The 57,671-nt window shown below is 61.1% G+C and carries 47 protein-coding genes (1 of these 47 running past the window's edge); 22 read left to right on the top strand and 25 right to left on the bottom strand.

Features of this window, described 5'->3' with window-relative positions; genetic code table 11:
* On the bottom strand, positions 1-375 hold the 5' end (the start) of the coding sequence (locus NZ585_12335) for a glycosyltransferase (GenBank protein ID MCS7080819.1). Its footprint begins 1,200 nt before the window's first position; 375 of the gene's 1,575 nt are visible here — the first part of the coding sequence; the start codon lies at positions 373-375; the stop codon falls past the left edge of the window.
* Entirely contained in the window at positions 372-1,244 is an 873-nt protein-coding gene (locus NZ585_12330; protein MCS7080818.1) for an SDR family NAD(P)-dependent oxidoreductase, read from the bottom strand. Before NZ585_12330 ends, NZ585_12335 begins: the two co-directional genes overlap by 4 nt.
* Positions 1,245-1,367: 123 nt before the next feature.
* Between NZ585_12330 and NZ585_12325 the strand changes: the two genes are divergently transcribed.
* Positions 1,368-2,384 carry a dipeptide epimerase gene (locus NZ585_12325; GenBank protein ID MCS7080817.1) on the top strand — a complete coding sequence of 339 codons (1,017 nt, stop codon included), beginning with the start codon at positions 1,368-1,370 and terminating at the stop codon, positions 2,382-2,384.
* A 108-nt stretch (positions 2,385-2,492) separates the two neighbouring features.
* Here NZ585_12325 and NZ585_12320 read toward each other — a convergent pair whose 3' ends face one another.
* Together NZ585_12320 and NZ585_12315 are read right to left on the bottom strand one after the other, a co-directional pair.
* Complete coding sequence (locus NZ585_12320) at positions 2,493-3,314, bottom strand: hypothetical protein (GenBank protein MCS7080816.1); 822 nt, start codon at positions 3,312-3,314, stop codon at positions 2,493-2,495.
* A gap of 29 nt (positions 3,315-3,343) precedes the next feature.
* Positions 3,344-3,910: a DJ-1/PfpI family protein gene (locus NZ585_12315; GenBank protein ID MCS7080815.1), complete on the bottom strand. Its 567-nt coding sequence runs from the start codon at positions 3,908-3,910 to the stop codon at positions 3,344-3,346.
* 126 nt (positions 3,911-4,036) lie between these two features.
* Here NZ585_12315 and nth point away from each other — a divergent pair, with 126 nt between their 5' ends.
* Positions 4,037-4,717: an endonuclease III gene (nth, locus tag NZ585_12310; GenBank protein ID MCS7080814.1), complete on the top strand. Its 681-nt coding sequence runs from the start codon at positions 4,037-4,039 to the stop codon at positions 4,715-4,717.
* A 31-nt stretch (positions 4,718-4,748) separates the two neighbouring features.
* Here the strand turns inward: nth and NZ585_12305 are convergent, their stop codons facing one another.
* Genes NZ585_12305 through NZ585_12295 form a run of 3 tightly spaced genes read right to left on the bottom strand, consistent with a single transcriptional unit; the run spans position 4,749 to position 9,943 of the window.
* The gene (locus NZ585_12305; GenBank protein ID MCS7080813.1) at positions 4,749-5,939 is read right to left on the bottom strand and encodes a hypothetical protein; all 1,191 of its coding nucleotides are present in this window, start codon (positions 5,937-5,939) and stop codon (positions 4,749-4,751) included.
* Positions 5,936-8,236, bottom strand: a complete 2,301-nt coding sequence (locus tag NZ585_12300) for an oligopeptide transporter, OPT family (protein ID MCS7080812.1) — start codon at positions 8,234-8,236, stop codon at positions 5,936-5,938. The genes NZ585_12305 and NZ585_12300 overlap by 4 nt, the downstream gene beginning before the upstream one ends.
* A 27-nt stretch (positions 8,237-8,263) precedes the next feature.
* Positions 8,264-9,943, bottom strand: a complete 1,680-nt coding sequence (locus tag NZ585_12295; protein ID MCS7080811.1) for a M28 family peptidase — start codon at positions 9,941-9,943, stop codon at positions 8,264-8,266.
* A 159-nt stretch (positions 9,944-10,102) separates the two neighbouring features.
* On the opposite strand from NZ585_12295, the gene NZ585_12290 reads away from it, so the two are divergent.
* The 8 genes from NZ585_12290 (at position 10,103) to NZ585_12255 (ending at position 19,394) form a co-directional block, all read left to right on the top strand.
* Positions 10,103-11,899, top strand: a complete 1,797-nt coding sequence (locus NZ585_12290) for a protein kinase (GenBank protein MCS7080810.1) — start codon at positions 10,103-10,105, stop codon at positions 11,897-11,899.
* Positions 11,900-12,026: 127 nt separating this feature from the next.
* The gene (locus tag NZ585_12285; GenBank protein ID MCS7080809.1) at positions 12,027-12,275 is read left to right on the top strand and encodes a hypothetical protein; all 249 of its coding nucleotides are present in this window, start codon (positions 12,027-12,029) and stop codon (positions 12,273-12,275) included.
* An 850-nt stretch (positions 12,276-13,125) separates the two neighbouring features.
* Entirely contained in the window at positions 13,126-14,109 is a 984-nt protein-coding gene (locus NZ585_12280; protein ID MCS7080808.1) for a hypothetical protein, read from the top strand.
* A gap of 131 nt (positions 14,110-14,240) precedes the next feature.
* Positions 14,241-15,110: a hypothetical protein gene (locus tag NZ585_12275; protein ID MCS7080807.1), complete on the top strand. Its 870-nt coding sequence runs from the start codon at positions 14,241-14,243 to the stop codon at positions 15,108-15,110.
* A 33-nt stretch (positions 15,111-15,143) separates the two neighbouring features.
* Complete coding sequence (bioB, locus tag NZ585_12270; protein ID MCS7080806.1) at positions 15,144-16,151, top strand: biotin synthase BioB; 1,008 nt, start codon at positions 15,144-15,146, stop codon at positions 16,149-16,151.
* Between the two features lie 223 nt (positions 16,152-16,374).
* On the top strand, positions 16,375-17,058 hold the full coding sequence (locus NZ585_12265; GenBank protein ID MCS7080805.1) for a lipase: 684 nt from the start codon (positions 16,375-16,377) through the stop codon (positions 17,056-17,058).
* A 15-nt stretch (positions 17,059-17,073) separates the two neighbouring features.
* The gene (locus NZ585_12260) at positions 17,074-18,534 is read left to right on the top strand and encodes a 2-hydroxymuconic semialdehyde dehydrogenase (protein MCS7080804.1); all 1,461 of its coding nucleotides are present in this window, start codon (positions 17,074-17,076) and stop codon (positions 18,532-18,534) included.
* A 20-nt stretch (positions 18,535-18,554) separates the two neighbouring features.
* Positions 18,555-19,394 carry a tetratricopeptide repeat protein gene (locus tag NZ585_12255; protein ID MCS7080803.1) on the top strand — a complete coding sequence of 280 codons (840 nt, stop codon included), beginning with the start codon at positions 18,555-18,557 and terminating at the stop codon, positions 19,392-19,394.
* Between the two features lie 590 nt (positions 19,395-19,984).
* Here NZ585_12255 and NZ585_12250 read toward each other — a convergent pair.
* Both NZ585_12250 and dnaG read right to left on the bottom strand, forming a co-directional pair.
* The gene (locus tag NZ585_12250) at positions 19,985-21,556 is read right to left on the bottom strand and encodes a sigma-70 family RNA polymerase sigma factor (GenBank protein ID MCS7080802.1); all 1,572 of its coding nucleotides are present in this window, start codon (positions 21,554-21,556) and stop codon (positions 19,985-19,987) included.
* Positions 21,553-23,442 (bottom strand): DNA primase, encoded by a 1,890-nt coding sequence (gene dnaG, locus NZ585_12245; protein MCS7080801.1) that lies wholly within the window; start codon positions 23,440-23,442, stop codon positions 21,553-21,555. Before dnaG ends, NZ585_12250 begins: the two co-directional genes overlap by 4 nt.
* 27 nt (positions 23,443-23,469) lie before the next feature.
* On the opposite strand from dnaG, the gene NZ585_12240 reads away from it, so the two are divergent.
* Positions 23,470-23,697 carry a hypothetical protein gene (locus tag NZ585_12240; protein MCS7080800.1) on the top strand — a complete coding sequence of 76 codons (228 nt, stop codon included), beginning with the start codon at positions 23,470-23,472 and terminating at the stop codon, positions 23,695-23,697.
* Between the two features lie 112 nt (positions 23,698-23,809).
* A complete protein-coding gene (locus tag NZ585_12235) occupies positions 23,810-24,169 on the top strand; it encodes a hypothetical protein (GenBank protein MCS7080799.1) in 360 nt (119 codons plus the stop codon).
* A gap of 22 nt (positions 24,170-24,191) precedes the next feature.
* Here NZ585_12235 and NZ585_12230 read toward each other — a convergent pair whose 3' ends face one another.
* The 8 genes from NZ585_12230 to rpoD all read right to left on the bottom strand — a co-directional run bounded on the left by NZ585_12230 (position 24,192) and on the right by rpoD (position 32,123).
* Positions 24,192-24,983, bottom strand: coding sequence for a hypothetical protein (locus NZ585_12230; GenBank protein MCS7080798.1), 792 nt, complete (start codon positions 24,981-24,983; stop codon positions 24,192-24,194).
* Between the two features lie 60 nt (positions 24,984-25,043).
* Entirely contained in the window at positions 25,044-25,802 is a 759-nt protein-coding gene (locus NZ585_12225; protein ID MCS7080797.1) for a C4-type zinc ribbon domain-containing protein, read from the bottom strand.
* Positions 25,803-25,907: 105 nt separating this feature from the next.
* On the bottom strand, positions 25,908-26,459 hold the full coding sequence (locus NZ585_12220; protein MCS7080796.1) for a hypothetical protein: 552 nt from the start codon (positions 26,457-26,459) through the stop codon (positions 25,908-25,910).
* A 48-nt stretch (positions 26,460-26,507) separates the two neighbouring features.
* Complete coding sequence (locus NZ585_12215; protein ID MCS7080795.1) at positions 26,508-26,900, bottom strand: response regulator; 393 nt, start codon at positions 26,898-26,900, stop codon at positions 26,508-26,510.
* Between the two features lie 45 nt (positions 26,901-26,945).
* A complete protein-coding gene (locus NZ585_12210) occupies positions 26,946-27,809 on the bottom strand; it encodes an acyltransferase family protein (GenBank protein ID MCS7080794.1) in 864 nt (287 codons plus the stop codon).
* A 472-nt stretch (positions 27,810-28,281) separates the two neighbouring features.
* Positions 28,282-29,547, bottom strand: a complete 1,266-nt coding sequence (locus tag NZ585_12205; protein ID MCS7080793.1) for a rhomboid family intramembrane serine protease — start codon at positions 29,545-29,547, stop codon at positions 28,282-28,284.
* 4 nt (positions 29,548-29,551) lie between these two features.
* A complete protein-coding gene (locus NZ585_12200; protein MCS7080792.1) occupies positions 29,552-30,355 on the bottom strand; it encodes an RDD family protein in 804 nt (267 codons plus the stop codon).
* Positions 30,356-30,443: 88 nt separating this feature from the next.
* The gene (gene rpoD / locus NZ585_12195) at positions 30,444-32,123 is read right to left on the bottom strand and encodes an RNA polymerase sigma factor RpoD (GenBank protein MCS7080791.1); all 1,680 of its coding nucleotides are present in this window, start codon (positions 32,121-32,123) and stop codon (positions 30,444-30,446) included.
* A 303-nt stretch (positions 32,124-32,426) separates the two neighbouring features.
* On the opposite strand from rpoD, the gene NZ585_12190 reads away from it, so the two are divergent.
* Positions 32,427-33,056 carry an XTP/dITP diphosphatase gene (locus NZ585_12190; GenBank protein MCS7080790.1) on the top strand — a complete coding sequence of 210 codons (630 nt, stop codon included), beginning with the start codon at positions 32,427-32,429 and terminating at the stop codon, positions 33,054-33,056.
* Positions 33,057-33,129: 73 nt separating this feature from the next.
* On the opposite strand, the gene NZ585_12185 is transcribed toward NZ585_12190, so the two are convergent.
* Together NZ585_12185 and NZ585_12180 are read right to left on the bottom strand one after the other, a co-directional pair.
* Positions 33,130-36,357 carry an NAD(P)-binding domain-containing protein gene (locus NZ585_12185; GenBank protein ID MCS7080789.1) on the bottom strand — a complete coding sequence of 1,076 codons (3,228 nt, stop codon included), beginning with the start codon at positions 36,355-36,357 and terminating at the stop codon, positions 33,130-33,132.
* A 78-nt stretch (positions 36,358-36,435) separates the two neighbouring features.
* Positions 36,436-39,018, bottom strand: a complete 2,583-nt coding sequence (locus NZ585_12180; GenBank protein MCS7080788.1) for a cyclic nucleotide-binding domain-containing protein — start codon at positions 39,016-39,018, stop codon at positions 36,436-36,438.
* A gap of 376 nt (positions 39,019-39,394) precedes the next feature.
* Here NZ585_12180 and NZ585_12175 point away from each other — a divergent pair, with 376 nt between their 5' ends.
* A complete protein-coding gene (locus NZ585_12175) occupies positions 39,395-40,987 on the top strand; it encodes an alkaline phosphatase family protein (protein MCS7080787.1) in 1,593 nt (530 codons plus the stop codon).
* Positions 40,988-41,046: 59 nt separating this feature from the next.
* Here NZ585_12175 and rapZ read toward each other — a convergent pair whose 3' ends face one another.
* Together rapZ and NZ585_12165 are read right to left on the bottom strand one after the other, a co-directional pair.
* A complete protein-coding gene (rapZ, locus tag NZ585_12170; protein MCS7080786.1) occupies positions 41,047-41,937 on the bottom strand; it encodes an RNase adapter RapZ in 891 nt (296 codons plus the stop codon).
* 154 nt (positions 41,938-42,091) lie between these two features.
* Positions 42,092-42,640: an NADH-quinone oxidoreductase subunit I gene (locus tag NZ585_12165; protein MCS7080785.1), complete on the bottom strand. Its 549-nt coding sequence runs from the start codon at positions 42,638-42,640 to the stop codon at positions 42,092-42,094.
* 206 nt (positions 42,641-42,846) lie between these two features.
* Here NZ585_12165 and NZ585_12160 point away from each other — a divergent pair, with 206 nt between their 5' ends.
* From NZ585_12160 to NZ585_12145, 4 genes are all read left to right on the top strand, one after another.
* Complete coding sequence (locus NZ585_12160; protein MCS7080784.1) at positions 42,847-43,551, top strand: lipid-binding SYLF domain-containing protein; 705 nt, start codon at positions 42,847-42,849, stop codon at positions 43,549-43,551.
* A gap of 306 nt (positions 43,552-43,857) precedes the next feature.
* Positions 43,858-45,036, top strand: coding sequence for a cysteine desulfurase (locus NZ585_12155; GenBank protein ID MCS7080783.1), 1,179 nt, complete (start codon positions 43,858-43,860; stop codon positions 45,034-45,036).
* Between the two features lie 12 nt (positions 45,037-45,048).
* Complete coding sequence (gene thrC, locus NZ585_12150) at positions 45,049-46,431, top strand: threonine synthase (protein ID MCS7080782.1); 1,383 nt, start codon at positions 45,049-45,051, stop codon at positions 46,429-46,431.
* 25 nt (positions 46,432-46,456) lie between these two features.
* Positions 46,457-47,218 carry a hypothetical protein gene (locus tag NZ585_12145; GenBank protein ID MCS7080781.1) on the top strand — a complete coding sequence of 254 codons (762 nt, stop codon included), beginning with the start codon at positions 46,457-46,459 and terminating at the stop codon, positions 47,216-47,218.
* Between the two features lie 37 nt (positions 47,219-47,255).
* Here NZ585_12145 and NZ585_12140 read toward each other — a convergent pair whose 3' ends face one another.
* Positions 47,256-47,516 carry a hypothetical protein gene (locus tag NZ585_12140; protein ID MCS7080780.1) on the bottom strand — a complete coding sequence of 87 codons (261 nt, stop codon included), beginning with the start codon at positions 47,514-47,516 and terminating at the stop codon, positions 47,256-47,258.
* Positions 47,517-47,668: 152 nt separating this feature from the next.
* Here NZ585_12140 and NZ585_12135 point away from each other — a divergent pair, with 152 nt between their 5' ends.
* Positions 47,669-48,871 (top strand): DEAD/DEAH box helicase, encoded by a 1,203-nt coding sequence (locus tag NZ585_12135; protein ID MCS7080779.1) that lies wholly within the window; start codon positions 47,669-47,671, stop codon positions 48,869-48,871.
* A 58-nt stretch (positions 48,872-48,929) separates the two neighbouring features.
* Here NZ585_12135 and NZ585_12130 read toward each other — a convergent pair whose 3' ends face one another.
* The 3 genes from NZ585_12130 to NZ585_12120 form a co-directional block, all read right to left on the bottom strand.
* Positions 48,930-50,342, bottom strand: a complete 1,413-nt coding sequence (locus tag NZ585_12130) for an amidohydrolase (protein ID MCS7080778.1) — start codon at positions 50,340-50,342, stop codon at positions 48,930-48,932.
* Between the two features lie 37 nt (positions 50,343-50,379).
* Complete coding sequence (locus NZ585_12125; GenBank protein ID MCS7080777.1) at positions 50,380-51,807, bottom strand: FAD-dependent oxidoreductase; 1,428 nt, start codon at positions 51,805-51,807, stop codon at positions 50,380-50,382.
* A 251-nt stretch (positions 51,808-52,058) separates the two neighbouring features.
* Positions 52,059-54,749 (bottom strand): valine--tRNA ligase, encoded by a 2,691-nt coding sequence (locus NZ585_12120; protein MCS7080776.1) that lies wholly within the window; start codon positions 54,747-54,749, stop codon positions 52,059-52,061.
* A 174-nt stretch (positions 54,750-54,923) separates the two neighbouring features.
* Between NZ585_12120 and NZ585_12115 the strand changes: the two genes are divergently transcribed.
* From NZ585_12115 to NZ585_12105, 3 genes are all read left to right on the top strand, one after another.
* Positions 54,924-55,697 (top strand): 2Fe-2S iron-sulfur cluster binding domain-containing protein, encoded by a 774-nt coding sequence (locus NZ585_12115; GenBank protein ID MCS7080775.1) that lies wholly within the window; start codon positions 54,924-54,926, stop codon positions 55,695-55,697.
* Positions 55,698-55,937: 240 nt separating this feature from the next.
* Complete coding sequence (locus tag NZ585_12110; protein ID MCS7080774.1) at positions 55,938-56,780, top strand: ABC transporter permease; 843 nt, start codon at positions 55,938-55,940, stop codon at positions 56,778-56,780.
* A gap of 385 nt (positions 56,781-57,165) precedes the next feature.
* Positions 57,166-57,671: Uma2 family endonuclease (locus NZ585_12105; GenBank protein MCS7080773.1), on the top strand; the 506-nt coding region annotated here is incomplete at its 3' end.

Raw genomic sequence — 57,671 nt, 5'->3', positions numbered from 1 at the left:
TTCGCGCCCGCCGCGCACCCACACGATAATCGAAATTGGACGAATGCGTTCGGAGTTCGGCAGCGTCCATTCCATCTCGATGGCGCGGCGACGGCGACGGCGGCGGATTTCAAGCAGCGAGCCGCTCATGGAAGCCAGCCGGAGTAAGACAGCGGCAATGACGGCGAGCGCCAGTGCCGTTGCACCGCCCCTAAGGCCCTGTTGAAACTCAAATGTGAGGCCGCCCGGCGAGGCCACGACGAAGAAGGCGAAAAACGGCAGCAACCACCAAGCCGCTAAGACAACAGCAAGGACGCGGCCAGCCAACGTCGGCGCTGTGACTGGGAGGGCGCTAAGCGTCCTCGTGGAAGAAGCGGGAAGCACGTCGAAAATCACGATGTGACTCCTGCCGGCGAAGGAAACACTTGGCCAACCGCTTCCTCGCTGACTTGCCACAACCGCGCCTGCGCCGCAGGGTCATTGGCGGCGGCGCTGGTCGGCGCTGGCCGGCAACGCTCAAAGTATTGGCCGCTGACGCCCGCCGCCTCAGCCGCCGTCGCCAAATAAAGCGATGTCTCCGCGCCGCGCGCGGGTGAAATACCAAACGCCCACTTGAGCACTCGCGCCGTCAAACGAAACCACCCAGACGTATTATCGGCGAAGTTGGAGGCGACACCGCCCGGATGCAAACAGTTGGAGGTCACGCCCGTTCCGTCCAACCGCCGCGCCAGTTCGTGACTGAAAAGAATGTTCATCAACTTCGATTGGCCGTAAGCCGTCATCGCAGCGTACGGCTTCCGTTCGAACTGAAGATCGTCGAAATCCACGCCGGTCACGAAGCGATGCGCCCGCGAGCTGACGTTGACAACGCGCGCCGGCGCACTTGCGACAAGCAGGTCAAGCAGCAGATTGGTCAGCAGGAAGTAGGAGAGGTGGTTAAGCGCAAACGTTTGTTCAAAGCCGTCGGGGGTTGTCCGGCGTACGTCGAAAATCGCTCCAACGTTGTTGACCAGAACATCGAGGCGGGGAAAGGCGGCGCGAAACTCAGCCGCCGCACGTCGAACGTCATCCAAGCGCGACAGGTCGGCTGTCAGGGCTGTGATGTCAGGGTTGCCAGTGTCGGCGCGCAGTTCTTGGACGACAAGTTCGCATTTGCGGGGATCGCGCCCGATGAAAGCCACAGCAAAACCGGCGCGCGCCAATCCACGCACGGTTTCCTTCCCGATGCCGGCCGTCCCCCCGGTCACAAGCGCGATTCGTTTCATGTCACTGGCTAAATAGCAGCAAAGTGTTGTGAGCTAGGTTATCTAAGAACCCCTGTACACCGTCAACGCTTCCGTGGTTGCTTCAAGCTGTCAAGCTGACTCCTAGGGGCGGCGTAACGGGCCATGCGTTTGATCATTCGTCCGTTTACTCTCGAACTCAAAGAACCCTTTGCCCTAGCCGTCGGCAGCCGAACAACGACGCCGGCTGTGCTTACCGAACTGCATTACGCCGGGTTGGTCGGCTACGGCGAGGTCGCTTTACCACCGTATTTGGGGTGGACACAGGACGCCGTCTGCCGAGCGTTGGCGCGTGTCTCCTGGCCGGTGAACGCCGACCCCCTCAACCTCGACGCCCTGCTGGCGGAGGCCGCCGCCAGCATTGGCGACCTACCGCCCGCGCTGGCGGCACTAGACATCGCCCTGCACGACTTGTTCGGCAAAATCATTGGGCGGCCGCTCTACGTACTGTGGGGTCTAGATTTGGCGCGAATTCCGCCGACATCGTTTACGCTCAGTTTGGGGGCACCGGAGGCGCTACGCCGCAAAGTCACGCAGGTCACTGCGTACCAGGTCATCAAGCTCAAGCTTGGCGGGAAAGACGACCGGGCGTTGGTCGCCGCCGTCCGCGACGCCACTGACCGGCCGCTTTCAGTGGACGCCAATCAGGGTTGGCGCGACCGGATGGCGGCGTTGGATTTCATCGGCTGGCTGGCCGAGCAAAACGTGCTCTTTGTCGAGCAGCCGTTTCCGCCGAGCCGCGTGGATGACCATGCTTGGCTGACCGAGCGCAGTCCGCTGCCGATTATCGGCGACGAGGCCGTTCACAGCATCGCGGATGTCGTCGCCGCACGCGGCGTCTATCACGGCGTTAACGTCAAGTTGGCGAAGTGCGGTGGGTTGCGCGCCGCCTATATGATGCTAACCGTAGCGCGGGCGCTGGGTCTCAAAACGTTGCTGGGCTGTATGACGGAGACTTCCTGCGCCGTATCGGCGGCGGCGCATCTGTCGCCACTGGCGGATTGGGCGGATTTGGACGGCGCAGCGCTCATCGCCAACGACCCCTTTGATGGCGCACAACTTGTCGCCGGGCGACTGACGCCGCGACCTCTACCAGGGATTGGCGTCCAACCCAAGACGTAGCCGATGCCTTGGAAGGCGCCGCGGGCGCATGCCAAGGCGCAGGCTGTCCCTTCGGCCCGCTTGATTGGCTCTGTTCAGCAGGTAGTGGACTTGTACGTGGTTCAAGCGCTATTTGGCAAAAGGGGAAGGCTTACGTACGCCATGCACCAGCAGCGCCGCCGGTGTCGCGCCGTCATCAGCTAGCTCACGGTCAAGCGCCTCAACACACCGGCGGGCAGCAGCGCGAATGTCAGATTTGCCCTGTGCGGCACGGTGGGTCAAGGTCTCATAGATGTCGTCAAACTGGTCGTCCGACACTTGCTCCTCTGGTGTCACGACCAAGCTTTGAGCCATCAGGTCCGCGATCCGCCGTTGTTCATCTGCATGGAAGCGGCTGAGTACGTCCAGAAACCCATCCAGGTCAGAGGCAATCAGGTCGGCGTAGAATGTCCCCAGCAGCTCGGCCGACTCGCCAACGCACCGCGCGGCCGCTGCGAACAGCGGTCGCCGTAAGCTCTGATCGCCTCGCTTACACAGCGAGATGGCGTACTCGATGGCGTCATCGTCTTCAGTTGGATCAGCCAGACGCGCTTCCAGCGCCGCCAAGACAATATCCCGATTGCGGGCGTAGTCTTCATCCAGCGCTGCTAGCAAGTAAGCAACGGCGACAGCGCGTTTGCCGGTCGCGCGCGTCTGTTCGGCCAGCAACGCCCGCCGGACGGCGTTGCGGTCGTAGTATTCGAGTTCCTCGGCGTCGGCATAGTCATCCGCGAGCAACTCGCTCAAGAGCGGATCCACCGCCGCTTCCTTTGCGGCGACGGTATCCGTCGCCAAGGCGGGCGTTGAAGATGACGGCAGGCTCGTTCGGCCCTGAAGCCAGACATAACCGCCGACCGCCAGCAAGCCAGTGGCCAGCGTCCCAAAGACCAAGTGTTTTGGCAGGGGTTTCATACCAACGAATTACTCCGAACGTTCTGACCTCAAACGACCGAAGCCGCAACCAACATTGCCTCCGCCAACCGCCGCGCCGTCGCTTCATCAGCAAGGCGGGCGACCAACGCCAGCGCGAATTCAAACGCCGTGCCGGGACTGCGGCTAGTGACGATGCGCCCGTCCACTGCAACTCGCCGTTCATCGTACTCGCCTCCAGCGTCCGCCAACCGGTCGCGCACACTTGGATGCGAGGTGAACGCCTTCCCACGCAGCACCCCAAAGGCCGCCAACGCCAGCGGCGCGGCGCAAATTGCCGCCGCCCACCCATCTTGTTCGACCGTCCGGCGCACGATCTCGGCGATGCGTGGGTCGTCGCGGAGATTCGTCGCGCCGGGCAACCCGCCGGGCAGAACCACCGCGTCAAAGTGGTCTTCCATCACGGCGGCCAGCGTCGTATCGGCGACGACCGGAATGCCGTGGGAGCCGGTGACGGTGCGGTTGTCAGTCAGCGCAGCCGTCACGACGGCGATGTCAGCGCGGCGCAGAACATCCACGACAATCACGGCTTCCATCTCCTCGAAGCCTTCCGCGAGAGGAACAAGCACCTTTGGCATACGCTGTCAGTCTTGGAGCGATGGGAGTATTGAAAACAGGCTGTTTCAGAAGCGATTGAATGCCGCTATGCTGGCTTCAAACCCCTGTCAACGTCAAGCCGTTTCCCACGCGCTTCATCCGCACTTATGAAGTCGAAAGCAACTCATCCGATGGTGGACAACACCGACTTGGCGGCTCAGCGCCGCCGCATGCAGACCGTTATTCGGCGACTGCGCCGGGCGTATCCCGACGCGCGCTGTTCGCTTAACTACACGACGCCGCTCGAACTGTTGGTCGCCACCATTCTGTCTGCCCAGTGTACGGATGAGCGGGTCAATCTGGTCACGAAAGACCTCTTCCAGAAATACCGGACGGCGGCGGATTACGCTCAGGCCGACCTTGAGACCCTTCAGGCGGACATTCGTTCGACGGGCTTTTACCGGAACAAAGCCAAGGCGTTACAGGGGATGGGGCGGCGGTTGGTTGAAGCTTTCGGCGGGGAAGTGCCCCGTACGATGGAAGAGCTGCTTACGCTGCCAGGTGTGGCGCGCAAAACGGCGAACGTCGTCTTGGGTAACGCCTTCGGTCAAGCGCCGGGTATCGTGGTGGATACGCATGTGACGCGCCTTGCCGCCCGATTGGGCTTTTCCACTGCGCCGACGCCAGAAAAAGTCGAACGTGACCTAATGGCGATTGTTCCTCGCCGGCACTACGTGATGCTGCCGCACTGGTTCATTTTTCACGGCCGAGCGGTGTGTCGTGCACGCCGTCCGCGCTGCGAGGCGTGCATCCTTGCCGATCTCTGCCCTTCGGCGGGGCAAGCGTAAGTCGTGGCGGCGTACTGGCGGTTCGTACTACTCACCGCCGTTCGCGTTGGCGTTGCCGCCAATAGACTACGCCGCCGCTCAGCATCAGCAGCAATGCCTCGCCAGGAATGATGACCGGACGTTCCTGCACGACAATGTTTGCCGGCGGACGAATGGTTGCTTGCGTCGTCGCCGGAACAATGACCGGGTTGGTCTGAAAGACGCGCTGGTTGCGCTCGGTGTGGAAATAAACGGTCAGAAAGGTGTCGCCTGCCGGTTGAAATTCAGGCTGTGTCGGAGCAAGTACCCGCTTGGCCCAATCGGCAGCCGGGACACGATCCGCAAACGGCACGGCGGCCGGGTCAAACAACAGAACACCGTCGGCGCGCACTTCTTTGCGTTCATTGGCGACAATGAACACTTTGAAGTTGCGGTACTGCGGAACGTTCTCGGCCGCCGGCGTCGGCGGCGGGCAAAGCAGTGGCACAATCGGCTGCTCGGTGGTGAAGGAGACGACGAACGGCTGGATGGAGGCCTGCTCATCATAACCGAGCGAAATATCAGGGGCGTCCGTCCGCGCCGTGACAATGACCCAGGTTGCCTTCCGATCAAGATGCGGTTGAGCCCACGCAAGAAACGCCTTTGACAACACCAGTGGCTTTTCCGGCTTGGGCGGTTTAGTTGGATCGAACGGAATTTCATCGAGATCGCGCGTCACCGCCTTTTGAAGCCCCTTGATGAGTTCCTCCTTCGTGGCGCGCGGGAACGTTTCAATCCCAGCCTCGACCACGCGCCGCGCCACCACTACCTGACCGGGCTGCGGCTTGAGCGACTCACTCGGTTTGACGACTGGCTTCGGCTTGAGCCACTCCCAGAGCCAGAACGCCAGCTTCCACCGGAGTTTGGTTTCGATAACGGTCGGCGCAAGGTATTCGCTCAGGCGCAGAAAAATCTGCGGCCCGGCGGCCGCCAACTGAATGTCCCCCGGAAACGGCATCGCCCAGGCGAAAGCTTCGCCTCGAAAGCGAATCGCCGGCTCAAAAATGACCGTTTCGCGCTTGGTCGCCGGGTCGTAGTAGATCAGCAGGCGGTCTTCGGCGTAGTTGAAGGGAACATTGTCGCGGGTGACGACGCCGCCTGCCCAGACATCGCCCGCCAACACACCAACGCCAAGCCACAGCAGGCCGAAGCCAAAGGCGACCGCCGCCAGCAGTCGCCGAACCAACCACGTCGTTGCGCTCATGATGTCTTTCCAACGAGGGACCACCGCGCTACGCGGTAAAGACCGACGCCGAGCAGCAGAAACACCGCCGTCGCCCAGACATCGGAAAACGGCCCGTGCTCGAGCGCCGGAACGTGCTCCGCTACGTTGAGCTTCGCCAGCGCCGCGCCGGCGACCACGGTCAGCGCCGCCAGCAGTAGCCCGCCAATCGAGCCGCCGGCAATCAGCCCGGAACTGAACAGCACGCCGCTTCCGGCTTCGGCCTCGGCTTCCGAGACCGTACCGCCCGTTTGCCGGTCGACCAACCACCGAATAAAGCCGCCGACGAAAATCGCCGCCGAAGTTGAAAACGGCAGGTACAACCCGACGGCGAACGGCAGCGCCGCGACGCCGCACAACTCCATCGTGATGGAAATGAACATCCCCAACAGCACCAGCGCCCACGGCAGCTTTTGCGTGAGAATGCCGTCAATGATGAGTTTCATCAGGCTGGCCTTTGGGGCGGTATAGGGCAAATCGCGCTTCACAAGGCGGTAGTGGGCTTGCCCGGCGGTGTCCACGAGATACTCCGTCTTGGCGTCGCCCGCGCCGACGCTGACCACCGTGTAGGTTTGATCGTCCAGTCCGCGCATGACGCCGGTCGGCGTTCCGTCCACGGGGCCGGCAGCCGCGACAAGCTGCTTGGTTTCAACGCCGCCCACGCCGGGGTCAATCACGAAGCGCACCTGCCCGGCGTCGTTTACCAAGTAGCGTCCGGGCAGCAGTCCTGCGACCGGCTCCGTCACGCTATGAACCTGGTACGTCTTCCCAGCCAGCATGACGGTTTCATCTTCGGTTTTCTGAGCTGTGTAGCCCGGCGCGTCCTTGGGAAAGTAAATCGTGTTGGTGTCGTTGAGGAACCATAACACCGGGCCGACGGCTAGCGCCGAAGTCGTGACGCCGATGAGGAGGCCGATTTGTTGTCGGCGCGGCGTCGCCCCAACGAGAAACCCAGTTTTCAAGTCCTGTGAAGTCGCGCCGCCAATCGCAGCGGCGATGCACACTACCGCGCCGACCGACAGCGCTACCACGCGGGCTTCGATGCCGACCTTGCCGATGACCAGAAAAATCAGGCAGGTGAGCAAAATCGTCGCCACCGTCATCCCGGAAATCGGATTTGAGGAAGAGCCGATTTCGCCGGTGATCCGCGACGACACCGTCACGAAGAAGAAGCCGAAGGCGATGATCATCCCGGCGGCGAGGACGCTAAAGCCAAGCTCCGCCGCCGTGAAGTAAACAACGGCGCTCAGGATGACCCAGAGCAATCCGGCGCCATTCAGGACGAAGCTCATCGGCAAGTCGTTTTCCGTCCGCGTGACGGCCGCGCCGCCCGCTTCTCTGAGGCCGCCGACGCCGGCCCGAAAGGCGGACAGAATCATCGGCAGGGAGCGCGCCAAACTGATGACGCCGCCCGTCGCCACGGCGCCGGCGCCAATGTAGAGCACGAAACTGGAGCGAATCGCATCGGGCGACATGTCGCGGATCAACTTGGTCGCCGGAAAAAGGGGTTCGGCGAGGCCGGACCCGAAAAACACAATCGTCGGAATGACGACAAGGTACGACAGCGCCCCGCCCGCAAGCATAATGCCGGCGACGCGCGGGCCGATGATGTAGCCGACGCCCATCAACTCCGGCGTAACCTCGGCGCTGACCGTCGCGCCCGGCAACACCTTGCCCAGCGCCTTCGCGGGATACTCTTTCCACAGGTGCAGCCCCGACATCAAAAACTTGTAGAGCAGCGCCAGTCCGAACCCGCCGAAAACCAGCTTGGCCTGACTGCCGCCCTTTTCGCCGACAATAAGCACTTCGGCGCAGGCCGTGCCTTCCGGGTAGGTGAGTCTCCCGTGTTCCTTGACGATGAGCGCCCGCCGCAGCGGAATCATCAGCAGGACGCCCAGCCACCCGCCGGCCAGAGCAATGAGCGTCGTCCGGGAAAGTTCCAGCGAATACCCCATCAAAAGCAGCGCTGGGACGGTGAACACCACGCCGGCCGCAACCGACTCGCCCGCCGAGCCGACGGTTTGCGTCATGTTGTTTTCGAGAATGGAGCTTCGGCCGAGCGCCCGGAAAATCGTAATCGAAAGCACCGCAATCGGGATTGAGGCCGAGACGGTTAGCCCGACCTTGAGCGCCAAGTACACCGACGAAGCGCCGAAGATAATGCCCAAAATGACGCCGACCAGTACGCTGCGCAGCGTAAACTCCGGCATGACCTCGTCGTTGGCGACGAAAGGGTGAAAATGCGTCGCCTCCGGCGCTTCAACTCGCGTGGTCGTCATAAGGATTACTCGCTTCGGTTTTGTCTTCTACGTTTTTCGACGTTGGAACGCCTCGCCGGGCAACCACTCGGGCGGCGTCGGGTCTTCGGCGACGACGCCGACAATCAGCAACGCAAACTGCGCATGCTGCGCCGCGCCGCGAAAATCCCAGTCGTCCTGAATGACATCCGTCGGCTGGTGGTAGTCGCGCCGCACATAGGTTTCAAATCGCTCCTTGCCCCAGCCATCAGGCTTGCCTTCCACGTCAACGCCGAAGTTGAGCGACAGGCAGGGCACGCCGACCTTGGCGAAACAAAAGTGATCGGAGCGGAAAAACGACCCGTTTTGTGGGAATAGGTCAGGCTTCATCACCAGACCTTCCAACTTGGCCAGCGCGTCAATCGTTTTGCCGAGCGTCGAGCGTTCCGCGCCGAGCGGCACGAAATCGCGCGTCCGGCCGAAGACGTTCACTTCGTCGAGGTTGATGTTGGCGACGGTCTTTTCGAGGGGAATCAGCGGCCGTTCGCAGTAGTACTGCGCGCCAAGCAGCCCCTGCTCTTCGGCCGTCACCGACAAAAACAGCACCGACCGGCGCGGCCGCCATGCCGATTTCGCCATGGCTTCCGCCATCGCCAGCAGCGCCGCCGTGCCGGAGGCGTTGTCCAGCGCACCGTGATAGACCAGCCGCTTCCCGGTCGCCGGATCGTCCTTGACGCCGAAGTGGTCGTAGTGCGCCGTCACCACCACGCATTCCGCGCGCAGCTTTTCATCGCGCCCCGGCAGCAGCCCGACCACGTTCGGGGATTCCAAGCGCGAAATTTCGCTTTTCAGATGGAGCGACAGCGTGACATCCAGCGGCACGGGACGAAAATCGCGCCGCTCCGCCTGCTCAATGAGCGTCGCCAAGTTTTTGCCGGCCAGCTTGGCGATGCGCACCGCCGCGTCGTCGGTAATCCACGATTTGAGCGCCACGACCGGCGGCGAATTAGCGTCGCGGACCAGCTCCGACCGAACGCCCGTGTTCGAGCTTTGCACGACCTGCCACGGGTAGGTGGCGCTTTCGGTCGTGTGCATGAGCAACACGCCGCGCGCGCCCTGCCGGGCGGCTTCCTCGTACTTGTACGTCCACCGCCCGTAGTAGGTCAGCGTCCGTCCCTGAAAGATGTTTGGGTTGCGCAGGCCCGGATCGTTGACGAGCAGCATGACGATTTTGCCGCGCACGTCCACGCCCTTGTAGTCGTTCCAGTCGTATTCCGGCGCGACGATGCCGTAGCCCGCAAACACCACCGGCACGGCGTCCAGCTTGACTTCCGGGACGCACTCGCCCGACTGGGCGGTGAACTCCGTCCCGTACGCCAGCTCGACCTGCCCGCCGTCGGCGGCGCGAAACGTCATCGTTGTCGGTTCGGCGCGCAGATTGATGATGGGGACGTTTTGGAAGTACGAGCCGTTGACAGGCTCCAAACCATAAGCTTGAAACTGCGCGGCGATGTATTTGGCGGCCAGCATGCCGCCGCGCGTACCGGGCGCGCGGCCTTCAAACAAGGGATCGGAAAGCAGGGCGGTGTGGGCGTGCAGCGCGGCTGGCTGAATACGAGCCGCCGTCGCCCGTAGTTCGGCGGGGACCACCGGCGAGGCCGTCCCGGCGTTTCCCGCCGACTGTGCGCCGACTTGGACGACCAGCCACAGCAGCCACCAGCACGCTGCCCAGCGATGGAGCGTTTTCATCACGTCGCTCAACCTCGGATGACGAACGTTTTTGACTCGAAGATGGAAAAGCGGCGTCATTCTCAACACTTGGCGCGCTGATTTCAATGTGGATTTCGGCATGCGAAAAACACGCGCTACACTGACGCCCGACAAAGCTTTCGATGTTCGGAGGCGTTCATGCAGCCCGGCGGTGCTCTCGGACCCTACACGCTTGTTCGACTGCTAGGGCGGGGCGCGTTTGGGCAGGTCTGGTTGGCCGAACGGCGAACCAAACTGGCCGTCACCCGTGTCGCGCTCAAAATCCCGCTGGCCGACGACGCCGACCTCGACGCCATCCGCAAGGAAGCCGCCGTCTGGGCGCAGGCCAGCGGCCATCCGAATGTGCTGCCCATCATTGAAGCCGACATTTACGACGGGCAGGTGGTCATCGTGAGCGAATACGCCCCGGACGGCTCGCTGGTGGATTGGCTGGCGCGGAAGGGCGGGCGCGTGGCGCTGCCGGAAGCCGTCAGGATGCTCGACGGGATTTTAGCCGGACTGGAGCATCTCCACGGTCGCCAAATCGTCCACCGCGATCTCAAACCGGCGAACATCCTCCTCCAAGGCGATACGCCGCGCTTGGCCGACTTCGGCATCGCGCGCGTCATTCACGCTACGTCGCGGACGGGGCTGATCGCGGGAACGCCGGCCTACATGCCGCCGGAAGCTTTTGACGGCGTGCGCACGGAGCAGGGCGACCTCTGGGCGGCGGGCGTGATGTTTCAGCAGTTGTTGACAGGTGGGTTGCCGTTCCCGCAGCAGGACTTGACGGCCTTGATGGGCGCGATTGTGACACGCGACCCGGTCCCGCTGCCCGCCACACTACCGGCGGCCGTCCATCGCTTTGTGGCGACGGCGCTGTGCAAAGACCCGGCGCGTCGCTTTCCAACGGCGACGGCGATGCGGCAGGCGTTGGTGCAGCTCCTGACGCAGCCGACGCAACCGGTGGTGCGCCGGCCTGTGGACGGGAACAACGAGCCGGCGACCCAACCGGTGCAGCGCACAACCGATGGGCGTGCGGCGAGTCCCGCGTCAACCATACCGGTGTTCAACCCACCGCCTCCGCCGGCTACGGCTGAAACCGTGGTACCTGCGTCCCACCGGCCGTCCACGTCGGCCGCCGACCAGCGCACGCAGGGTTGGTGGTGGGTGGCCGCCGGGGCGGCCGTGGCGCTGGTGTTGGGGGCGACGCTGTTTCTGGCGCTGCTGATGTACTTTCAAGGCCGGGCTTTTCAGTCCACGCCGACGCCCCCGCCGCCGCCCGTCGCCACATCGCCGACACCCGCCGTGCCGGTGGATGCGCCCCCTACGCCTCCACCGTCCAGTCCGTCCGATGGAGACGAGCCGCCGCCCCCGCCGCCGCTTGCGCCCGGTTCGGAAGGCGTGTACGTCATCGGCTTTTCAGCGAGGACGCCGGAAGCCGCCGAAGCCAAACGCGCCGACTACGCTAAGGCCGGCTTCGAGCCGTTTGTCGTCAAGACGGATGAGTGGACGAACTTCGAGCCGGGTTTCTACATTGTGGCGCTGGGCGTTTACGCTACCGAAGCCGATGCAAAGACGGCGGCGGCGCGCATTCGAGAACGGGGACTGAGCGTGTACACCAAGCCGTCGGGGCCGCCGCGTCGGTCGCAGGAAGCGTCGTCACCCAACCCGGAGGATGTCCCCGGCGACTTCCCGGAAGCCTCCTTGCGCGACTTGACGGACGACGACCTCCGCAACCTAACCCGCGAGGAACTGCGTCTGATGCGGAATGAAATTCTGGCGCGGCATGGGTATCGGTTTTCCGACCCGGAACTCGCCGAACATTTCAACGCCAAGCCTTGGTATCGTCCGACCGGCAACGACGTAGGCGACAAGCTGACGCCGCTGGAGAAGCGCAACATCGAACGTATCCGCCAAGCGGAAAAAGCCGCTGAAAGCGCTCCGAAAGACTAAGCTGTTTTCGAGCTGAACCCACACCGCGTCGCCTATTGCTTCCAGCCGCTGCGCGCGTCATGAACCCAAGTCGGCCGTCGCCATTTCAGGGTACTCGCGCAAAGGCCGTGCGCCGTCGGGGTTGCATATGGCCGACGCGGCGGTCGCTCGCTGTCCATCCATCTTCTCAAGCTTGGAAGCCCAACGCACCGCTTCGTTGCTTCAGCTCAATCCTGCGCATCACTTCGCGCCGGATCGGCAGGCGAGCGCTGGAGACGACAGCGAACCAGGTCGGCGAGTTGTCCTGCGCGCAGAATCACCGCCACGCCTGCGCCGAGATATCAACCGTCGAGCGACAGGTCAAACCATCAGCTTCGTTGCTCCCCAGATGCCGTAACCCAGATAAACTAAATGATGGGCAGGCAGCACGTTGTCCACCTGTTCAACCCAGTGCGTGCGGGTCTCGCGTGAACCACCCTCAAGCTCATGAAACAGCTGAGTTTCGGTGATGGTTCGAGCGGGAGCACTCGCGCCGACGAGTGCCTGTCAATCCCGGTCATCAGCTTGGCCGTATATGAGAGCCGAGTTGTTCCGTCATCGCCCCAGCGTACGGCGATGGCGTCAATGTTGGCGCGACCCACTTAGGACTGTATCCAATGCACACTACATTCAAGACGCGCCACAAGGTGATCGAGGAGCGGTATCCGCTTGTCCAAGCGAGGGATGCGCCGGCGTATCCTCCAGCTCTGAACACAGTCAGCCGCCATAGAATACTCGCCGCCGAGGTCGCGCCTCCTACAACGCACGCTGTAACACCTAATAAGCACACACCCTGATAGAGGGCACACCGTGGCAGCACCCACGGTCAACCACCATGCCGTGAGAATTTTTTGACGACGGACACCGCAGGCGTCCGTCGCCCCGGTACAGGAGTCACTAAGTTCCCAGTTGCGGCGCTTTTCCACTTGCCATGTTCAAGCTGAGCGCGGAGCTCGCACTCGCGTTCCGCGTGTCGTTGTGGAAACAAGGCGTTTGCTCATAGCTCCGGCGGGGTTTGACGCCGCGTCTCCAGTTGGAGACGATGGGTCGGGTCATTGTCGGAGGTGTCGCGCCGGCTTTGGGAACGCACCGCCGTTTCTCAGCGTTTCGCATACCGGCGCGCTTTGCGCCGATGCGCCACCGCGTTCTAAGCCATAGGCGCGGGGTTGTTTTCAGACTTAGGGAAGGGATGGAAAGGAGTTGGCCTCATGACGTCACCAATGGCTTCCACGGCCAGCCTGTGGATGCGCGGCATTGCGCTGGGACTTGCCGCATTGCTTACCGGCGGATGTTTCGCCTGTTCCTCGTCGCGCTCGGCCTATCAACCGCAGCCAGTGAGCGCCCCGCCGTCCAACCCTTCGACGGTCACAGCAACGAGCAACGTCCCCGGCCAAGGGCTTGACTTACAGGCGCTCATCGGTCTGACCAAACAGGCGAAAAATGCAGAAGAACTGGAACGCTTACTAAACCAGCCGGGCTCTATCAACAACCTCGACCTCGATGAAGACGGCAACGTGGATTACATTCGCGTTCAGGAGTACGGCGGCGGTAATACAAAAAATTTTTCCTTCGTAGCGCTGCTTAAGGACGGTCAGGAGCAGGAAGTCGCCAACCTACGCATCGAGCAGACGCCGGGGCGACAGGAAGCTGTTGTGCAGGTGCAAGGGCATCCAACGGTCTACGGCCCGGACGTCTATTACTCTGCCGTGCTGCCGATTGCGACGGCGCTTTTCCTTGCGTGGGCGCTCGCACCGCGCCCGGCGTTCTATGTTTCGCCCTACAGCTTCGGCGCGTTTCCGGCCTACTACCGCCCTTATGCGCCCGTACCGGTGGCGACCTACCGGACGACCGTGACGACCTACACCCGCGATGTTCCGGCGCAGCGGACGGCGCAACCGCCGATTCGCTCGACGGCTGTTTCACCCAACGCCGGCAAGGTTGCCCCGTTCGTTCGGCAGCCTCTGACGCAGCCGCCGCAGACACAGCGCCAGTTCCAGCAGCGCGACAACAATCGCCCGGTCGCGTCGGGCGGCTTTGGGCGTGGACCAGCGATGCAGCGCAGCGTCCCACCACCGACCGCTGTGCCGCGTCCGGCCACACCGCCGCCTATAGCTCGTCCGACGCCGCCGACCGCCGTACGTCCGACGCCGCCGCCGGCGCGCAACTTCAACACACGCGGCCGACGCAACTAGAGCAGTTCCCGTATAGGTGTAGTGATGCCCCCGGTGTGAACCGCGTCAACGGTTTGGTTTAGGGGCTACTTGCTCCACTGTCTTGGAAAGCAGACGAAGCGCGGAACAGGCAGGTCAAGGAAGGAAAGGTTATGGAAAAACAACGCTATACGCTGACCAACGCCCAGCGCGTCGGGTTCGCAAGCATTTTTGTGCTCGACAAAATGGTGCGCAAAGGACGGAAGTTCGCCGTTGCGCCGACCGACCCGGACGAAATGGCGCTTAAGGATGTCATTCAGACGTTATTCAATGAGCGTCTGATTGACATTCAGGGCGCGTACTACGTCCCTACCGAAGAAGGGAAGGAGCGCGTCCGTCGGTTTCGTCAGCGGTACGAAGAGTACCTCACCGTCTATGACATCTACTGCGCCGTGGATTTGGCGACTGGCGAGTTTGCCTTTGAGCGGTACTACGACTTCGACGACGACGGCTGGCGGCTCTATCTCCAGCAAGAGCGGTGGGAAGATTTGCGCGTCGCCGTCGCCATCTACAAGAAGCTCGATCCGGTTGAGATCGTCTTTATGTCGTTTGTGATGGAGGGACGCTTTGACAACTACGCCGACGGCAAGTGGGAGTTGGGGGTGTTGTCGGGCGAGCTGTGGGACGAAATCCTTGCCATCGTCAACTCCAATCTGCATCCCTGTGAACTTGGCTACACGACAACCGACCCGAATGACCCCAGCCGGACGATAGAGGTCACGCCCGATGACGTGATGCATGACCTACTGACGCGCGGCGGGCAAATCATGCTGGAACTGGTGCGGCGCGGAAAGGAAATTGAAGCCGAACAGCAGGCGCTCCAACCGACGACAACAACCACCACGACGACCACGGAGACCGTCTATGACTACGACTTTGTGATAGCCGACCCGTATGTGTACTATACGCCTTACCTGAGCCCGTACTACGTCAGTCCCGTCTGGACGGCTCCGCTCTACCCGACCATGGTGGTCGTGTTTTGAGCCATCTTTTCACGTTTGGTCAACGCTTCGCCCATGTCATCATTGCCTCTTCGTTACGACTGGACACGCGAGGAAATCCGCGCCATCCACGATACGCCTGCGCTGGAACTTGTTTATCGCGCGGCGACTGTCCACCGCGCCCACCATGACCCGCGCGAAGTGCAGGTGTGCCGGCTCGTTTCCATCAAAACCGGTGGTTGCCCGGAGGATTGCGGTTACTGTGCACAGTCGGCGCACTACAAAACTGGGATTACAGCGCAACCGCTGATGGACAAGGCGGAAGTCATCGCTATCGCTAAGCGCGCCAAAGCCAACGGCGTCAGTCGCATCTGTATGGGTGCGGCGTGGCGCAACGTACGTGACGACGCGCAGTTTGAGGCGGTGCTTGACATGGTGCGCAGCGTCAACGCCCTAGGCGTCGAAGTCTGCTGTACGCTTGGGATGCTTACCGAAACGCAGGCGCGGCGGCTCGAAGAAGCCGGGCTGTACGCCTACAACCACAACCTTGACACGTCACGCGAGTACTACGGCCGCGTCACGACCACCCGCACATACGACGACCGGCTGGCGACGTTGGCGAATGTCCGCAAAACCGGCGTCACGCTCTGTACCGGCGGCATTCTCGGCCTTGGAGAAAGCGTGGACGACCGGATCGGATTGCTCCATACGCTGGCGACAATGCAGCCACACCCGGAATCCGTGCCGATCAATATCCTGACGCGCGTACCGGGCACGCCGCTGGCCGACCAAGCCGATGTCTCTCTCTGGGAAACGCTGCGCGTCATTGCTACGGCGCGGATTGTCATGCCGTGTTCGATAATTCGGCTCTCTGCCGGTCGGACACAGTTGTCCGACGAAGCGCAGGCATTGTGTTTCTTGGCTGGCGCCAATTCGATTTTTTCAAGCGACGCTAAGATAATGCTAACCAAAGCGTCGCCAACGAATGACTACGATGAGGACGCACAACTTCTAGCAACGCTGGGCCTTTATCCACGTGTGCCGTTCAAAGAAAAGCGTGCTGCTGTGCCAGCGGCCTCATAGTTAGGAAAAGATTGGTTTTGGGTAATGCGGCGGGCTGTTTTGACCGGGCTAGATTGCCTGCTGTTGGCGTCGGCGTGTTCCGTTTTTGAGCAGAGCACCCGTCCGCAGCCGATTCGCTTCACACGGTTGAAATTCGCCGAAAAACAAACACATAGGAAGCCGGGAACGCCAACCCCAATGTATAAAATGACGGCGAGTAACCCGTTTTCGAGCAAGGAACTCCGTGGCGCATCGCTACCCCATCGTCATCGTCGGCGGCTTCCTGCTGGATTGGGCGGCCTATCAACCGCTGGCGACGCTGCTAGAGACGACTTGCCGCGTTCCCGTCGCCATTGTCCCGCTAACCCAAGCCAGTTGGCTATACGCCTCGGTGACGGGCAGCTACCGCAACCTACTTGAACTTACCCACACGACGGTCGAACAAACCCGCCGCACGCACGATGCCAAGTTCGTCAACTTCGTCACCCACAGCGCCGGCGGCGTGGTGGCGCGGCTCTATCTGGGCGAGGATGACTACGATGGCGTCGCCTACGGCGGGTGGCGGCGGACGGCGACCCTCGTGACGCTCGGCTGTCCGCACCACAGCCTGCTGTCGTGGACGCGCCGCACGATGGATTTCGTCAACGGACATTATCCGGGAGCGTTCTACGCACGAGTACGCTACGTCGCGCTCATTGGCCGCGCCATTCGTGGGGAGTTCCCAGGAACACTCGAAGCCATGGCGGCCTATCAGAGTTATCGGCTGGTGTGTGGCGATGGAAACGTCTGGGGCGACGGCGTTGTACCGGTCGAAAGCGGACAGCTTGAAGGTGCCACGAACGAAGTTTGCGAAGGCGTCCAGCACGTCCCTAACCGGCCGGCGTGGTACGATACGACCCTGCCGCGCTGGGCGCGGTACATCCAGTGACGCGGAGGCCAGCCCATGCGTCAACGGTGGCGACTGTTCATTGCCGGGGCGTACGGTGACGGGGCAAGCGGCGAAACCTTTCCCGATTACGATCCGGCGACTGGTGTCGTTGCGGCAGAAGTCGCGTTGGCGACTGAGACAGACGTTGACCGTGCTGTGGCCGCCGCCAAAGATGCTTTCCGGACGTGGCGTCAAACACCTATCGCAGAGCGCGTACGCCTACTGCGGCGTGTCGCCGACGGCATTGAAGCCCGATTTGATGAGTTTCTGCGCGCCGAAGTCGCTGACACCGGGAAACCCTACGGACTGGCGCGTACGCTTGACATTCCACGCGGTGCGGCGAACTTCCGTACCTTTGCCGATCTGGCCGCTGGGCTTGGGACGGAGTGCTTTGAAACGCACACGGACGACGGCGCAGGGGCGCTCAACTACAGCCTGCGGCGACCGCTGGGCGTTGTGGGCGTCATTTGCCCGTGGAATCTGCCGCTGCTGCTGCTGACATGGAAGGTGGCGCCGGCACTGGCGATGGGCAACACGGTGGTTGTCAAGCCGTCCGAAGAAACCCCGGCGACGGCGACGCTGCTGGCTGAGGTCATGGCGGCAGCGGGCGTTCCGCCAGGCGTGTACAACGTCGTGCATGGCTTCGGCCCGGAAAGCGTCGGGGAATGGCTGGTGGCGCATCCCGACGTGGCGGCGATTACGTTCACCGGCGAGACGCGCACCGGGCAGGCGATCATGCGGACGGCGGCGGCCCGTACCAAGCGCCTGTCCTTTGAGCTGGGCGGCAAAAACGCGGCGATTGTCTTTGCCGACGCCGACTTTGAACGCGCCGTCGCGGGCGTGGCGCGCTCAAGCTTCCTCAACGGCGGGCAGGTTTGCCTCTGCTCAGAGCGCGTCTATGTCGAGCGTCCCATCTTTGAGCGGTTTGTCGCGGCGTTGGTTCGTGAAGCACGCCAGCTCCGTCCCGGCCCTCCGGAAGATGCGACGACGACCCTAGGGCCGCTGATTTCGGCGGCGCACCGCGAGAAGGTGTTGAGCTATTACGCGGCGGCGCGCGCCGCCGGAGCGGAGGTTCACACGGGCGGCGGCATTCCTGACCTACCGCCCCCTTATGACAACGGTTACTTCGTCGAACCGACCGTCTGGACGGGACTACCAGAACAATCGGCCTGCGTTACGGAGGAAATTTTTGGCCCCGTCTGCCATGTTGCACCCTTTGACGACGAGGAGGAAGCTATCGCGCTTGCCAACGCTGGGGATTACGGGTTGTGCGCGGCGCTCTGGACAAGCCATCTGGCGCGCGCTCATCGGGTGGCGCAGGCGCTTGAAGTCGGCGTCGTCTGGATTAACAGCTGGTTTTTGCGTGATCTGCGGACGCCCTTTGGCGGTATGAAGCTCAGTGGTATCGGGCGCGAGGGCGGTCGCCACTCGCTCGATTTTTACGCCGAACTCAAAAACGTGTGTGTGAAGCTCTGACAAGGAGGGACTGAACCAAGGTGAGCGAGTCGCCTGACGTTCTGGTTTGTCCAGAGGAACTCAAAACGGATGCTCAGCGGGAGGCCTTTGCCCGCGTTCAGAATCAGAAGCGCCGGCGTAATCAGTGGAAACGGTACTGGAAGGCCGGCGTGAAGGCGTTTGAGGCCGGCGACTACGAAAAGGCGCAACTTCTTTTTTCAGAGGCGACTCGTGAAGCGCGTCGCTTTGGCGAGACTGATCCCCGTTTCGCTGCTTGCCTCAACAACTTGGCGATGACGTTTGACATGCTGGGCGAGACGGCGCAGGCCGAAGCTGTCTATCGGCGGGCGATAGAAGCCGACGCCAAGGCGCTGGAAATCGGCTACGGTGGCTTTGTGACCAGCCTGACGAATCTGGCCCAAATGCTGGCCGATGATGACCGCATTGCCGAGGCAATCAAGCTCTATGACCGGGCGATCGCCTTCCTCGAGGCGCTGCATGGTCACGACACGCTGCACATTGCGCCGCTTTTGAGTGAAATGGCGCGGATGTGCGACCAAGACGGTGACTATGCTCAGGCTGAGGCAGCGCTGCGCCGGGCGCTGGCAATCCGAGAGCGGGCGCATGGCCCGGATGATCTTTCGGTCGCCGTGACGCTCAACAATTTGGCCGTGTCGTGTGATCTGCGCGGCAAGTACGATGAGGCGCAGGCGCTCCTAGAGCGGGCGCTGGATATTTTTGAGCGGCGGTTGGGCGAAAACCACCCCAAAGTCGCCGAAACGCTCAAGAACTTGGGCGTCCTGCACGACCGGCAGGGCCGTCGCCTACAGGCTGAGGCCTGTTTCGCCCGCGCCCGAACGATCCTTGCAGAACAGGCTTGAGCGGCTGTAGCGGTTGACGTTGCGGAGTTCGGAGACTGAAGCCGAAGGTAGCAGAGCGGACGGCATAGAGTGACGCGCAGGAACGAAGAGCTTGCGGCTAGGAATGTGGAAATCGCCGCGCGAAGCTGCGAAATGTAGATCGCTGCGCGTAACCAAGAGATTGAAACACGGCGACAGAGCATACTGGAGAGCCTCGCCTGTGCGCAGCTGATTCAGCGGGCGACACCCCCACCGAAGTTGAAACCACCAAAACTTGAACGTGCGCAGTAAGCGCAGCCACCGAGCGGATGCAGCACCGTGACGCCGGAAGAGATCCACTGTGTGCAGACAGGCGGCATAGGGTGACAATCGTAAGCTTGCTGCCATCGCGTTGGTCACGTTTTCGGCGGTAAGCGACTGTGCCGGCCGCGATAACGCTGCAAGCTCGCCGGCGGGCGGCATCTGACAAGCCGGTGCGGAGCGCTGCAGATGTGTAGGACGCCAAACCGTTTCCTTTCTCGGTCTGCAAAGCGCTCCTATCCTTCTGGCGCCTTTGACGCCGGACATTCACCGACACCGGTTGGATGCCTCGGCGACGTTTGGCGCACAAACTACCCATCCGCTTCCAAGAACCACCGTAGTTTTTGGCTTCGGCCAGGCTGACGCAGTTTACGCAGGGCTTCTTCCTCAATGCGCCGGACGCTGTCACGCGGCAACGCGAAAAATTGGGCAACTTCCTCCAAAGTGTAAGTCTTGCCGTCTGCGCCCAACCCGAACCGCATGCGCAGAATTTTTTCTTCACGTGCATTGAGTGATTGCAGGGCCGCATCGAGGCTTTCCCGCAGTCGCCGTTGCGCAGCGTCATCCAGCGGATTGGGCGCATGAGCGTCGGCGATGAAGTCACCCAAACTCGCCTCCTCATCCTCGCCGACTGGGGTTTCAAGACTTACTGGCGGCTGCGCCAACTGAAGCAAGGTTTGCACCCTTTCGAGGGAAATGCCAAGCGCTTGCGCCAATTCGATTTGTTTCGGTTCACGCCGCTGTTCCAGCGTTAGGCGATGCAGGGCTTCGAACAGGCGCGTCAACTCTGCTCGAACGGCGGCCGGCAACCGAATCAGGCGCGGCTGCTCACTGAGCGCTTGCGCCATTGCGCGCCGAATCCACCATGTCGCATACGAAGCGAACCGCTCCCCACGACGACCTGTAAAGCGCTCCGCCGCCCGCAACAAACCGAGGTTTCCTTCCTGAATCAAGTCGGTCAAACTAAGACCACGATGCAAGTAATGGCGGGCTACCGACACAACGAGTCGCAGGTTAGTTTCAACCAACCGTTGGCGCGCCGCCGCTGCTGCGTCGAACATGCAGCGCGCGCGCGTTAGGTGTCGCTTGACATCCTCCAAATCCGCCCCTGTTGTCAACCACGGCGCGCCAGTGCGTAGCCCGCTTTCCAACTTCTCAAGCAACGCCGCATAACCTGTCCGCGAAAGCGGCAACGCTTGTACTGCTCGCGCCAAAGCAATCCGTGCGCGCGCCAGCCGCCGCTGCTTACTCTTAGCTGGTTGCCCAGCGACCACCGACAAGTGGTATTCCTCTTGAACCGCCTCTAGCGCCCGCCGGACACGCCCAACAGCGTCCGCTAACGAGCCCCGCCGTACGGCGTCCGGCGCATCCTCCAGCGAATGAAACGCGCTCGTGTCCGCCCCCGGCGCGTCAAACCAGTCAAAGGCGCTGGCGTGTCCAGCTTCGAGCGCTTCCGCGTGCTGAAGCGCCAGTGTCGCCGTCGCTGGAATCCGCGCTAGAAGCTTTTGAAAGCGGGACGCCGCCCGTCGGATTTTGGCGACCAAGGCGGCTTCCTCCTCCGCCGACAGGACAGCGATGCGTCCCATTTCCTGAAAGTACGGGCGCAGTGGATCTTCGAAAAACGCCGTCGGCGACGCCGGAGCCGAAGCCGCTGGCGCTGTTTCCTTGACCACCGCCGCCGGTCGCTGAGGGCGTTCGCGCTCCTCACCGACCCGTATCCCTCGCCGTTCCAGCGCCGCCAGCAATGATTCAATAACGGCGACATCCGTCACACGCGGGGGCAGCAGCTCATTCAGTTCGTCAAATGACAAAAACGTTTTGCCGCGCGCCGCCGCCGTTACCTGCGCCACAATGTCGTTTGTTGTCAAGGGCTTTGCCATCATTGTTTTTGCCGGTTGCGCAGCGCCGCCAGTCGTGCGCGCTCAAGACGCAGCCGCTCGTGGGCATGATATAGCGCCAGCTCGTCGTCGTTGGATTCCGCCGCGGCCCGTACCAAGTGCTGTAACGCGGCGCTCCGCTGCTCAAGCCGCCGCTGCTGCAAAACTAGCAGTCCGTCCTCTAGAGTCGCCCGCAAGCGGTCGGCCTGTTCGTCGGTTTCAGGAGGTTCGGCGCGCAGGAGCAGTTCCGCAACATAGTTTTCCATTTCCAGATCGAGCGGTGTTGCGACGACTTCTTCCGAGAAGAAGTCGCGTTGTCCTGTGGCGTTCAGCTGGCTTTCCGTTCGTTGCCAACGCGCAACGGCGCGGGCAAGCGAAGCGTAGTCAAAGACGCCGCCGCTCAGATACACCTCGCGAACGGCCCGGAAAAACACTCGTCCGGGTAGAAGGTCAATCAGTTCATCGTCCAGCACATCAAAGGCAACGGCGCACAGCGGCGGATGCGCCAGCAAGGCCAGCAGGACATTTCGCTCGGTCAGGGTGAGCTTGGTCGTGACTTCGACCGTCTCAGCCGAGAGTTCAGCCCGGCGTTCACGGGCGGCACGCCGCAGTTCACTGCGAATGGTGCTTGCCTCCAGTTGTAAGCGGTCAGCCAGCCGTTCCGCTGCCAGATCCCGCTCAATCGCATCCTTGATTTTGGCAATGTAGGGCAAGACGGCGTTGACCGCCTGTGCGCGCCCGGCCGGATGCGATATGTCGTATTCAAAACGCGCTATGTCGGCAAGGTATTCGACCAGCGGTTGAGATTGCTTAAGGCGTTCACGGTACTCACTCACGCCGCGCACACGAACGAAATCGTCCGGGTCTTTGCCTTCCGGCAGGTGCAGGACACTGACACAGAATCCTTGTTCCAAAAACAGCTCAAAGCTGCGCCGGGCGGCTGCCTGTCCGGCGCGGTCGCTGTCGAAGTTGACGACGACCTTGGGCGTTTCTAGGTATCGCCGCAGTTGACGGACCTGCGCCTCGGTCAGCGCCGTACCCAGCGAGGCGACGACGTTGTGCACCCCGGCTTGGTAAAGCCGGACAAAATCCATGTAGCCTTCGACAAGGATGGCAAAACCGGCTCGCCGAATGCTTTCCTTTGTCAGATGCAGACCAAATAGGTGTCGTCCCTTGACGTAAAGCGGCGTTTCCGGCGAGTTGAGGTATTTCGGTTCGCCGTCGCCAAGCGTCCGTCCACCAAACGCAATAATGCGTCCCTGAGAATCGGCGATGGGGAACATGATGCGCCCACGGAAGCGGTCGTGGCGACCACCGCCTTCTCTAGGGGAAACCAAGCCGCTGCGTTCCAAGTCGGCGTTGGTAGCGCCGTGGTCGCGCAGAAAATTCGTCAGGCTTTCCCAGCGATCCGGCGCATAACCAAGCCCCAAAGCGGCGATCGTCGCCTCGCCGATTTCACGAGCGGCCAAGTAGTCGCGCGCCGCGTAGTGTTCCGGGCGGACAAGCTGGTCTTGAAAGAAACGGGCGGCCAGTTCGTGCAAGCGCAGCAGCCGTTCACGTTCTTCGGCTTCGCGTTCGGTTTCAGGCGTAGTGGCGCGGGGTTCAGGCGGCGGCAAACCACAGACCTCGGCAACCATCCGTACGGCTTCCGCAAAGGCGACGCCTTCCATCCGCATGACGAACGTAAAGACGTTCCCACCAGCGCCACAGCCGAAACACTTGAAGACCTGTTTACCAGGGTGAACATTGAAACTCGGCGTCTTTTCATGGTGAAACGGACAGCAGGCGACGTAGTTCGCGCCGCGCTTCCGCAAGGGGACATAGCCGGCGATCACTCGCACAATGTCAGCCTGCGCCCGAAGATCGTCTATGCTTTGGCGGTCGAATGGCATAAGCGCACCACTTACAAGAAGGCGGACATGGCTACCTTGGCGCGGCGGCGGATGCAAGTCGTGCGGCTACTGGCGGCGCGCCAAGGTAGCCCACTGCGTCCCCCGTGCATTTTACGTCCACGCTTTGGGAGCAATGCATTGGCGGCGTTGCTCAGCAGCCGGCAGAAGGCATGCCAAAAAGCCACCGTCAATCTTGAGTCGGTCTGGGGTGTGATTCTGCCGCTAGATGACCCCAACCAGAAGCGGCGGCGCTAAAAATGACAGCGAAGACCTAGATGGGCGTCACCAGCCATTTGACGGCGTACGGTGGGATAGATAGCGTGCGCAGTACAAATTTTGAAAACGCAACCCCTTTCTCCCAACCAGTATGTCCTTCGAGACCATTATGCGCGGCGTGCTTGACCGCGTGGACGGCGCACGCGGATGGGCTTTCTTGGCTGATGACGGCGAAATTGTCTTTCACCAAACCGTCGGTGACTTTGAAACGCTCCCGTTGTTGGCGGCTTACCATGGCATTACAGTCGGCAATTACCGCCGGTTCGGCCTCCGCAGTTTGCTGGAAAACATCCGCACCATCATCTGTACGTATGATGAGGCGACTTGCATTCTGAAGCTGTTTCCAGAGAACTACTTTTTGGTCTTTGTTCTGGAGCGCGGGGCGAACATCGGGTACACCCTTTGGCTTCTCGATCAAGCCATGCCGGCGCTGCTTGAGGAATTTCAGTAGGAGTTCTTCCTGCGGCTCCGGCTCAGGCGGATTTTACCAGCCGCGCAAAGGCCCGCAGGCCGTTCACAATGTCTTGCTGGTCAAAGGCGCGTGTCAGCGACCGTTCAATTTCGTCGCTCATTTGTCCGATCCGGCTTTTGAAGGATTGCTCGGCCCGCTCGACGGCCTGCTGTAAAGCAAGGATGTCGTGGTGCGAGCGGGCGTCGGCGGCCTCCAACGCGGCAAGCTGCCTTGCAAGGGCCTCCATCTGACGTTTGACTTCGGTCACGTCGGCCTTGACCTGCTCAAGGTCGTTTTTGAGCTTCAGGGTGTCGTCGCGGGGAAATTTGGCTTCCTCACTGATGTCCGTCAGTTTCCGGTGCAAGTAGTCGTATGCCGCGCCAATCGGACGAAACACCATCGTGGCCAAGTAAAAACCGGCAAACCAGTAGCCCAGACTCCCCCGTGTCACATAGGCCAGCCCGCTAATGACGGCGGCCGAAAGAACATGCAACCCAAGCGCGGCCCACAGCGTTGTCCGTTGCATCCGCTGAACATACGCCACACGGTCGGGGTTGACCGTTAGCCCCGCCTCCTGTGAACGCTCCAACTCAAACTGGACGGCTTTGGCTTGGAAGTGCAAATCCCAGGGAACAGTCAGAATGAGCAACAGCCAGATGAAACAGACGACGCCCATCCCGATGTCGAGCGCCAGACCCGGAGTGAGCGGGGGGACTCGCCAGCCGGTCAGCCAAGCGGTGACGGCGAACACAATCAGCAGTCCGACGCCGATCGCCATCGTGATGAACAGCGCGTTGAGAAACCGCTGAAACATCGTACGCCTCCTCACCGGCGAAAGCGGCGTCATTCACCGCGCCGCAAAACCAGTGTGAACTTAGGTATCAGCGGTTGCGGCGGCGGCTTTTTCGGTGGAGGGCGTTACGCCGGCTTCCGGGCGGTAGAAAAGGATTCGCCCACAGCTATCGCAGGTATGAATGCCAATCCCCTGCCGAACGAGGCTGTATACCTGCGGACGCAGGCGCATGCGGCAAGCCGAACAGGCCCCGTTGACAACCTGCGCCATCGCTTGGCCGCCGCGCAGTTTGGCGACCCTGGTGTAGTTCGTCAGCCAAACCTTGGAAAGTTTAGCTTCCATCTCGCGCCGCCGCTGTCGGATGGTTTCAACTTCCGCCAGATACCTTGTTTCCGCCTCCCTATTGGCGGCTAGCGCTGCGTTGGTTTCAGCACGCAGCTTCTCAATTTCCGGGGCGCGCGCTGCCACTTCGGTTTCAAGCCGGGTGATTTCCGACCGGGTTTCCGTGATTCTGTTTTCACACTGCGCGACCGATTTTTTAGCCGTATCAATTTCCCGAATGGCCGTTTCGTACTCACGCTGATTGCGGACGCGCTGAAGGTCGGCGGTGTATTTGGCGACTTGAGCCTGAAAATGGGCTAGTTCGATTTCGAGGTCGCGCAACCGCCGCTGCAAGGTCTCAAGGTCGGTTCGGGCGGCGGTATAAGCAGCGATTTGATGTTGGAACTCGACTTCGAGACGTTCGCGTTCGGCGGCGAATTGGCGAGTGCGGGTTTGACATTCAGCCAGTTGACAATCAATTTCCTGCAGGGCGATAAGGAGTTCCAAGTCCTGACTCACGGATACCTCCCATCTGGACGGAACGGAAGTGCGGGGTTGGAGACTACTACCTTGCCCCTAGCGAAGCAAGGAACCGTGGTTCAGGCGCTGCGCCAAAGCAGACAGTTATTCGATTTCCTCCGGCGTCAGACACAGACCTTCGGAAGTCACCGGCGTACCGTTGCTTGACCAAAACTCAAACGTTAGGGTCCGGCGTCCGCCCTCGGTGGCGTACTCCAAATGCACCATGTCGCGTGGGTGTTCGCCGGTGTTGCGGTAAAAGCGCAGATTCCGCGCAGCCGTCAGTTGATACTCGCGTCCACGCCATGTCAGCTGCGCCGGCGGCTCATCTGGGTCAAGCTCCAGCGCCTCGACCTCGTCGTATTCCGTTGGGTCAAGCGGGAAGGAGACCACGGCGCGTCCGTCCGTTGTCGGCGCTTCCGGCGGATGCACTTCAATGAAGCGCCGCTGTTCCCCATCGGTGACTTCAAACTGCCAAAACGCCAGCATTTGGCGCTCGATGTCTACAAAACGATGCGCCTTGTCAATCGTCCATTTGCCGGGAAGGGGGCTTGTTTCGGCAAGGAAAATGGCGTCTCCAGCGCTGAGGTTCGCCAGCGGCCGCGTTCGGCGTTTGGGCGGCGACGCCTTTTTCCCGAAAAATGAAAGCCAGCCCACAGAAGCAACCTCCCAAAGTCCAAAATCGTTACACGGCTTTGTTCCGTTTCAATCACGCGCCAGCCGTTCGGCGACACGACGCAACAGGTCGGCGATTTCAAAGGGCTTGCGCAGACAATCCTCCGGCTTGATACCAAATTCCGGGGAGGCGAGAACCTCATCAATCTTTTCCGACGCCGAACACACCATAATCGGAACCTGCCACATTTCTGGATTGTCAGCGGCGCGAATGACCTGCATCAAGTGCGGGCCGTCAATGACAGGCATCATGACATCGAGGATGATAAGGTCAGGTACACGCTTTTTGAGGGCCGTCATCGCGCCGATGCCGTCATCCGTTGCGATGACCTCATAGCCCGCATGCGTCAGAACATCCGTCAGGAGTTCGCGGACGCCGGGATTGTCGTCTACGACGAGAATGCTTTTTTTCGTCTCCGTCATGGGCGGTTGCGGTGGTCAGGAAAAACGTTAGGGTCGTTGGGGGGGTCAAAAGAAAATGCCTTCGCGTTCTTCAAGGCCGCGATCAATCAGACGGCGAATTTCACGCTTGACGCGATCTACCTTGCGCTGGATGACTTCGTCTCGGTCGTCGGGATTCCCACGAAAAATCAGCGGCTCGCCGAAGTAGATGCGGTACTTGGTCGGGAAAGGAATCATGCCCAACACGCCCAGCCACGGGAAGGTCGGCGTAATGGGAAAGTACGGCATCCCTAGCAACTTGGCCAAAGGTTTACAGTCCATGAAACTCGGGGCTTGCTCCTCACCGCCAATCACACCGAAGGGGACAATCGGCGTGTTGGTCGCCAGCGCCAGCCGCATGAAACCCAGCCCAAACCGAACCAGCTTGTAGCGATCTTTCCAGACCTTTCCCGACCCGCGCGCTCCCTCCGGAAACACCAGAATTGCTTCGCCTTTCTGAAGCAGGCGTTCGCAATTGAGTGGATCGCCCACAATCGCGCCGCTGCGTTGCAAGAACTTGCCGATGAGGGGCGTCGTGGTGAACCAGCGTTCCACCATGGCGCGGCACAGGCGCGGCGGATTGGCTTCAAGCAACATGGCGACGGCGACCATTGCGCCGTCAATCGGCAGTTGTCCGCTGTGATTGCCAATTAGCAGGACACGTCCCGGTGGAACATGCTCAATGCCATAAGTCTGTACGCGCCAGTAATGCCGATAAAGCCGCGCAAACAGCGAGTACCCGTAACGCGCTGTCCCCGGATGTAGTCCCCAGGAATCATAACCGTACTCATTCACCGGAGTTGGGATTTGCCGCATTTTGGCGTCCACTTCAGCATCCACAAAGTATTCCGCCAACGCAGACAGCCAACCACCAGAAGTGATGGTCGGCAAAACATTGCGCCGCTCTGCTCGGCGACGCGCCCTTGCCGCGCCAGACGGCGTCGCCGGGCGCACGCCGCCGCCCTCCGAGGGGGAGACCGTCGGCAGCAGACGCAGCGACTTTTCTCCGTCGCGACGTTGGATGGTGAGAACTTTCTTCCGAGGTTCAGACTTGGGCCTTTCTTCTCCGGAACCCGGTGAGGGAACAACGGCAAGCGAGGGCGACGTCGAACGTTGACGGGGCATGGCTTTCTTCCAGCAGGTTTAGCAGCTGTGTTCCAAGGATGCTGAGGCCGGTGAAACTGTGTCACCAGTGCAGTGAGCATAGGCTGCGTGCGGCGGGGGAGCAATCCCTTTTGCAGTTACTCGGTTTCAGCGCGCCTTCCTCCGAGGCTTTGCGCTAACGCCGCTTTGGCTAGGTTGGGAAGAACCCGCGAGCAAAGCAGCATAACACCGTCTCGTCCCTCAGCGTGTGCGCTCCTCACTACTTCTTCTCGTCGGCCTGGACATCGGTTTCATCCGAAGCGACAAAACCCAAGCCGTAGCGTTCGCCTTCCTCAGCGATCCACCGCTGTTGATTACGTTCATACGCGGCCAGTCGCTCCCGCATTTGCTCAACCATCGGCCGCGCCGGCGGTTGGTCACGCGCCGCCGCCTGCGTCTCCAACAACTCGTACAGTTCATTGGCAAGCCGGGTTGCGCCGTCACTGAATGGGCGCAGTTGCCTGAGCTGCTGGCGAGCGGCGACGCTCGCTTCCCACAGCGCCGCTGGTACGGGCTGTTCAGTTTCCAGCCGCCGCAAGATTGCACGGTAAACCGCCTCACCCGTGTTGCAGGCTTCAACAAACCCTTTGATCGCCTTGTTTTCTGGGAACAGGTGCGAGCCGGACAGAAACCGCTCTAGTGAGGGCCGCCCGCCTTGGTAACGCCAAAAAGCAACGGCAAAGGACGCCGCAACCAACAACGCCAGCGCAATCTGCCCAACGCGCCAGCCGAGGGGTGTTTTCTGTTCGGAAGGCGGCGAATACGGCATCACCAGCGCCAAGCCGACGCCTGTCAGCAGTCCGCCCAAATGACCTGACCGGCTGATGAACGGGATGGAAAAGGTCAGGATTAGGTTAATTGCCAATGTTAGCCAGACGCCACGTCGCATGGCGGTGCGTACCACCGAAGGAATGTCATCTCGGTACTTGTAGACAAAGACGAGCAATGCGCCGAACATCCCAAACAGCGCGCCCGACGCTCCAGCGACAACGCTGTCCGGGTGTGCAAAGAAACAGCTGGCGACAAAGCCCCCGACTCCTGACAGCACATAGAGGATTGTGAAGCGCGCCGAGCCGTACAGCGACTCCAGTTGCGGCCCCAACACCCACAACGCGTGCATGTTCACCACAAGGTGGAGCAACCCAATATGCAGGAACATCGGGACAATGAGCCGCCAAACCTCTCCCTGAGCGATCAGTTTTTGGTTGCATGCGCCAAAGGCGGTCAGCACATCGAGATCGGCGGACCCGCCGGCGAAGGCCGTCAGCAAAAACATGACAATGTTGACGCCGATGAGGATGTAACTGATCGGCGCCCGCCGGAAAAAGACCGCCTCAACGAACTTGGCTGCTCGCCTACGTTCTTGCTGTTCGCGCTCCACTTCCGGCGGCAGTGCGCCGCACTCCAAGCATCGCAGGGAGGTGTTCGGCGTCAAAAGCCCACATCGGTGGCAGACGCGCAAGGGCCGCTCCATTCTGAGGTCCATATCACTAGTCAACAAGATATTTCGCCTGCGCGCGGTACTGGCGATTGACAGCTTCTAGAAAGGCTTCCGGGTGCGACGGATGTGGAACGCCAAGCCGCTGGCTAACGGCGTTAGCAATGCGGGCGGCCATTCTTGGACGGGCGTTTTCCGGCAACGCCGTCCGGCGGAGCAGGAAGCGTTCCACCGCCGCCACATCCTCCGGCGTCAAGGCTCGGAGACGGGCAGGGTCTACCACCGCTTCCTGCTGACCCAGTTGAACCTCAGCCGTATGCGTCGCCAACACGCGATCCAGACTGGGCGTAGCGCCAATGCGTTCCTTGACCACGACCGTCCCAGCGACAAGGTCGCCCAACCGACGTGATTCGCGGTGGAGCATGATACTCATCACGCCCAGCGCATAGCCGCTGGGGAGAAAATCAATACTGCGGAGAATGTTCCGCACCAGCGCTTCAAAGAAGCCGATAGGCCGCCCGTCAATGCGAATCACTCGCAACCGCATCCGGCGCTTGCCCGGTGTTTGACCATTCCACCAAGCCTCAAACGCGGTGAAATAACCGGAGTAGATGACAAACGCCAAGAGCAAAGCGAGGGCCAGTAGCCACAGTTCGGCGGAATGGCTCAAGGTCGGCTCAAAGTCGCGCAGCCATTCGCCAATCTGCGCCACCACGAGGAGCAGAAGAAACATTGCGAAGAGTTGGAGGCAATGGTCAATCAAAGCGGCAAGGAAACGGCTGCCGACATTAGCGAGGGCAAACCGCAGTTCGACACGTTCCGGGGTTTCGACAACAAGTTGGTTGTCAAGCCGCATACCAAAACAATACCGCCGCCCATCGCTTCCCTAGGGAAGGAAACGCTGGGCGGCGGCCTTCAAAGAACCAGCCGAAATTGAAGCGCCGTCACTGGCCGTCGTCGAAGAAGGTCTTGAGTTTGCGGCTTCGCGACGGATGACGGAGTTTGCGCAGCGCCTTAGCTTCGATCTGGCGAATACGCTCACGGGTAACAGAGAAGTAGCGACCGACTTCTTCGAGCGTCCGCTCTTGGCCGTCGCCGTCCAGCCCGAAGCGCATTTTGAGAATCTGCTCTTCGCGCGGCGTGAGCGTACTGAGCACTTCCAACGTTGCCTCGCGCAGTCCCTTCCCGACGATAATTTCCGCCGGATTGAGGCTATTACGGTCCTCGATGAAGCTGCCGAGGTTGGATTCGCCGTCGTCGCCAATCGGCGTTTCCAAGCTGATCGGTTCTTGCGCGATTTTGAGCGCCTGACGCACCTTAGCAACCGGTAAATCCGTCCGCTGGGCGAGTTCCTCATGGGTTGGTTCGCGCCCAAGTTCCTGAACCATCAGCCGCGCCGTGCGAACAATCTTGTTGATGGTTTCAACCATATGGACAGGAACGCGAATGGTGCGGCCTTGGTCGGCGATGGCGCGCGTCACCGCCTGCCGAATCCACCACGTGGCATAGGTTGAAAACTTGTAGCCGCGCCGGTAGTCGAACTTCTCGACGGCGCGCATCAGACCGATGTTGCCTTCCTGGATGAGGTCGGAAAACTGAAGGCCGCGCGAGCGGTTGATATAGTTTTTGGCGATGGAGACCACCAACCGCAGGTTGGCCTCAATCATCTCGCGGCGCGCCTTTTCGGCTTCGGCCGAAGCGGAAAAGATTCGGCTTAGCGAGGCTTTGATGCGTCCGGCCGGCTCTAAGTAACGCTTTTCAATGTCGGCGATGACCTTCTGCGCTTCTTCGATTTGTTTTTGCGCCTCAACGGCATCCATCCGGACGCGCCGCCGCTTGGGCACCAGCGATTCCTTCGCTTGGGCGATCTTGCGTTCGGCGTCCTGGATTTGACGGACGACGAGCCGAATGCGGTCGTTGAACTTCTGCCGAATCTGGTCCGAAAAAAGGACACCGCGAATCAGCCGCGACAGTTCAACACGCTTGCGCAGGTAACGCCGATACCGCTGTTGCGCCTTGCGCGGGCTGCGCTTACGTTCCTTCTCGATTTTGGCGGCTTCTTCTCGAATATGGGCAAGGCCGCGTGAAATGGACTGAAACCGTTCGATGGTTTCCGCAAGATACCGCTCTTCGTTTTCAAGCGTAATGTCCTCGGCGTCAGAGTCGGAAGTATCAATGACTTGGCGAATGCCAATTTTGCGCTCTCTGAGCTGTTCCGCCAGCTCTTCAAGGTACTCGGCGACAATCAACGAACGCGAGTGAGCCTTGTAGAGACGCAGCCGCCCCCGCTCAATGCGCTTGGCGATATTGACCTCGTCTTCACGAGTCAGCAGCGCGACGTTGCTCATCTCGCGCAAGTAAAGGGTCATCGCGTCGAGTGAGCGGTCGCTTTCAGAAGCGGAAAGGTCTGGCTGCGGCGCAAGTGCGCCGTTTTCGAGGTCCTCTGTCGGTTCTTCCAGTTCTTCGGTTTCTTCGACCTCGCTGTCGAGGAGAAAGTCATCTTCTTCCGATGCGGTGGAATCTATCTCGGCAAGAAATTTTTCGAGGTCGAGGGTTGGAAGAGCGTCTCCGGCAGTCGGATCCGTGTCGCCATCCATCAGGTTTTCTTTCAGATCGAGTCGCATGGCTGTCTTCTTAAGTTAGGTTGTGGGGAAAAGACTTGCTTTGGTCGCCGTGATAAGTAAACTACGTCAACTCGTCAGCGTATGTTGCGCCTGCCGTCTTCAGCAACCCATTAATGCAAGGTCAAGACGACTGGCCCAGTATATCCGGTCGCACGGCAAGACTTCTGTGTGTTCTGTGACGGAGCTTTCTGCCCCGTTTTAGCGTCCTCGTGCGCCGTTCACTCATGGACGTTGCCGACCGCTGCAAGGTTTCCTTCCCACGCCGACTTTGCGCCGAATTTCCTCATTGGGCGGGAGGCCAAAATGGCCTGGTTGTGCTTTTCACCGCTGATTATCGCTACGCGGAACGCCGGCAAGTTGTCTGAATTTCGTGACTTACTGGCGGCCGTCACAGAGCATGTGATTGGTCTGGAAGCTTTTACAGGCATACCGTCCGTCGCCGAAACCGGCGCGACGTTTGCGGAAAATGCGCTGATCAAAGCGCGAACGGTGCGCGCTGCAACCGGCGGCTGCGTCTTAGCGGACGACTCCGGTTTGTGCGTGGATGCTTTAGACGGCGCTCCCGGCGTGTACTCGGCCCGCTACGCCGGTGAGCAGGCCTCCGACGCTGAAAACATCGCCAAGTTACTTGCCGCCCTACGCGACGTGCCGCCCGACCAGCGGACGGCGCAGTTTGTGTGCGTCTTAGCGTTAGTGACGGATACGGAAGAACGCTGTTTCACCGGACTTTGCTCCGGCGTCATAGCGGCGGAGCCGCGCGGTCAGCTGGGGTTTGGCTATGATCCACTGTTTATCCCCGAAGGTGAGACACGCACCTTCGCGGAAATGACGGCGGCGGAAAAAGCCCGGTACAGTCACCGCGCACGCGCCGTCGAGGCGCTCATCACCCATTTACACAACCAGCAGCCTTCAGAGGGTTTTTCCACCTCATAGGGTGACGCAAACAATGTGTTCTAGTCTTGAACCGGACGCGCGCCGCCCGCCGTCGGGAGGTGAATGTGACGCCTCACCGTTGCTTGTCGTCCCCGGCGTACTTGATGCCCAGCTTGGTTAGAAACTCCTTAGGCGCAATGCTGCCGATCAAAGCAAACACGTAGTCGTTTGGGATGCGGGCGATTTCACGCTTGTCGCGGATGCTCTCAATAACAACCTCACGGTCAGTGATTTCCCGAATGCCAGCGCCAAAGTACGCCGTAATCCGTCCGGCGTCTATGCAGTAATAGACCCACATCTTGTTTTCGAGCGTCAAATCCTTTGGGAAATCCGACCGAATGACCAACGTGACATGGTTGGCTTCCGCGTCGGGCGGGAATTTAACTGTTCCATCCGGTTGGCGCTGTCCGGCGAGGTCTACGGCGGCTTCGACCGCCGAGTTGCCTGCGCCGACCACCACGATATGCTTCCCTTTGAATGCGCCAGGGTCTTGCAGGCGGTAGATCACCCGCCCCTCTACCTCGCCGGGACAGCCGAGCTTGCGCGGTTCACCTGCGTTGCCAATCGCCAGCACAACCTTGCGCGCCTTGTAGCCTTGAGCGTTCTTGGTCGTTTTGACCAAAAAGTAGTCGCCCTCCCGGACGATGGCCTTACAACCCTCGTACTCGTGGATGACAAGCCCCAGCCTTTCGACGGCTTCATCCCACCACGCAAGCATCGTCTCCTTCAAGTCGCCCGGGCCTTCCAGCCGAATCGCGCCCAGCGGCGGCTCGTTTGGGTTGAAGGGATTGAAGGCGACATACTTGCCAGCTGGGTACTTGTCAACAATGGTGGCATACCGGCGGCCCTGTTCCAACGCCACGTAACGCAACCCCAGTTCCGCCGCCCGTGCGACGGCGGAAATACCGCCTGGCCCGACGCCGACAATGGCGACATCGTACTCCGCCCCAGCGACCGGCCCTTCTACTTTGAGTTTCTCGGCGATACGTTCAATCGCCAGCCGACCTTCCTTGATGGCGTTGCGAATCAGCGGGACGCCCGACACATCGCCGACTAAGTAAACGCTCGGTACGCCTTCGGCTTCGAATCCCTCACTTGCGCCCTTGCGTAGGGGCTTTGGCGCTTCGCGGATGTTCTGCCGCGTGTTGATCAGGACGCATGACTGCGGCACGGTTGGACACGCCTGCTGACAGCCTGTGTCTTCCATGCACTGTTCGAGGTTGACGACGATGGCGTGGTGCTCTTGGTCATCAAAACCGAGTACATCCTGCGGACAGGCAAGAATGCAGGCGTGGCAGCCAATGCAGGTTTCGTAATTGATGACCGGATGCGGCACAGGATTTTCCCTTGCCGAGATGCGCGCCCGTTCGATCTGGGCGGGAGATTCCCACCGCTCGGCGTAGCGTGTGTCGGTAAACTTGCGATGCCGATTCGCCAAGTCGAGCACCCGTCCCTTGAGAACAGCTTGCTCACGGCGCTTGCGCAGCGTGTCGAAGGTGAGAAAGCCAAGGCTCGTCAGCGGAATCAAGCTAAAAAAGAGCGCCCAGTCGCCGATGGTGAAGCCGCCAAACTTAGCTGCCAGACTCGTCCACTGCCAATCTTTGCCGCCGCGATAGACGCGATCCTTGGTGAAAATGACAGGTTCAGGCCCACCGCTCGGTGCGCGGCGGGCAGCCGTCAGCGTTTGCGACTGCGGATGTTGCGCATGACAGGAGTTGCAATTGATGCCAAGCCGCAGCGCGTTTGTATCCAACTCCTCAAGTGACGCTTTTTGGACGTAGGCTTGTCCGTGACAAACGGCGCACTTGTCGCGGTTGATGACTTTGATCTCAGCTGCGCCCTTGGCGAATGCGCCGTCGTGACATTCGCTGCATTTCCAAGCGCTTGCAGATGGCGCGACGGCGGCATGGATCAAGTGGAATTTCGTGGAAGGCTCCAGCGGCGTCTTGCTTTCCGAAAAAAGCCTGTCCCACTTTGGATTCATTGGGCGTCGCCATGACCAGACGCCGTTTTCCACCGGGTAACCGAATGAACCGCGATGCGGCTCGCGCAAGGGTGAGCCGTCCTTCAAACTTACAGCTTTGGGGTGGGTCGGGTTATCCCGGTGGCAGTCAATACACATGCTGCGCGAGACGACACCAGGACGGAAGTCTGCGCCCTTGTGCTCAGTATGGCAGTCAACGCACTGGATGTTGGCCGCTTCGTGCTTGGCAATGATCGTGGTGTTGAAGTGGTTGGTCTCGTGACACTCCACGCACTTGTTCTGCATGGAAGTCGTCGCGGCGTGGCAGGCGCTGCACTTGTTTGCGACGGGTGCATTCGCCACGAGCTTAAGGCGGAGGCGCTCCTGAATCGGCGCAGGTAGTTGCGCAGCCGGCAGTGCGTGCGGGTTCGACGTATCACCCGGCAAATAGGCCGCTTCCCACACAAAGAAAGCAATGACGCACAAAACGGCCGCCACTGCGCCAAAAACATACAGATACCCGCGCGGCCATGGGCGAATCAGGTCGTTGGTCGGCGTCCAGTTAAACCGCTTCTTGCCCAAGTGTAGGTTGTGTTTTTTGAGTTCTTCGGGCGGTTCGCGGGGTTCAAGCGGCGATTGTTCATCAAGCTTCTGCTCGCCTTTGATGGCCGCCTTACGCCGCTCCCAAAAGACGTTCATCGCCTGCTGGAAGCGTTTTTGCTCCTGCTCTGGCAGCGACAGAATCGAGGTCAACAACCCCGTCAGGTTGCGCTGTAATCGAGCTGCCTGCAGCAAGCCGGTAGCGCTCGGCGGCGGCGCTTCGGGGACATTTGCTAGGGGCGGCGTCTCCGTCAAACGCTGGGTTTGGTCGCTCAGCCGCCGCGTGATCCCGCGTTGTTGCAGATAGCTGGTCAGTTTTGGCAGCAGCGCCGTTTTGCCCTCAGCCGTCGCCTGTAGCGGGTCGCCCAACAGGCGCGTACTTTGCTCAGACGCCGCGTAAGCGTCCACATGGCGATCAATATCAAGCGTCATCGTCCCTTCCGTGAAAGTCGGGCGAAGGACGAAGACGCCAATGCGAATCACATCTCCGGGTTGGAGTTCAACCGTCTCGACTAGCGCGCCGTTGACCTGCGTGCCGTTCGTACTGGAAAGGTTCGTCAGCCACCACCGACCGTCCACTTCCCGAATGCCGGCGTGAATGCGCGATACCGTTGGGTGATTGAGCAGCAGATCACAGCCGGCCTGTGAGCCGATAACTAGACCTTCCAGTTCAAGAACAAGATCGCCCTTGTCCAAGAGGTCTTTACGCTGAATCGTGAAACGGCTGCGTTTTGCCACGGCGACTCCATGAGCCGAAGGTTTCCGAGGGGCGTTGCAGGCGGCGGGGGCGTCACCGCAGAAGGCACACGACAGGCATTACCGCCACAGATAGTACACAACTTGGGCGATATGCACGACCAACAGGGCCAACATCACCGATGTCGAGATAACATGCGGCGGCATCCACAGCTTGAGCGCCCGGTGGATGTACAGCAGAGCGTCAATCCGCCGAATGGTGGCGATTGCGTCAATGATTTGTCGCATGATCTCCTGCTCGGCGGCGTTAGTCTGCTGGGCGATGGCGTCGCCGAACCGTTTGCGAGCGTCGGCTAGCAGAGCCTCCAGCGTCTCGCGGCGTGCGTACTGCCGTAACAGGAAACGAAGCGACAAAACCGCGCGAATCACGCGGTCGCGCGCTGGAAGGAAGGTCTGCCGGAACTGTGCGCCGCGTCCTTCCTTGTCGGCTTGCTCCTGCGCCGTTATGGTCAGGTCGGCAATTTCTTGGTACAACTCGTCACGGCGACGCATCAGGTCTTCGGCCAGTAACGGTTCTCCTTCGATTTTGGTCAGCATGCGCGGCCCGAGTTGGTAGAGCAAAACGCCGACTAGTCCGGTCAAAATCACCAAATCAAATGCAATCATCAGCGCCGCTGTGACCGGGCCGCCGAGGTTTGTCCCGCCGTGGAGCAACAAAATGACGCCTGCGATAACGCCGGCGTAAGTGTGCGCCAGCATCCATAGCTTGAGCGCTCCGGCGCGTCGCCGCCACATCTGCCGTCGGACAGGGTAAAGCATCACGACGACGATGCCGACAAGGCCGACCAAACCGGTGATCCACCGGAAGTTGAACCAGCTAGACCTGAAAAGCGGCGTCCCCAGCCCGTACTGAACAATGCCGGCCATCGTTCCTCCGCAGAGCACCAGCGTGAAGGCGACGCCCACGATGTGCGCCAACAGCTTAGCGCGGTCGGTATGGCCGAACCGATTCCCAACAATCATCCCTGACGTCAATCGGAACGCTGTGCCGTGAATCTGCGCGATTTCGTTGAAGTACTCGTTGGGCTTGACGCGCCTGAGCGCCCCGGTCGGGCAATTTTCCTCGCAGTTGTATTTGTGTGTGGCGTAAACCGGTTTGCCCGCCGCGTCTTTAGGGTTCAGCGGTGTGTTGTTGCACAGGTTGCACTTGATGGCGACCAAGTCTTCGCTTTGGGTGACCGGAGCAGGCTTTGGGTCGAAGCGCAGCCCGAAGGCGGCGAAAGGATCGAACGACCCAACTTCCGACGCAGCGTTTTTGTCCTTGTCGGACCCACCTTGGCCGTTTTTGGATGGCGCAGCCACGGTCGGCGACTTAGCTTTTTTGAGTTCGCTGCGCGGAACGAGTGAAATCGCGTTGTAGGGGCACTGTGTCGCACAATCGCCGCACCCAATACATAGGCTAGGGAGGATGTCCACCTGCCCGCCCTCAAAACGCGCAATAGCCCCGGTCGGACATCCCGTGAGGCACTCCGGGTCTTTGCAGTGGAGGCACACGGACGGCATCAGCAACGACTGGTCAAGCTTCGTGTGAGTCGGGGTTTTTGGACGTAGAACCTGAATGCCGGTTCGCTTGAGTCGGGCGTGTCCGTGAATCTGATGGCAGGCTAGGGAGCAGTTCCCACAACGAACGCACAGGTCCATGTCCATCAGCAGCAGGTTGTTGGCGTCGGCGAGTCCTTTGTCCAGCAGGCGTTCCTGGGCGGCTCTGACCGCCGGATTGAACTGAAGGGGCTTGGCCGGTTGCAGCGGCGTCCCAATCTCGCCAGCCACGCCTAAGGCCGTCTTAATGGCGTCAAGCAGTTGCGGGTCGCGGTACAGGTCTTCCACCGGAACTTCCAGCAGTTCCGTACGGCTCATCGCCACGGTTCGGTAGGGAAAGCGGGCGTCGCGGACGCTCAGCGCATTAAAGCCCAGAATGTAGCCAGGACCGAGATAATCCGTCGCTTCACCAGTCTGCGCTTGGCCGGTGCGCTTCACCCAACCGTCGCGGATAAATAATAAGCGGCGAACCGGTTCACCCTCACTCGTCAAGACGTGACCACGCGCCACCAGCCGAAAATCGGCGATGTCGGCGATCTTTTTTCTCAGCTCGTCTGAAACCTGAAGCTGGTTGGCGGCGGCGGCGCGACCGTTGTTGCGGTAGGTAATGTCGAGCGCCGCCCCAAACTTTTTGAGCTTACGTAAGATGCGCAGCGCCGGGCGCTGCACTTCGAGAAGGCGCGCACCGCGCTGACGATGAGCGATGACAGTCGCGCTGCGCGGCGCACCTGCTAGAACGCCCATTTCGCCAAAGGGCTTTCCAGCCTCAAAGACGGCGACCGGCTCCGCCACACCGCTAATGAACACTTCCGCCGCGCCGGAGACGACGATGAAGAACGTGTTGGTGTCCCAGTCGCCCTGCCGGACAATTTCCAGCCCCGGTGGGTAGTCGTACATCCGTATGTATGGGCCGACCTTCTTGCCCGGTCCGTAGTTGCGACCGTAGACAGCCACTTCCAGATCGACGCCGAACTTGTAGCCCTGGCCTTGCTCGTATTCAACAAGCTCTTCAATCGCAGAAATGCTGCGGATGGCCTCCAGAATGGCGTGCCGATTGACAATCTCGTGACGTTTGCTTGGAGCCGCCGCGACGGTTGCGTTCATAGGAGACGCTTCTTTTGGGGCGCTAGTACCCCAGTACGTTTGATAGGAACTTTGGACGCGCTGGGGATGAAGATAGCGGATTTTGTGAAGAAAAGCACACTGCGAAGACGCCTTTCAAAGGCGTTCACCGTGTACGTCACAGTTCCTACGCCGGGAGGCGACGTGACATATTCGCGTCACACGCTTCCCGCAAGCTTACGCAGCCTGTCAGGCGAGTCACTCCGCGCCGTTTCTAGAAATGTCTTTTCTTGAGGCTTCCCGAATGCGTTTCTCACATAGCCGAACCTACATGGGCGCGCTTGTTTTAGCGTCCGTCTTGCTCCCCTTGATTGGGTTTCCCAAACCGGCAGCCTGCGCGCCAGCGCTAACTCGCCTAATGTCTCAGCGTTGCCGGTTAGTTGTGGGCATTATCGTTGATCAACTGCGCGCCGATTATTTGGAGCGCTTCGCCGATCTCTTCGGCGAAAAGGGCTTCGCACGGCTCAGAGCAAACGGCGCGTACTTCCCCAACGCCTATTACTTGCACGCCTGCACGTACACCGCACCGGGCCATGCCGTCGTCACCACCGGCTCGACGGCGGCCGTCACAGGTATCATCGGCAACAAGTGGTATGACCGCGAAACCGGGAAGTCGGTCGAGAGCATCACAGACGATGAGACGGTCGGCGTCCCCGACGGCAAGGGGGCTTCCCCACGCCGCCTCTTGGTCTCAACACTTGGTGATGAACTCAAAACCGCAACTGGCGGACGGGCGAAAGTCATTGGGCTGTCGCTCAAAAACCGCGCCGCCATCCTGCCCGCCGGCCGCGCCGCCGACGCCGCCTATTGGTTTGACAGCAAACGCGGGTGGATGCAAACCAGTACGTACTACATGCAAAAGCTGCCGGACTGGGTGACAGCCTTCAATGCCCGCCGGCTGCCTGACCAGTGGTTTGGCAAGGCGTGGGAGAAGTCCTTACCGGAAAGCGCCTATGCTTGCTGCGACGCCGACGACGCGCCCTATGAAGGGCGTTTCACCGGAGGTGGGCCGGCTTTCCCTCATGTTGTTGGACGCGGCGACAAACCTGATGCGCGGTTTTACGACGAGTTCACAATGACACCTTGGGCGAATGACTTCCTTGTGGATTTTGCGGCGGCGGCCATTGAGAATGAAAAGCTTGGCGCAGACGCCGTTCCTGACCTGCTGACGATCAGCTTTTCGGCCAACGACCTTGTCGGCCACGTCTTCGGGCCAAACAGCCATGAGACGCTGGATATCACAGTGCGCACTGACCGGACGCTGGCGCGGTTGCTTGATCTACTTGACCAGAAGGTAGGGTTGGATAAAACGCTGATCTTTCTCACCGCCGACCACGGCGTGTCGCCCGTGCCAGAGTACGCCCAGCGTCGGCGGCTCAACAGCCGGCGCGTGGTGTTCGAGCAGGTGGCCGTCGCCGTTAAGCGCGCCTTAGACGCCAAATTCGGCGAAGGGCGGTGGTTCGCCGGCTTTTCCTCGGAGTCGGTGTATTTTGACCTCAAGACTTTGGATGAGAAAAAGCTTGAGCGCGCTGCCGTCGAACAAGTGGCGGCGGAAGCGGCGTTGACTGTCCCCGGTGTGGCGGCGGCTTTCACCCGAACGCAAATCCTCTCCGGCGCGCTGCCCCGAACACCGATCGGCCAGCGGGTACAAATGGCCTTTCACCCACAACGCAGCGGTGACGTGTTTCTCGTCCCGGAGCCGTTTTGTTTCTTCAGCGAAGAGGAAGTCACGCTCGCTGCGACGCACGGCACGCCGTACCCCTACGACACGCACGTTCCAGTCATCCTAATGGGGCCGGGAGTGCGTCCCGGTGTCTATTACACTGAGGTCAGTCCCTCGGACATTGCGCCGACGCTGGCTGCTTTGCTGGGCGTCACCGTCCCTAACGGTGCAGTCGGGCGGACTATCAGTGAAATCTTGGATAACCAACCGGGGACGGCCTGCCGATAGCCGTTTTGGGTGACGCAGCACCGCAAAAGGTTTGCGTCGGCGAGCGTCGGCTGTGCACGTTACTTAGCGATGTCGCGGTGGCGAATACGTACGGCGAAGTGCAGCTTGCGAACATCCTTGGCAAGCGCCTCGGCCATCATGACGGAACGATGGCGTCCGCCGGTACAGCCAATAGCGATGGTCAAGTAGCTCCGCCCGTCGCGGGCGTACCGCGGCACAACAAACGTCAGCAACTCCGCAAAGCGCCGCCGCGTTTCTTCCACTTCCTCGTCCGCTGACAAAAACTCCACAACCGGCGCATCTCGACCGGTCAGCGGACGTAGTTCGGGGACATAGTGCGGGTTTTTGAGAAAGCGCACGTCCAGTACAAGGTCAGCTTCCGTCGGCACGCCGTGCTTGAAGCCAAAGCTCAGGAGCAAAACGCGCATCCGTCCCGCGCGTCCGTCGCCAAGCGCTTCGCCGAGCCGCCGCCGCAGGTCGTAGATCGTTAAGCTGGAAGTGTCCATGACGCGGTCGGCGAGTTCTCGAATTGGCGACAGCAAGGCGCGTTCGGCGGCGATGGCGGCGCGCAAGCCTCGCGTTTGGCGGCCAGCGGCGTCAAGCGGATGCGGTCGGCGCGTCTCGCTGTAGCGGCGCATCAAAACCTCATCCGTTGCCTCAAAAAACAGCAGCCGGACATCCCCCACCAGTTCCCGCAGGCGGGCGTAGGCGGCGGGAAAGGCGGCGACAAACGCTGGCTCGCGCGCATCAACTACGACGGCCGCTCGCGCAATGCCACCTTCCGAACGTCGGCACAACTCAGCGAAGGTCGGCAGCAGCGCAACAGGCAGGTTATCTACGCCAAAGTAACCCATGTCCTCCAACGCATTGAGCGCCGATTGCTTGCCGGAGCCGCTCAGGCCAGTAATGACGACAAAACGAGGCGTGGAGGCTGAAGATCGGCGGGGCATGCCAACTTAAGGTCCGGCCGTCATTTGGGTAAGTTTGGCTTATCCGTTGGATTATGCGGGGCTTGACCGCAACCAGCAAACCTGACTGCAAAGCAAGTGTGGGATGCACGCCGCCGCGCGCATCCCACAGGAACGCCGGATGCAGCCGGAATGATTAGTTGAGCTTACCGTAGCGGACGATCTCGCGTCCTTTCTCAAGCTGCTCGCGATCCCACACCATCCCAGCGCGGTTGTAGCTTGCCAACTCGAATTCCTGCGTCAACTCGATGCAGTCTGTCGGACAGGCTTCCACGCACAGGTCGCAGAACATACAGCGCGACGTGTCATAGACATAGGTCGCCAGGACCTTCTTCTTCTTGGGCTTGCCGTCTTCCATCACCACGCGGTTGACGGCCCCGACGTTGATGCAGTTTTCTGGGCAAGCCAAGGCGCATAGGTTGCAGGCGATACACAGGGTGTCGCCGGTCACCGGATCAAGATTCAGCCGTGGGGCCCCGCGAAACCGCTCACTGACCTTGGGGCGCTCCTCTGGATAAAACTCCGTGTAAGCGCCGCGCAGCGGATTGCCGCCCGTGCCGCGCGGCTCGGTCAGCACCTTTTTGGTGTACTTGAACGTCAACGCAAAGCCCTTGAGCAAATCCAGCATGAAAAACCGCTCAAGGGTCTGCTTCCAGTTGCCTTTGGCAGGCACAGTTGTCGTCATAAGTGTTTTGCCTCGTATGAGTTACGGCTACCGAACCGACATCAGCGTTGAAGCCGACGGAAAGCCTTGTATAGCATTTCACCCTTGTCGCTAGGCGAATGACCGCTGTTGCTGCATGCATCGCAGCCCTTTGCCTACATCATTGAAAGTTTTCAGCCTCGCTCCAAACTGTTTGGAGGCGTACACTTCACGGGAGGTCCTCGGTAATGCGCAGCTTCCTTTGCGCGGCGGCGGTCGGACTGCTCATCGGTACGCTGCTATTGACCGGCAAGCCCCCGGCCAGCGCCGCCGTAACCAACATTGACCGTAAAGTGCGTGAGCGTCTTGACCGTGCGGCCGAAATTCTCACTGAGATTATGCGTGCGCCGGATCAGGGTATTTCGCCTGACTTCTTACGCCGGTGTGAAGGGCTGGTGTTTATTCCGGGCGTCAAGAAGGGGGCGCTGATTGTCGGCGGTCATTTTGGGCGCGGCGTCATGGTTGTTCGCCAGCCGAACCGCCAGTGGGGGCCGCCGGGGTTTGTGACGCTTGGCGGCGGCAGCTTCGGCCTTCAGATCGGCGGTCAGAGCAGCGACATTATTCTGCTGGTGATGAACCGGCGCGGCATTGAAAAACTGGCCTCCAACAAGTTCCAGCTCGGCGCAGATGCTTCCGTAGCCGCTGGCCCCGTCGGGCGCAATCTCAAAGCTGGGACGGACATCCAGATGCAGGCTGAGATTTTAGCCTATTCTCGTTCGCAGGGTGTTTTCGCCGGGCTTTCCCTGGAAGGCGCGACATTGCAAGTGGATGACGAGGCGAACAAAGCCGTTTACGGTCGCACAGTCGCCAGCCGTGAGGTGGTTGAAGGCGGGTTGCCGCGTCCGAAAGAGGCGGCTCGCTTGTATGCAGCGCTGCGGCGCTACGTTGGCTAGGGAGTTTCCGAGAAACGTCGCGGGTTAGCGCGCCATTGGCGTCAGGCGCTTGATATGGCACGCCACCCATGGCGCTGTTCACGCGGAGTATCGTCCTACTTGCGCGGAAGCTGCTCTGATTCAGGGTTTAGCTAGTGAGGATTGCAGGGATTACGCCTTGGGAAAACTATATGCTGTACGTCAGATCAAAGATGGTAAAGATTGGCCTATTGTTACCGACACCGAATGTTGAGCGTGACGCCTTAGGCAAAGCCACTCGACAAGCTTCTTTTAGCTCTGCCAACGCTTAGCCTGCCTTTGTACGCCGTGTCTGCTGCGCCGCCAATTTACCTTGACAACGCCGCGACGACCCGCGTCCTGCCGGAGGTCGCCGCCGCCCTGTTGCCCTACCTGACCGAGCAGTTCGGTAACGCTTCGTCCATCCACGCTTTCGGGCAGCGCGCCCGTGCCGCCGTCGAGCAGGCGCGGCGACAAACGGCGGCCCTAATTGGGGCGGAGCCGTCTGAAATCACGTTTCTGAGCGGCGGGACGGAGGCAAACAACCTTGCTATTCAGGGCGTCGTCGGCGCGTATGGGTCCGACCGCCGCCGCCATATCATCACGACCGCCTTTGAGCACCCAGCCGTCCTTGCACCCTGCCGCGCGCTTGAGGCGGCTGGGTGGCGCGTCACCTATCTGCCGGTCGGCGCGGCCGGGCGCGTTACGCCGGATGACGTTGCCGCCGCGCTTACGGACGACACACTGCTTGTCACCGTTATGCTGGCCAACAATGAAGTCGGAACGCTTCAGCCCGTCGCTGACATCGGCGCGCTGGTCGCTGAACGCCGCCGGCGCGGCCAAGTGATTTTTCTCCACACGGACGCCGTACAGGCGGTCGGCAAAATCCCTGTCAATGTTCACGAACTGCGGGTGGATTTGCTTTCAATTTCCGGCCACAAAATGCATGCCCCAAAGGGCGTCGGCGCGCTCTACGTCGCCAAACACGTCCGGCTCGCAGCGCAACAGCTTGGCGGCCATCAGGAACGCGACCGCCGCGCCGGGACGGAAGCCGTCGCCAATATTGTCGCGCTGGGTCGCGCCGCCCAACTTGCCGCCGAACGGCTTGACCACATGGACGCCGTTCGCGCCCTGCGAGACGAACTCGAACGCGAGCTTCAGAAGCGGATTCCAAACATGGTGGTGAACGGCGTCGCCTCGCCCCGCCTGCCGCACATTACCAACTTAGCCTTCGATGGTCTTGACGCCAACCGACTCGTCATTGCGCTGGACTTAGCGGGCATCGCCGTCTCGACCGGGTCGGCCTGCTCATCCGGCTCGACCGAACCCAGCCATGTCCTGCGCGCGATGGGGTTGCCTCCCAACCGTGTACGCGGCTCAATTCGCGTCAGCCTAAGCTGTGAAACGACGGCGGACGACATCGCGCGGGTTATTGAGGTATTGCCAAAAACAGTGGAGCGTCTGTCTTATCGCCGCGCGTCCGCCTGATACGCCATAGCTATGGAAGCCTTTCCGCGCGCTGTCGCCTATCTGCAGTGCATTGAGCCGACCTGCCACGCCACGTATGACGCAGGTGAGCAGGTGTACACCTGTGAACGCTGCGGCGGCCTGCTGGATGTGCAGTACGAGTGGCGGCGAGCGGCCCTGATGGATGTGCTCTCGATCTTTGACGCGCGACGCGCTTCCTACCATCCGCACGACATCAGTGGCGTCTGGCGCTTCCGCGAGCTTCTTCCCTTTGCGACTTCTCCAAGCCAAGTCGTTACGCTTGGCGAGGGTAATACGCCGCTGTGGGACGCGCCCCGCAGCGCGCGCTACGCCGGCCTCCAGCGGCTGACAGTCAAACATCAGGGGATGAATCCGACCGGTTCGTTCAAGGACAACGGGATGACGACCGGTATAGCGCAGGCGCGACGGCTGGGTGCGCGGGCGGTGGCCTGCGCCAGTACGGGCAACACGTCGGCGTCGCTGGCGGCTTACGCGGCGCGGGCCGGGATGCGCGGCATCGTCTTCATTCCAGGCGGACGGATCGCCTACGGCAAGCTGGCGCAGAGCCTCGACTACGGCGCTGTGACGCTACAGATTGAGGGTGACTTCGACGACGCCATGCGGTTGGTGCGCGAGCTGTCCCGGACGACGCCGCTGTACTTGCTCAATTCGGTCAATCCGTTCCGGCTGGAAGGTCAGAAAACCATCGCGTTTGAGCTGTTGCAGCAGCGGCGGTGGCGCGTCCCCGACCGCGTGGTCGTACCGGGCGGCAATCTGGGTAATATTTCGGCGCTAGGCAAGGGCTTCAAGGAGCTTCATGACTTGGGCTTGATTGCGCGGATGCCTCGGCTGACGGTCGTGCAGGCGGAAGGCGCAGCGCCGCTGGCGCAGTGGTACGCGGCAGGACGTGTGGGCAACCTGACGCCGGTCACGAAACCCAAGACACTGGCGACGGCGATTCAAATCGGCAGTCCAGTGTCGTGGTTGAAAGCAGTGCGGGCGTTGGACTGGACGGATGGCGTCTGCACAACGGCCTCCGAGCAGGATATTGCCGACGCCAAAGCTGTCATTGGCCGCGACGGTATTGGTTGCGAGCCGGCCAGCGCCGCGACGGTCGCCGGACTGCGCCGTTTAGTCGCCGAGGGTGTCGTCCACCCAGAGGAGGACGTGGTGGCGATTTTGACGGGCAGTGCGCTCAAGGACCCAGATTTCACTGTGCAGTACCACACCGGGCAACTTTTTACCGACGCCGAGCGCGACACGCGCCTGACGCGCGCGGAAGGCCGGATTGCGGCGACCTTCGCCAACGCGCCGCGTCGCGTCCCGGCTGACGCCGACGCGCTCCGGCAAATTATTCTTGAACTTGTGACCGAATCGCTGCCCCTCGAAGGGTGAAGGTGACAGGGTGAGGAATCGGGCCTTGTCTGCTTATGTTGCTGCTTGGCGGTGCCTTGCGACGTGGCTGCTTGTTGTGTTGCTTGCGCTGTGCGGCGGCGCAACCTTGGCGCAGGAGGACCCATCCGACGAACCGCCTGAAGAAAAGCCAAGTTGGACGGTGCGCGCTAGCGCGCGGGCGGCGTTTGTCGCCGACGCTGGGTTGGCGGCGCTGCGCACTGTGCCAAGGCCCGACGGCGACCTCAAACAGCGATTGCGTGTGGGGCGGCGGGTGTACGTTGTCGGCCGTCCACGGGTGGTTGACGGACGAACCTACTTGTTTGTCGCCGTCACGCGGCGCACGCGCGGTTGGCTTGACCAGCGGGCAGTGGTTCGCGCCGACCGGCGCGGCGATGACGCCCGCCTGCTGGCGCTGGCCCGCGCTGAAACCGGCGGCTACGAACGGCTTCGGTTGTGTCGGTTGTTCGAGATGTTGTTTCGGCGGTCGTCGCAAACGCCGGCTGTGTTATTGCTGCTTGGTGAGACGGCTGACGCTGAAGCCGAAGCCATCCAGCGCCGCGCTGAGCCGCGCGTCCGTCGGCGCACAGCCTCAGGCAACGCCGACGAAGCCGCCTACTTCGACAACGATCCGGCGTTGGATCGCTACCACCGGCTGGGCGTGAAGTTTCGCTATGACCCGGCGCGCAGGCGATATTGCTATGACGGGGCCGCTTACCGGCGGCTCGTGCAGCAGTACCCACACGCGCCGGAAGCGGAAAAGGCGCGGCAACGGCTAGCCGCGCCGTAGCGCCGTCCGCTGGGCACGGCACCACACATGCAACGGGTTACGGACACGTACACGGAGCGCCGCTCCCACCACGTCGTTCGGCGGCGGCTTCGGCTTGCGCGCGCGTATCATACTCACCTAACAGACAAACCTGCCCGCGCGCCCGCTGCATCTGCTCCGGTGTTCGGGTGTCCACTTCGAGTTTTCCGTTGGCGCAGTAGAGGCGGTACTTGACATCTGCGCTGACCAGTCCGGCGGCAAGCAAGCTTGCCAGCCCCAGTCCTAGCCCTACGGCCCAACCTGAACGGACGGTCGTCATGGTGGTGTTCTCTCCTCACAGGCGTCGCCGAAGCGTACGGTTAGGGGTGACAGGGTCGTTTGGTGCGGATTGCACGTCCTACGTTGCTTGGGTCATAGTGCCGTATCACCATCCGGCGTCGCAATTGTGCGGAAACGGCTTGGCTGGAGACAATGCTCAAACTGACGGAAGAGCGACTGCGTCGCCTAGCAGAAACCCTCGATACGTTGCACTTACGAGGTGTGTTGGGCGCGCATGCCCGGTCGGCCGGCAACCGGGTTGCGTTGCTCAAGCAGGTAGTTGAACAAGCGCGGGAACATACCGCGACAGCTCATCGCCTCTATGAGGCCGCCCGGCTGTCCCCGGAGCAGGTCTGGGAATGGTTGGCTGAAGCCGCCCCGGAACTGGACACGGCTGCACGCGAGCGCATCCTGCGGCTGTTGACGGCGTCGTTGGAGCCGGGTGAGTTGATTCCCGCCCAGCAGGTGGTGAGTCTGCTGACGATTGGGCTGGCGACGGTCATTGAGGAACTGCGCGAGCTTGAGCGCCGCCGACCGCGCCCAAATCTCGATTACCACGAGTTTCAAGTTGAGCGTCACCGCCGCATGGCGCTCAAGAAACTGCTGGAGGGGATTGGTACGCCCGACCCGCAACCGTTTGTCCCGGACCCGTTTCAGTTAGCGGCTGTGGAGATTGTGACTGAGCAAGGGATGGATGTCATCGTCGCTGCGCCGACCGGATCGGGCAAAACGTGGATCGCCGAGCAGGCGATTCGCCGGACGCTTGAACGCGGCGGGACGGCGTGGTACACGTCGCCGCTCAAGGCGCTGTCCAACGACAAGTTCCGCGAGTTCGGACGCAAGTTCGGCCCCGACGCCGTTGGGCTGATTACGGGCGACCGACGAGTCAACCCCGACGCGCCGCTCAAAATCGCCACGACGGAGATTTACCGCAACGGTCTGTACGACGCGATGACGCGCGAGGGGGTGATGGGTGCGCCCGACTTAGTGGTGTTTGACGAGGTACACTACCTTGGCGACCGGCATCGCGGCGTCGTCTGGGAGGAGTCCATCATTTACACGCCGGCTTCGACGCGCCTACTGATGCTGTCGGCGACGGTCGGCAACGCGCGCGAGCTGGCGGAATGGGTGACGTGGACACGCGGCGTCGAGTGTCGGCTGGTGGCGCATCCACAGCGCCCCGTACCGCTCAGGACGGCGTTCATTCACCCAGACGGCCGGCTGCAACCGCTGTTTGAGGAAGAGCATCCCGGCCGACTGCATCCCGACGTAGAGGCCTTGTACAACCGGGCGAAGCAGCAGGAAGCGGAGGCGCGTCGCCGTCGTCCGCCGTTCTACCGCCGCCGTCGCCGCTGAAGACCGCAAGCAGAGGGATGGTTTCTATCGTTATCGGCAGAGTCCGCGAGCGACCCGACTACCGCCCCTTCCTCAGGCTTTCAAGAATGCGCGCGCGAAATGTCGCCGTCTCGCGGCGAATCGTCGCTTCGTCTAGCGTCAGCACGCGCCGATCGCGCATCAGTACCTTACCGTGGACGACCACCGTTTCCACGTCGCCGCTTTTGGTGGCGTACACCAGCGTCGAGTAAAGGTTGTAGTTCGGAAGCTGGCGCGGATTTGAAACATCCACCACGATGAAATCCGCCAGCTTACCGACTTCCAACGACCCAATCCGGTCGGCCATATGAATGGCGCGCGCGCCACCGATGGTCGCCATTTCCAGCGCCGCCTGCGCCGGAACGACCGCGGGATCGCGGCGGACGACTTTGTGCAGCTTGGCTGCTGTGTCCATTTCCTCAAACATATCGAGGTCGTTGTTGGACGCCGCCCCGTCCGTGCCCAACCCAATCGCCAGCCCGGCGGCGAGCATCTCCGGAATCGGCGCAACGCCGGCCGCCAGCTTCATGTTGCTCTGCGGGCAGTGAACGACGCCCACGCCGCGCTTTTCCAGAATCGAGTACTCATCCGCTGTAATCTGCACGACGTGGGCGGCGATGGTGCGCGGCCCTAGCAGCCCCAGCCGCTCGACATGAGGAATCGGGCGCTGGCCGTAGCGTTCCAGAATGGTCTGCGTTTCGGTATCGGCTTCTGCGAGATGCGTCACGAGCGGTACGCCGTGCTTGTCGGCGAGCTTGCGACACGCTGCGAGCGTTTCCGGCGCGCAAGTGTAGGGCGCATGCGGCGCGACGGCCGGCGTGATGAGCGGATGTCCCGTCTTGTACTTTTGGATGAACCGCTCGGCGTTTTCCACACCTATCTGCGGCGTCAGCGCGTCGGGGACAGGAAAATCAATGACGGTCTGACCCAGAACGGCACGCAGTCCGGCGGCCTCCGTCACCTCGGCGATGTCGCCCTCGAAGTAGTACATGTCCACGAAGCAGGTGGTCCCGCTGCGAATCATCTCCAGACAGGCCAAGCGTGTCCCGGCGCGTACCATCTCGCGGGTGACGTTTTTGGCTTCCGCCGGAAAAATGAATTGCGTCAGCCATGCCTGAAGCGGCAGGTCGTCGGCGAGGCCGCGAAAGAGCGTCATCGGGGCGTGCGTGTGGGCGTTGATGAGACCCGGCAGCACCGCCTTGCCGTCCGCCTCAATCACGGTTTTGGCCCGGTAGCGCGCGGCCTCGGCCGCCTCGCCGACGGCGACGATGCGCTCGCCGCGCACCGCCAGAAAGCCGTTGGGAATGACCCGCCGTTGCGCGTCCATGGTGACAACCGTTCCGCCGCGCACGAGGATGTCAACGGTTTCAAGGTTGCGTGTTTGTCCTACAGTTAGCGTGACCGCCGCCGCCAGCAGCCAAGCTACAAGGGCCGACAGTCGCGGCAGCGACACGCAAGATGCGTTGTTGGAGGCTGTCATCTTGAAAGACTCACGCACGCGCCAATGCGCCTGTGGCGCGATGCGCCTCAAGAATCGCCGCCGCCGCCCGTCGTCCGCTTGACACAGCCCCTTCCATGCTGTCGTAAAACCGCTGTTGCGTGTAGCCACCTGCGAGGAAGAGGTTCGGCACGGGCGTCTTCTGCGTCGGACGCAGGCGGTCAATGCCCGGCTTGGTGGCAAACACCGACTGCGGAATGCGTACGACAACGGCCTTAGTCACCTTTGCTTTTGGGGCCGTGTTTGGGAAGCACGACTTCACATCCTCCCAGACGCGCCCAATGATTTCTTCGTCGCTTTGTCCGATGATATCGCGCGCTGGCGCGACAACGAACTCCATCCGCGAGCGGCGCTGCGCCATTTCGGCTTTCTGGTCGAGGAAGTACTCCGGCGTCGTGTTACCGAAATCGGCGTAGACCGGGATAATGCCGTCAGGACAGAACAGGATGTTGTCAATAAACGAAATCTGCCGGTCGAACCACATCTGCACCGTCACAACCGGCACCCCTTCAAACTGATCGAGATTGCCAAAGAAGGGGTCTTCCTTGAGTTCCGACGGGATGACGCGCTGGAGTTTGTGAATCGGAAGCGCCGTCAGGTAGTAGTCGCCGGTGACGCGCTCGCCAGTGATGAGTTCGACGCCGGCGATTCGGCGACGTTCATCGAGGATGAGCGTCTTGACATTGCAGTTGACGCGGATGCGTCCGCCCTTGCGCGTGATGTAATCCGCCAGCGGCTGCGTCAGGTGTTCCTGTGGTGAACCTTTCAAAAAGCCCATGCGCGACGCATGCGGCTCGCGCAGGAACGTTCCGGCGACATCCAGCACGACCTTGGCGGAGATTTCCTCCGGCGGCATGAACTTCAGCGACAGCGTCATTGGCAGGAACATCTTCTTGAGCATGCGGTCGTTGATCCCCCAGCGCCGATGCCATTCCTGATACGTGTACCGGTCTTGCTCCGCCATGTACTGGTCGTTGCCGAAAATCATCGGGAACAGCGATTTGCCCAACGTCAGCTTTTCCGGCAAGGAGAAGTAGTGGTTTTCAAAAACGGCCGGCAGCAGGTGAAACGGCGAAGGCAGCTTCGTGGTGCGAAAGCTGAACCGTTCGCCGCCAGCGAGCGTGTAAGTCAGCTTGTGTTCCTTCCACAGGATGCGGTTGTAGATGCCGAGTTCCTTCATCAGTTCGTAAATCTCGACATACGCACCGAAGAACACATGCAAGCCTGTCTCGATCCAATCGCCGTCGGCGTCTTTCCACGCGGAGACCTTGCCGCCGAGAATCGGGCGCTGCTCCAGAAGCTCGATCTCGAAGCCGTTATCCACCAGCGTTTTGGCGGCCGCCAGTCCCGCTAGGCCGCCGCCGCAGATGACGACGCGCGGTCGCCCGCCCGTCGTTGTCGCCACAGCCGTTGCCGTCATAGGAACTCCTCGAAAAAGTCGCATTGTTGGGGGCCTTGGGTTGACGTTGGAGCGCCTAGCCTAGCACTACGTCCCGCAGCCGCAACGTATCCTTGCCGACGCCGAATGCGAGCCGTTGCACAGCGAGTTGTGAAGTCAGCCCCAAAAGCCGCCAACGCAGCCGCACCGTTTTATGCCAAGTGCAGTAATGCTGACTACTTGCACTTTGCACTGGGTCAAGCCGGTGAATCACTTTGCGCCCCAGGTGAGATTCACGACTTGCGCCCAAACGTCGCCAGCGTCTCGCGGAGCGCCGCCAGTTGCATCTCCAGCGCCGCCCGTTGCTCGGCTTTCTCCGCCACGACTTCCGGCGCGGCGCGCTCGGCGAACCCCGGACGATTCACTACCTCAAGCAACTGCGCCAGTTCTTTCTCCCGTTTGGCGAGTTCCTTCTCAAGCCGCGCGCGCTCCGCCTGCTCGTCCACCAAACCAGCAAGCGGCACAGCCAACCGGACGCCTTCCGCCGTCACGCTGCGCGCGCAAAAGCCAAGCTCCGGCAGCGTTTCGTGGCCAATGAGCGTCTTCGCCCGCGCCAGCCGCAGAATGGCCGCCTGCTGCTCGGCGAAAATCGCCAGTCGCTCCGCGTCAGCCGCAACATGCAGCTCCACAAGGGCACTTGGCGGAAGGTTCATCTCAGAGCGAATGTTCCTGACGCGCGTAATGAGGCTGATGACGGCGTCCATAGCGCGCTCCGCCGCCGCGTCGCGTCGTGTTTCGTCCGGCTGCGGGTAGGGCGCAATGCACAGGCTGGACGGCCGCGTCGCCGCCGGCCACACATACGGGCTGACGCGCTGCCAGAGTTCTTCAGTAATGAAGGGCATAAAAGGGTGCAGCAGACGCAGCGCTTGTTCGAGCGTCGCAGCGAGGCGTCCACGCGCAGCCGTCCGTTCTGGCGTGTCCTCCGGTGCGGAAACAACCGGCTTGACAAGCTCAATGTACCAGTCGCAGAAGTCGTTCCAGAAAAACTTGTAAAGCGTTAGCGCCGCGTCATGAAATCGAAACGCTTCAAGAGCATCATGGATTTCCCCTATAACGCGCATCATGCGCGAAGCCATCCAACGGTCGGCCAAGGTCTGCGGCGCGTCTATTGGCAACGGCGTGGCTTCATCCGGGAGGTTGCCGAGCGTAAAGCGCGCGGCGTTCCAAATCTTGTTGGCGAAGTTGCGCGCCGCCTCCATTTTACTTTCCTGAAGCTTGATGTCGTTCGCGCCAGTGACGGCCGAGACGAGCGAAAACCGTACGGCGTCCGTCCCGTACTTCCTGAACACGTCAAGCGGATCAACAACGTTGCCCTTGGTTTTCGACATCTTTTGTCCCTGCGCGTCGCGGACGAGTCCCGTGACGAACACCGTCCGAAACGGCACGTCGCCCGTAAAATGCAGGCTCATCATCATCATCCGGGCGACCCAGAAGAAAATGATGTCGAAGCCGGTCACCAGCACGTCAGTCGGCGTGAAGGTCTTCAGGTCTTCATTGGCGGCGTCCTGCGCCGGATCGCCCGTCCAGCCGAAGGTCGAGAAAGCCCACAGCGCCGAAGAGAACCACGTATCAAGTACGTCCTCGTCCTGCGTCAACGGCGCGTCATTAGGAAGGCCGAGCTTGCGCCGCGCCTCGGCTTCCGAGCGGGCGACGGCGAAACGACCGTCTGCGGCGTACCAGGCCGGAATCCGATGACCCCACCATAACTGCCGCGAAATGCACCACGGACGGATGTTTTCCATCCAATCAAAGTAGACCTTCTCCCAGGACGCGGGAATGAAGCGCGTCCGCCCGTCGCGGACAGCCTGTACGGCGACTTCCGCCAACGGTTTGACATCCAGAAACCACTGCTCCGACACCAGCGGCTCAATCGGGACGCCCGACCGCTGACAGTGGCCGACATTGTGCGTGTAGTCCTCGACTTTGACCAGCGCGCCTTCGGCTTTGAGGCGTGCAATGATTTTTTCACGCGCCTCAAAGCGGTCAAGGCCGGCAAAGCCGTCGCCGGCGGCTTCGGTCATCGCGCCGTCTTTGCCGATGACGACGATGAATTCAAGGTTGTGCCGCTTCCCTATCTCAAAGTCGTTCGGGTCGTGCGCCGGCGTGACCTTGACGACGCCCGTCCCGAAATCCTTTTCCACCAGCGGGTCAGCAATAATTGGAATTTCACGGCCGACAATTGGTAGCCGAACGCGCCTCCCGATGAGCCGCCGGTAGCGGTCATCGTCTGGATGGACGGCGACGGCCGTGTCACCGAGCATCGTTTCCGGGCGCGTCGTGGCGACAACGACGCTTTCAGCGGCGTCCACCACTGGATAGGCAAGGTGATAGAGTTTGCCGCGTACTTCCTTCATTTCCACTTCGAGATCGGAAACGGCCGTCTGGAGCTTGGGCGACCAGTTGACCATGTATGCGCCACGGTAAATGCGTCCTTCTTCGTAGAGCCGGACAAAGACTTCGCGCACAGCGCGGCTCAGGCCCTCATCAAGCGTAAAGCGTTCGCGTGACCAGTCCACACTGACGCCTTCCAGCCGCATCTGGCGCTGGATCATCCCGCCGGATTCGGCTTTCCACGCCCAAACGCGCGCTTCAAAGGCTTCGCGCCCAAGATCGGTTCGTTTGATGCCCTCCTTAGCGAGTTGTTGCTCGACGACCATCTGGGTGGCGATGCCAGCGTGGTCGGTGCCCGGCAGCCACAGTGTCCGCCGTCCTTGCATGCGCCGCCAGCGCGTCAGGACATCCATCAGAGCATGCTGAAGCGCATGCCCCATGTGGAGCGAGCCGGTGACGTTCGGCGGTGGGATAACAATACAGAAGGGTTGTCCATCGCCTTGAGGTTGGAAATAGCCGCCCTGTTCCCAGAACGGATACCATTTTTGCTCGACGTCTTGCGGATTGTAAGCTTTCGGTAGGTCGTGAGGCATGGTTTTACAGGTTTAGCGAGAATGCGGCGCGCGCCGTAGAACCGGATGTTGTAGCAGGAAGCGCTAGTGATTTCACGGCTTCCAAACCGCTACGCTGCTAAGGTAGGCTTGGCTGCGTAGGTAAAAGATTCGCCTTGTCCCCGCTTAGTACTTTTCATCTGGTGAGCATCGCTTATGCCAATCGTGACGTTCCAGCCGTCCGGGCAAAAGGTCGAAGTGGCGGCCGGCGCGACGCTGCTTAGCGCGGCCCAGCAAGCCGGTCAGCCGTTGCTTCATTTTTGCGGCGGCTACGGCATTTGTCAGACTTGTGAAATTCGCGTGGATGCGGCGGCGGCAGCCGCATTGTCTGCGCCGGGCGCCAAAGAACAACGCTGGTTTGACGCCGACGACTTGGCGGCGGGACGGCGGTTGGCGTGCTGTGCGCGGGTGCAAAAAGATTTGTCCCTGACGTTGCCGGCGGCGAAGCGGTTCGACATCGCTGCGCAGTTCGAGAAGTTGACCTTCAGCGAAGCGCTTCAGCTTTGGTTTCGCATGGTGGCGGCCGCGTCGGAGGATTTTCTCAACCACGCGCGCCATGGCTACGCGGCCATACTCAACGGGATTGAAACCGTTCAGGAAAAGGGAGTTGCGGAGCTGCCGACGCTGACGGCGCAGCTGATCAACGCGACGCTGACCAACGGCATTCTGGCCTTTGAGGCTGTGGCGACCGGCATGGCGCGGAGTATGAGCGCATTTGGTTCAGTCGTGGAGTCGGCGACGGCAAGTCGTCAGCCAGAGCCGCCTAAGCCAGCGGCCACCCCAAAACCAGCGACGGCGGAACCGAAAACGTCCGAGGCCAAGCCCGTTCCGATGGAAGTACGGACGCGCCCGCGTCCAGCAGGCGAGTCGCGTTCGAGCGCCGAGTCGCCAAAAGCTGAGACGCCCAAGCCCGGCGACCGGCGTTCATAGGCGTTGTTCCAAGGCAAGCAAAAAACTTTTACTCACCAGCAACACGTTGGTAACGCGCCTCGTTAGAATGGCAAGCCGGGTGAGCTTTACCAGTCTGGCTTTTTGCGGCGTCGAATGTTGTTTCGATGCCGCTTTTTTTGTTTGTATCAAGCGACTCGATCGCCGCAAATGGTTTCGGACGCCGCTCCTCTTAGGAAAACGTTGCGTGGAACGCGGTTCCCGACGTGGGCGTCGGTCGCTATGGAAATGCTGCTTGCCTTTGTCGTCAGCACCGTCACCATGGCAACACCGCTGATGTTGGCGGCGCTTGGCGAGGCTGTTTCCGAACACGCTGGGGTGGTCAATATCGGCATTGAAGGTGTTATGCTGATGGCCGCCTTTGTCGGCGTCGCTGTCTGTTACCTGACGGCTCATCCAGGGTTGGGGATGGCGGCCGCTGTCGGAAGCGGGCTGCTGTTGACGGCGGTATTTGCCGCGCTGACCGTCAACGGCGCACGCGATCCGCTGCTGGTCGGTACGGCTTTGAACATTTTCGCCCTTGGCGCGACGGCCGTTGCGCGGCGGGCGTTGGTTGGCGACTCCAACGCTGCCTTCGTCGTACCGACTTTGCCTCTCTGGAGCGTCCCTCCGGTGGCGGCGGCACTCGGCGTCGGAGCTTGGTACTGGCTCTTTCGGACGCCCCACGGGTTGGGGTTGCGCGCCGCCGGAGAGAATCCGGCGGCGGCGGCTGGAGCTGGATTGAGCGTGGCGTGGTTGCGCTGGGCGGCGTTGCTCTTCAGCGGCTTGACCTGTGGGCTGGCCGGAGGGTATCTGGCGCTGGGGCTGTCGAACACCTTTGTTGAAGGTATGACCGCCGGGCGTGGTTTCATTGCGCTCGCCATTGTGATTGTCGGACGGCGACATCCGGCCGGCGTCCTGCTGGCCGCGCTGGTGTTTGGCGCAGCCAGCGACCTGCAATTTCGCCTGCAGGCGTTGGGGCTGGATGCCGTGCCGTACCAGGTCTTCCTCGCTTTGCCCTACCTCCTAACCTTGGCGGCGGCGGCGTGGTTTAGACGGCAGGCGACAATCCAACGCGCCCGCTAGGTCCTGGTGTCCACCTTGTGGGCACAGGGAATTGGCGGTCGTGTTACCCAGTACCAGTAGTTGATGGATGAAGTTCATCAAAAAGCCATGATGACCATTCCCAATCCTGTGTCTGGCGACGTGAGCAACTGCTAGGTAACCATACCGGTGATTGAAGCCCTATGCCGGAGGAGTTCAGAGGGTTGGACGCGGCGCTGTCTAGCATCAAACGCCCGCCAACCTCTAGCGCTTGGCTGTAAGCTCTGCTGGTTAGAGCGCTTTCATAGTGCGCGTCCGCCAGCTTGTTACCCTGACGACACCAAGCGTATGCGCCGGCTGTACTTTTGTCTGCCGTTGTGCCATCAACGCCTTCCCCTACTCATCTCAGCCGCTCAGGAGGTACCCGATGACGACGCCATCTCCACAACCCGCCTACCCACCGACGCCGACGCCACCCCTCCCCACCTGCCGCGTCCTCACCATGGACGACCTCCCCAGCGAGTTTGAGGACGAAGAAGCCTTGCCCAGTGAGTTCCACCTCCTGTTCGCTATGCTCCTGTACGAAACCTTCCGCCCCACAACCGTCCCCCCTGACCACTACTTCTGCGCCATTGACCTGTACCTGTACTTCCTGCACGAGGGCGTTGTGCGCGGGCTGCGTCCCGACTGGATGGGCGTTGTCGGCGTGCCGGCGCTGTACCGAGGCGAGCGCACGCGGGCAAGCTATGTCGTGGAAGATGAAGGGCGCGCGCCGCTCATCATCGTCGAGGCATTGTCGCCGCAGACGCGCCGCAACGACTTGGCTGAGTATGGGCGTGGGGCGTGGGCGGAGGATCGGAAACTGCTGCGGAAGTGGGACATTTATGAGTCGGTGTTGAAGGTTCCGTACTATGTGACGATTGACGACAGACG

It is taken from the genome of Chloracidobacterium sp. (assembly GCA_025057975.1).
In the GTDB taxonomy this organism is placed as follows: domain Bacteria; phylum Acidobacteriota; class Blastocatellia; order Chloracidobacteriales; family Chloracidobacteriaceae; genus Chloracidobacterium.
The sequence above is the reverse complement of the archived record's forward strand: the minus strand, read 5'-3'. Positions and strand labels throughout refer to the sequence as shown.

Bases quoted from the DNA above. Each gene is read 5' to 3' on its own strand.
- NZ585_12330 (MCS7080818.1), bottom strand. From the start codon at position 1,244: ATGAAACGAATCGCGCTTGTGACCGGGGGGACGGCCGGCATCGGGAAG.
- NZ585_12325 (MCS7080817.1), top strand. From the start codon at position 1,368: ATGCGTTTGATCATTCGTCCGTTTACTCTCGAACTCAAAGAACCCTTT.
- NZ585_12320 (MCS7080816.1), bottom strand. From the start codon at position 3,314: ATGAAACCCCTGCCAAAACACTTGGTCTTTGGGACGCTGGCCACTGGC.
- NZ585_12315 (MCS7080815.1), bottom strand. From the start codon at position 3,910: ATGCCAAAGGTGCTTGTTCCTCTCGCGGAAGGCTTCGAGGAGATGGAA.
- nth (MCS7080814.1), top strand. From the start codon at position 4,037: ATGAAGTCGAAAGCAACTCATCCGATGGTGGACAACACCGACTTGGCG.
- NZ585_12305 (MCS7080813.1), bottom strand. From the start codon at position 5,939: ATGAGCGCAACGACGTGGTTGGTTCGGCGACTGCTGGCGGCGGTCGCC.
- NZ585_12300 (MCS7080812.1), bottom strand. From the start codon at position 8,236: ATGACGACCACGCGAGTTGAAGCGCCGGAGGCGACGCATTTTCACCCT.
- NZ585_12295 (MCS7080811.1), bottom strand. From the start codon at position 9,943: ATGAAAACGCTCCATCGCTGGGCAGCGTGCTGGTGGCTGCTGTGGCTG.
- NZ585_12290 (MCS7080810.1), top strand. From the start codon at position 10,103: ATGCAGCCCGGCGGTGCTCTCGGACCCTACACGCTTGTTCGACTGCTA.
- NZ585_12285 (MCS7080809.1), top strand. From the start codon at position 12,027: ATGGCCGACGCGGCGGTCGCTCGCTGTCCATCCATCTTCTCAAGCTTG.
- NZ585_12280 (MCS7080808.1), top strand. From the start codon at position 13,126: ATGACGTCACCAATGGCTTCCACGGCCAGCCTGTGGATGCGCGGCATT.
- NZ585_12275 (MCS7080807.1), top strand. From the start codon at position 14,241: ATGGAAAAACAACGCTATACGCTGACCAACGCCCAGCGCGTCGGGTTC.
- bioB (MCS7080806.1), top strand. From the start codon at position 15,144: ATGTCATCATTGCCTCTTCGTTACGACTGGACACGCGAGGAAATCCGC.
- NZ585_12260 (MCS7080804.1), top strand. From the start codon at position 17,074: ATGCGTCAACGGTGGCGACTGTTCATTGCCGGGGCGTACGGTGACGGG.
- NZ585_12250 (MCS7080802.1), bottom strand. From the start codon at position 21,556: ATGATGGCAAAGCCCTTGACAACAAACGACATTGTGGCGCAGGTAACG.
- dnaG (MCS7080801.1), bottom strand. From the start codon at position 23,442: ATGCCATTCGACCGCCAAAGCATAGACGATCTTCGGGCGCAGGCTGAC.
- NZ585_12240 (MCS7080800.1), top strand. From the start codon at position 23,470: ATGGCTACCTTGGCGCGGCGGCGGATGCAAGTCGTGCGGCTACTGGCG.
- NZ585_12235 (MCS7080799.1), top strand. From the start codon at position 23,810: ATGTCCTTCGAGACCATTATGCGCGGCGTGCTTGACCGCGTGGACGGC.
- NZ585_12230 (MCS7080798.1), bottom strand. From the start codon at position 24,983: ATGTTTCAGCGGTTTCTCAACGCGCTGTTCATCACGATGGCGATCGGC.
- NZ585_12215 (MCS7080795.1), bottom strand. From the start codon at position 26,900: ATGACGGAGACGAAAAAAAGCATTCTCGTCGTAGACGACAATCCCGGC.
- NZ585_12205 (MCS7080793.1), bottom strand. From the start codon at position 29,547: ATGGACCTCAGAATGGAGCGGCCCTTGCGCGTCTGCCACCGATGTGGG.
- NZ585_12200 (MCS7080792.1), bottom strand. From the start codon at position 30,355: ATGCGGCTTGACAACCAACTTGTTGTCGAAACCCCGGAACGTGTCGAA.
- rpoD (MCS7080791.1), bottom strand. From the start codon at position 32,123: ATGCGACTCGATCTGAAAGAAAACCTGATGGATGGCGACACGGATCCG.
- NZ585_12190 (MCS7080790.1), top strand. From the start codon at position 32,427: ATGGCCTGGTTGTGCTTTTCACCGCTGATTATCGCTACGCGGAACGCC.
- NZ585_12180 (MCS7080788.1), bottom strand. From the start codon at position 39,018: ATGAACGCAACCGTCGCGGCGGCTCCAAGCAAACGTCACGAGATTGTC.
- NZ585_12175 (MCS7080787.1), top strand. From the start codon at position 39,395: ATGTCTCAGCGTTGCCGGTTAGTTGTGGGCATTATCGTTGATCAACTG.
- rapZ (MCS7080786.1), bottom strand. From the start codon at position 41,937: ATGCCCCGCCGATCTTCAGCCTCCACGCCTCGTTTTGTCGTCATTACT.
- NZ585_12165 (MCS7080785.1), bottom strand. From the start codon at position 42,640: ATGACGACAACTGTGCCTGCCAAAGGCAACTGGAAGCAGACCCTTGAG.
- NZ585_12160 (MCS7080784.1), top strand. From the start codon at position 42,847: ATGCGCAGCTTCCTTTGCGCGGCGGCGGTCGGACTGCTCATCGGTACG.
- thrC (MCS7080782.1), top strand. From the start codon at position 45,049: ATGGAAGCCTTTCCGCGCGCTGTCGCCTATCTGCAGTGCATTGAGCCG.
- NZ585_12140 (MCS7080780.1), bottom strand. From the start codon at position 47,516: ATGACGACCGTCCGTTCAGGTTGGGCCGTAGGGCTAGGACTGGGGCTG.
- NZ585_12135 (MCS7080779.1), top strand. From the start codon at position 47,669: ATGCTCAAACTGACGGAAGAGCGACTGCGTCGCCTAGCAGAAACCCTC.
- NZ585_12125 (MCS7080777.1), bottom strand. From the start codon at position 51,807: ATGACGGCAACGGCTGTGGCGACAACGACGGGCGGGCGACCGCGCGTC.
- NZ585_12120 (MCS7080776.1), bottom strand. From the start codon at position 54,749: ATGCCTCACGACCTACCGAAAGCTTACAATCCGCAAGACGTCGAGCAA.
- NZ585_12115 (MCS7080775.1), top strand. From the start codon at position 54,924: ATGCCAATCGTGACGTTCCAGCCGTCCGGGCAAAAGGTCGAAGTGGCG.
- NZ585_12110 (MCS7080774.1), top strand. From the start codon at position 55,938: ATGGAAATGCTGCTTGCCTTTGTCGTCAGCACCGTCACCATGGCAACA.